48 protein-coding genes and 1 tRNA gene (2 of these 49 only partly in view) are annotated in these 57,671 nt (G+C 65.3%); 31 read left to right on the top strand and 18 right to left on the bottom strand.

The annotated features are described in order from the left end of the window. Positions 1-53 carry the start of a ribbon-helix-helix domain-containing protein gene (locus ABIC17_RS14860; RefSeq protein ID WP_354283026.1) on the bottom strand. Its footprint begins 196 nt before the window's first position, so 53 of the gene's 249 nt are visible here — the first part of the coding sequence; it begins with the start codon at positions 51-53; its stop codon lies off the left edge, out of view. A gap of 51 nt (positions 54-104) precedes the next feature. After that, positions 105-2,150: a M13 family metallopeptidase gene (locus tag ABIC17_RS14855; RefSeq protein ID WP_354283366.1), complete on the bottom strand. Its 2,046-nt coding sequence runs from the start codon at positions 2,148-2,150 to the stop codon at positions 105-107. A 144-nt stretch (positions 2,151-2,294) separates the two neighbouring features. Between ABIC17_RS14855 and ABIC17_RS14850 the strand changes: the two genes are divergently transcribed. The 10 genes from ABIC17_RS14850 (at position 2,295) to ABIC17_RS14805 (ending at position 12,657) form a co-directional block, all read left to right on the top strand. Continuing rightward, the gene (locus ABIC17_RS14850) at positions 2,295-3,821 is read left to right on the top strand and encodes an acyl-CoA carboxylase subunit beta (protein ID WP_354283024.1); all 1,527 of its coding nucleotides are present in this window, start codon (positions 2,295-2,297) and stop codon (positions 3,819-3,821) included. Positions 3,822-3,890: 69 nt separating this feature from the next. Further along, positions 3,891-4,178, top strand: coding sequence for a hypothetical protein (locus tag ABIC17_RS14845; protein WP_354283022.1), 288 nt, complete (start codon positions 3,891-3,893; stop codon positions 4,176-4,178). Further along, on the top strand, positions 4,175-4,387 hold the full coding sequence (locus ABIC17_RS14840) for a hypothetical protein (RefSeq protein WP_354283020.1): 213 nt from the start codon (positions 4,175-4,177) through the stop codon (positions 4,385-4,387). Before ABIC17_RS14845 ends, ABIC17_RS14840 begins: the two co-directional genes overlap by 4 nt. 175 nt (positions 4,388-4,562) lie before the next feature. Then, positions 4,563-6,392 carry a cobaltochelatase subunit CobT gene (gene cobT / locus ABIC17_RS14835; protein WP_354283018.1) on the top strand — a complete coding sequence of 610 codons (1,830 nt, stop codon included), beginning with the start codon at positions 4,563-4,565 and terminating at the stop codon, positions 6,390-6,392. Between the two features lie 85 nt (positions 6,393-6,477). Continuing rightward, the gene (locus ABIC17_RS14830) at positions 6,478-7,308 is read left to right on the top strand and encodes a hypothetical protein (protein WP_354283017.1); all 831 of its coding nucleotides are present in this window, start codon (positions 6,478-6,480) and stop codon (positions 7,306-7,308) included. A 14-nt stretch (positions 7,309-7,322) separates the two neighbouring features. Next, on the top strand, positions 7,323-7,586 hold the full coding sequence (locus ABIC17_RS14825) for a ribbon-helix-helix domain-containing protein (protein WP_354283015.1): 264 nt from the start codon (positions 7,323-7,325) through the stop codon (positions 7,584-7,586). A gap of 55 nt (positions 7,587-7,641) precedes the next feature. Continuing rightward, positions 7,642-10,143: a TonB-dependent receptor gene (locus tag ABIC17_RS14820; protein WP_354283013.1), complete on the top strand. Its 2,502-nt coding sequence runs from the start codon at positions 7,642-7,644 to the stop codon at positions 10,141-10,143. Next, on the top strand, positions 10,143-10,883 hold the full coding sequence (locus ABIC17_RS14815) for a tetratricopeptide repeat protein (protein WP_354283011.1): 741 nt from the start codon (positions 10,143-10,145) through the stop codon (positions 10,881-10,883). The genes ABIC17_RS14820 and ABIC17_RS14815 overlap by 1 nt, the downstream gene beginning before the upstream one ends. Further along, complete coding sequence (locus tag ABIC17_RS14810) at positions 10,877-11,560, top strand: Fe2+-dependent dioxygenase (protein ID WP_354283009.1); 684 nt, start codon at positions 10,877-10,879, stop codon at positions 11,558-11,560. The genes ABIC17_RS14815 and ABIC17_RS14810 overlap by 7 nt, the downstream gene beginning before the upstream one ends. Further along, positions 11,560-12,657: a PepSY-associated TM helix domain-containing protein gene (locus ABIC17_RS14805; RefSeq protein WP_354283008.1), complete on the top strand. Its 1,098-nt coding sequence runs from the start codon at positions 11,560-11,562 to the stop codon at positions 12,655-12,657. The genes ABIC17_RS14810 and ABIC17_RS14805 overlap by 1 nt, the downstream gene beginning before the upstream one ends. Before the next feature lie 115 nt (positions 12,658-12,772). On the opposite strand, the gene ABIC17_RS14800 is transcribed toward ABIC17_RS14805, so the two are convergent. From ABIC17_RS14800 to ABIC17_RS14790, 3 genes are all read right to left on the bottom strand, one after another. Then, positions 12,773-14,266: a hypothetical protein gene (locus tag ABIC17_RS14800; RefSeq protein ID WP_354283006.1), complete on the bottom strand. Its 1,494-nt coding sequence runs from the start codon at positions 14,264-14,266 to the stop codon at positions 12,773-12,775. Positions 14,267-14,456: 190 nt separating this feature from the next. Continuing rightward, positions 14,457-19,064, bottom strand: a complete 4,608-nt coding sequence (locus ABIC17_RS14795) for an NAD-glutamate dehydrogenase (RefSeq protein WP_354283004.1) — start codon at positions 19,062-19,064, stop codon at positions 14,457-14,459. A gap of 57 nt (positions 19,065-19,121) precedes the next feature. After that, a complete protein-coding gene (locus ABIC17_RS14790; RefSeq protein WP_354283002.1) occupies positions 19,122-20,462 on the bottom strand; it encodes a PAS domain-containing protein in 1,341 nt (446 codons plus the stop codon). A gap of 186 nt (positions 20,463-20,648) precedes the next feature. Between ABIC17_RS14790 and ABIC17_RS14785 the strand changes: the two genes are divergently transcribed. The 3 genes from ABIC17_RS14785 to ABIC17_RS14775 all read left to right on the top strand — a co-directional run bounded on the left by ABIC17_RS14785 (position 20,649) and on the right by ABIC17_RS14775 (position 22,639). Further along, positions 20,649-20,724: transfer RNA gene (locus ABIC17_RS14785), tRNA-Thr, on the top strand. A 374-nt stretch (positions 20,725-21,098) separates the two neighbouring features. Further along, entirely contained in the window at positions 21,099-22,247 is a 1,149-nt protein-coding gene (locus ABIC17_RS14780; protein WP_354283000.1) for a hypothetical protein, read from the top strand. After that, positions 22,244-22,639: a hypothetical protein gene (locus tag ABIC17_RS14775; RefSeq protein WP_354282998.1), complete on the top strand. Its 396-nt coding sequence runs from the start codon at positions 22,244-22,246 to the stop codon at positions 22,637-22,639. The genes ABIC17_RS14780 and ABIC17_RS14775 overlap by 4 nt, the downstream gene beginning before the upstream one ends. Before the next feature lie 108 nt (positions 22,640-22,747). Here the strand turns inward: ABIC17_RS14775 and ABIC17_RS14770 are convergent, their stop codons facing one another. Genes ABIC17_RS14770 through ABIC17_RS14760 form a run of 3 tightly spaced genes read right to left on the bottom strand, consistent with a single transcriptional unit; the run spans position 22,748 to position 23,767 of the window. Further along, positions 22,748-23,140 carry a barstar family protein gene (locus ABIC17_RS14770; RefSeq protein WP_354282997.1) on the bottom strand — a complete coding sequence of 131 codons (393 nt, stop codon included), beginning with the start codon at positions 23,138-23,140 and terminating at the stop codon, positions 22,748-22,750. A 49-nt stretch (positions 23,141-23,189) separates the two neighbouring features. Then, positions 23,190-23,480 carry a hypothetical protein gene (locus ABIC17_RS14765; protein ID WP_354282995.1) on the bottom strand — a complete coding sequence of 97 codons (291 nt, stop codon included), beginning with the start codon at positions 23,478-23,480 and terminating at the stop codon, positions 23,190-23,192. Positions 23,481-23,482: 2 nt separating this feature from the next. Further along, entirely contained in the window at positions 23,483-23,767 is a 285-nt protein-coding gene (locus ABIC17_RS14760; protein WP_354282994.1) for a hypothetical protein, read from the bottom strand. Positions 23,768-23,948: 181 nt separating this feature from the next. On the opposite strand from ABIC17_RS14760, the gene ABIC17_RS14755 reads away from it, so the two are divergent. The 3 genes from ABIC17_RS14755 (at position 23,949) to ABIC17_RS14745 (ending at position 26,688) form a co-directional block, all read left to right on the top strand. Further along, positions 23,949-24,854, top strand: a complete 906-nt coding sequence (locus ABIC17_RS14755; protein ID WP_354282992.1) for an SGNH/GDSL hydrolase family protein — start codon at positions 23,949-23,951, stop codon at positions 24,852-24,854. Between the two features lie 69 nt (positions 24,855-24,923). Continuing rightward, a complete protein-coding gene (locus tag ABIC17_RS14750; RefSeq protein WP_354282990.1) occupies positions 24,924-25,250 on the top strand; it encodes a YnfA family protein in 327 nt (108 codons plus the stop codon). A 202-nt stretch (positions 25,251-25,452) separates the two neighbouring features. Then, on the top strand, positions 25,453-26,688 hold the full coding sequence (locus ABIC17_RS14745; protein WP_354282988.1) for a glycosyltransferase: 1,236 nt from the start codon (positions 25,453-25,455) through the stop codon (positions 26,686-26,688). Here ABIC17_RS14745 and ABIC17_RS14740 read toward each other — a convergent pair. From ABIC17_RS14740 to ABIC17_RS14730, 3 genes are read right to left on the bottom strand one after another with little or no spacing between them, the layout of a single operon-like run. Further along, the gene (locus tag ABIC17_RS14740) at positions 26,671-27,423 is read right to left on the bottom strand and encodes a fatty acid desaturase (RefSeq protein ID WP_354282986.1); all 753 of its coding nucleotides are present in this window, start codon (positions 27,421-27,423) and stop codon (positions 26,671-26,673) included. The genes ABIC17_RS14745 and ABIC17_RS14740 overlap by 18 nt on opposite strands. Then, positions 27,420-27,887 carry a sterol desaturase family protein gene (locus tag ABIC17_RS14735; protein ID WP_354282984.1) on the bottom strand — a complete coding sequence of 156 codons (468 nt, stop codon included), beginning with the start codon at positions 27,885-27,887 and terminating at the stop codon, positions 27,420-27,422. The genes ABIC17_RS14740 and ABIC17_RS14735 overlap by 4 nt, the downstream gene beginning before the upstream one ends. A 53-nt stretch (positions 27,888-27,940) precedes the next feature. Continuing rightward, entirely contained in the window at positions 27,941-28,870 is a 930-nt protein-coding gene (locus tag ABIC17_RS14730) for a phosphatase PAP2 family protein (RefSeq protein ID WP_354282982.1), read from the bottom strand. A 198-nt stretch (positions 28,871-29,068) separates the two neighbouring features. On the opposite strand from ABIC17_RS14730, the gene ABIC17_RS14725 reads away from it, so the two are divergent. Continuing rightward, a complete protein-coding gene (locus ABIC17_RS14725; protein ID WP_354282980.1) occupies positions 29,069-30,694 on the top strand; it encodes an alpha-L-fucosidase in 1,626 nt (541 codons plus the stop codon). Positions 30,695-30,738: 44 nt separating this feature from the next. On the opposite strand, the gene ABIC17_RS14720 is transcribed toward ABIC17_RS14725, so the two are convergent. The 3 genes from ABIC17_RS14720 to ABIC17_RS14710 all read right to left on the bottom strand — a co-directional run bounded on the left by ABIC17_RS14720 (position 30,739) and on the right by ABIC17_RS14710 (position 34,396). Further along, a complete protein-coding gene (locus tag ABIC17_RS14720) occupies positions 30,739-32,289 on the bottom strand; it encodes a cation:proton antiporter (RefSeq protein WP_354283364.1) in 1,551 nt (516 codons plus the stop codon). A gap of 92 nt (positions 32,290-32,381) precedes the next feature. Beyond that, positions 32,382-33,167: a 3-keto-disaccharide hydrolase gene (locus tag ABIC17_RS14715; protein WP_354282978.1), complete on the bottom strand. Its 786-nt coding sequence runs from the start codon at positions 33,165-33,167 to the stop codon at positions 32,382-32,384. A 227-nt stretch (positions 33,168-33,394) separates the two neighbouring features. Further along, the gene (locus ABIC17_RS14710) at positions 33,395-34,396 is read right to left on the bottom strand and encodes a LacI family DNA-binding transcriptional regulator (protein WP_354282976.1); all 1,002 of its coding nucleotides are present in this window, start codon (positions 34,394-34,396) and stop codon (positions 33,395-33,397) included. Positions 34,397-34,520: 124 nt separating this feature from the next. Between ABIC17_RS14710 and ABIC17_RS14705 the strand changes: the two genes are divergently transcribed. The 8 genes from ABIC17_RS14705 to ABIC17_RS14670 all read left to right on the top strand — a co-directional run bounded on the left by ABIC17_RS14705 (position 34,521) and on the right by ABIC17_RS14670 (position 42,456). Continuing rightward, positions 34,521-35,771 (top strand): MFS transporter, encoded by a 1,251-nt coding sequence (locus ABIC17_RS14705; protein ID WP_354282974.1) that lies wholly within the window; start codon positions 34,521-34,523, stop codon positions 35,769-35,771. Next, a complete protein-coding gene (locus tag ABIC17_RS14700) occupies positions 35,768-36,832 on the top strand; it encodes a sugar phosphate isomerase/epimerase family protein (protein ID WP_354282972.1) in 1,065 nt (354 codons plus the stop codon). Before ABIC17_RS14705 ends, ABIC17_RS14700 begins: the two co-directional genes overlap by 4 nt. Positions 36,833-36,835: 3 nt before the next feature. Then, positions 36,836-37,987 carry a Gfo/Idh/MocA family protein gene (locus tag ABIC17_RS14695; RefSeq protein ID WP_354282970.1) on the top strand — a complete coding sequence of 384 codons (1,152 nt, stop codon included), beginning with the start codon at positions 36,836-36,838 and terminating at the stop codon, positions 37,985-37,987. Continuing rightward, positions 37,984-38,370 (top strand): c-type cytochrome, encoded by a 387-nt coding sequence (locus ABIC17_RS14690; protein ID WP_354282968.1) that lies wholly within the window; start codon positions 37,984-37,986, stop codon positions 38,368-38,370. Before ABIC17_RS14695 ends, ABIC17_RS14690 begins: the two co-directional genes overlap by 4 nt. Positions 38,371-38,443: 73 nt before the next feature. After that, the gene (locus tag ABIC17_RS14685; RefSeq protein WP_354282966.1) at positions 38,444-39,307 is read left to right on the top strand and encodes a hydroxypyruvate isomerase family protein; all 864 of its coding nucleotides are present in this window, start codon (positions 38,444-38,446) and stop codon (positions 39,305-39,307) included. A gap of 34 nt (positions 39,308-39,341) precedes the next feature. Continuing rightward, on the top strand, positions 39,342-39,911 hold the full coding sequence (locus tag ABIC17_RS14680) for a gluconate 2-dehydrogenase subunit 3 family protein (protein ID WP_354282965.1): 570 nt from the start codon (positions 39,342-39,344) through the stop codon (positions 39,909-39,911). Continuing rightward, positions 39,908-40,756, top strand: coding sequence for a sugar phosphate isomerase/epimerase family protein (locus ABIC17_RS14675; RefSeq protein WP_354282963.1), 849 nt, complete (start codon positions 39,908-39,910; stop codon positions 40,754-40,756). Before ABIC17_RS14680 ends, ABIC17_RS14675 begins: the two co-directional genes overlap by 4 nt. A gap of 23 nt (positions 40,757-40,779) precedes the next feature. Further along, a complete protein-coding gene (locus ABIC17_RS14670; protein ID WP_354282961.1) occupies positions 40,780-42,456 on the top strand; it encodes a GMC oxidoreductase in 1,677 nt (558 codons plus the stop codon). Between the two features lie 271 nt (positions 42,457-42,727). On the opposite strand, the gene ABIC17_RS14665 is transcribed toward ABIC17_RS14670, so the two are convergent. The 4 genes from ABIC17_RS14665 to ABIC17_RS14650 form a co-directional block, all read right to left on the bottom strand. Beyond that, the gene (locus tag ABIC17_RS14665; protein WP_502958472.1) at positions 42,728-44,032 is read right to left on the bottom strand and encodes an MFS transporter; all 1,305 of its coding nucleotides are present in this window, start codon (positions 44,030-44,032) and stop codon (positions 42,728-42,730) included. 72 nt (positions 44,033-44,104) lie between these two features. Then, positions 44,105-45,289, bottom strand: coding sequence for a mannonate dehydratase (gene uxuA, locus ABIC17_RS14660; RefSeq protein ID WP_354282959.1), 1,185 nt, complete (start codon positions 45,287-45,289; stop codon positions 44,105-44,107). Positions 45,290-45,511: 222 nt separating this feature from the next. Then, entirely contained in the window at positions 45,512-48,589 is a 3,078-nt protein-coding gene (locus ABIC17_RS14655; RefSeq protein ID WP_354282957.1) for a TonB-dependent receptor, read from the bottom strand. A gap of 297 nt (positions 48,590-48,886) precedes the next feature. Continuing rightward, the gene (locus ABIC17_RS14650) at positions 48,887-49,633 is read right to left on the bottom strand and encodes a FadR/GntR family transcriptional regulator (RefSeq protein ID WP_354282955.1); all 747 of its coding nucleotides are present in this window, start codon (positions 49,631-49,633) and stop codon (positions 48,887-48,889) included. Positions 49,634-49,912: 279 nt separating this feature from the next. Between ABIC17_RS14650 and ABIC17_RS14645 the strand changes: the two genes are divergently transcribed. From ABIC17_RS14645 to ABIC17_RS14620, 6 genes are all read left to right on the top strand, one after another. Continuing rightward, positions 49,913-51,310 carry a 3-keto-disaccharide hydrolase gene (locus ABIC17_RS14645; protein ID WP_354282953.1) on the top strand — a complete coding sequence of 466 codons (1,398 nt, stop codon included), beginning with the start codon at positions 49,913-49,915 and terminating at the stop codon, positions 51,308-51,310. A gap of 14 nt (positions 51,311-51,324) precedes the next feature. Next, entirely contained in the window at positions 51,325-52,638 is a 1,314-nt protein-coding gene (locus ABIC17_RS14640; RefSeq protein WP_354282951.1) for a Gfo/Idh/MocA family protein, read from the top strand. Between the two features lie 47 nt (positions 52,639-52,685). After that, a complete protein-coding gene (locus tag ABIC17_RS14635) occupies positions 52,686-53,513 on the top strand; it encodes an FAD:protein FMN transferase (RefSeq protein WP_354282950.1) in 828 nt (275 codons plus the stop codon). Continuing rightward, positions 53,510-54,772 carry a Gfo/Idh/MocA family protein gene (locus tag ABIC17_RS14630; RefSeq protein ID WP_354282949.1) on the top strand — a complete coding sequence of 421 codons (1,263 nt, stop codon included), beginning with the start codon at positions 53,510-53,512 and terminating at the stop codon, positions 54,770-54,772. The genes ABIC17_RS14635 and ABIC17_RS14630 overlap by 4 nt, the downstream gene beginning before the upstream one ends. Positions 54,773-54,785: 13 nt before the next feature. After that, positions 54,786-55,943 (top strand): Gfo/Idh/MocA family protein, encoded by a 1,158-nt coding sequence (locus ABIC17_RS14625; RefSeq protein WP_354282947.1) that lies wholly within the window; start codon positions 54,786-54,788, stop codon positions 55,941-55,943. Positions 55,944-56,110: 167 nt separating this feature from the next. Next, positions 56,111-57,671, top strand: partial view of a GH92 family glycosyl hydrolase gene (locus ABIC17_RS14620; protein ID WP_502958471.1) — the 5' portion only. The gene runs 608 nt beyond the window's last position; the window shows 1,561 of its 2,169 coding nt (coding positions 1-1,561); it begins with the start codon at positions 56,111-56,113; its stop codon lies beyond the right edge, outside the window.

Below are 57,671 nucleotides of genomic sequence, written 5' to 3'. Positions count from 1 at the left end.
TGTTTCGCCCAGTCCTCGAGCGAATCCGGCACGGAAATCATCATCTGGGCCATGGGCTGAACGTACGACTTGGCCGCAAACCTGTCCAGCCCATCCCCTCTCGCCTACCAGATATGCACCCGGTCCGCCGGTGCCAGATACAGCTTGTCGCCCGGCTTCACCCCGAACGCCGTATACCAGGCGTCGACATTCCGCACGATCCCGTTGACCCGGTAGAACGGCGGCGAATGCGGGTCGGTCAGCAACCGCGCGCGCGCGGCACCTTCGCGGAGCTTGGACTGCCACGCCTGCGCATAGGACAGGAAGAAGCGCTGATCGCCGGTCAGCCCGTCGATCACCTGGGCCTTGCCGTGAGTCTGCTGATACTTCTGATAGGCGGCATAGGCGGTCTCGACCCCGCCGAGATCGCCGATGTTCTCGCCCAGCGTCAACGCGCCCTTCACATGGACGCCGGGGATCGGCTCATAGGCGTCATATTGCTGGCTGAGCGCACCGGTCCGCGCCTTGAACGCGGTTTTCGCCTCGGGCGTCCACCAGTTCTCGACCTTGCCGGTCGGTCCGAACAGGCTACCCTGATCGTCGAAGCCATGCCCCATCTCATGCCCGATGATCGCGCCGATCGCCCCGTAATTGACCGCGGCATCCGCCTTGGGGTCGAAATAGGGCGGTTGCAGGATCGCGGCGGGGAAGGTGATCTGGTTCGCCAGCGGGTTGTAATAGGCGTTCACCGTCTGCGGGGTCATCTCCCACAAAGTCCGGTCGACCGGGGCCTTCAACCGCGAGAGGTCGAGCTGATGCTGGAACTCGCCCGCGCGGATCGCATTGCCGAGCGGGTCGCCGCGCACCACCTGCAGTGACGTATAGTCGATATATTTGACCGGATGCCCGACGCGCGGGTCGAACGCGGCGAGCTTGGCGAGCGCGGCGGTCTTGGTCTTCGCGTCCATCCAGCCGTTGGCGGTGATCCGGTCCTTGTACGCGGCGCGCAGATTGGCGATCAGCTCGCCCATCTTGGCTTCGCTCTCGGGCGGATAGTGGCGCTTGACGTAAATCTCGCCGATCGCCTCGCCCATCGTGCCGTTGACCATCGCAATCCCGCGCTTCCACCGCGCGCGCTGCGACGGCTGGTCGTTGAGCGTCTTGCCGTAGAAAGCGAAGGTCGCGTCGTCGAACGTCTTGGGCAGCATCGGGGCTGCGGCAACCGTGAAGCGGAACTTCATCCAGTCCTGCCAGGTCGAGACCGGGGTCTCGGCGAAGATCTTGCCGAGCCCGGTCAGCGCGGTCGAGTTGCTCATGATCACGACCGGGAAATCGCCATAACCCGATGTCTGGAGCAGCAGCGGCCAGTCGAACTCGGGCGCGAGCGCGGTGCGCTGCGCCGCGGTCATCGGCTTGAGCATCGCCAACAGGTCGCGCGACTGGACCGGCGACCATTGCACCTTCGCCATCGCGGTTTCGAGCGCGATGATCCGGTCGGCGCGCGCGCTCGCATCGGTCAGGCCCGCCAGCGTCAGCATTCGCTCGACATAAGCGCGATACGCTGCGCGGAACGCGTCGTATTTCGGGCCGGTCTCGAGATAATAATCGCGTCCGCCCATGCCGAGCGACCCCTGTCCGGTGCCGACGGTATATTTCGACGGATCCGACGGGTTGGGAAGCTGGCCGATCTCGACCGGGCTGGCGTACCCCGTGGTCGCGAACAGCGTCTGGAGCTTGGCGCGGTCGGTGGCGGCGTCGATCTTGGCGAAATAGGGCGCGAGCGGCGCGGCACCCGCCTTGTCGATCGCCGCTTCGTCCATGAAGCTCGCGTACAGGTCGCCGAACTGCTTCGCCCCCGCACCGACCGCGGCGGGGTTGGCGGCGGCATCGTCGAGGATCTTGCGGACGTTCGCCTCGGCCTCGTCTGTCAGCACGACGCCGTATCCGGCGGACGTCCGGTCCGGCGCGATCTGCGTGCGCTTGTCCCATCCGCCATTGGCGAAGGTCCAGAAATCGTCGCCGGGCTTCACCGTCTTTTCCTGCGTGGTCAGGTCGATGCCGAAGCTGCCGTAGCGCGCGCCGGTTGCCGCCGGGGTGGCGGCTGGTTCGGTCTTGGCGAGGCCGGGGGCGCCCAACGCCCCCAGCGCGACCGCGGTCGACAGACGAAGCATGAGCAGGCGACGCATTGACATTCTCCCCGTGTTTTACCCGAGCATAGCACCGAGTTCGGGCGCTGCAATCGGTGTTGCGTTCCGGTCTGAAAACGCGAAAAGACGGCGCAACCGGATGTCCAAGCCGAACGCCTAGGAGTTGCCATGTCCTCGACCATCGCCGAACTGGAACGCAAGCGCGCCGCGGCGCGGCTGGGCGGGGGCGAGAAGCGGATCGCCGCGCAGCACGCCAAGGGCAAGCTGACCGCGCGCGAACGGCTCGAGGTGTTGCTCGACGAAGGCTCGTTCGAGGAACTCGACATGTACGTCGAGCATAATTGCGTCGACTTCGGGATGCAGGACCAGATCGTCCCCGGCGACGGCGTCGTCACCGGATCAGGGACGATCAACGGGCGACTGGTGTTCGTGTTCAGCCAGGATTTCACTGTGTTCGGCGGGTCGCTCAGTGAGCGTCATGCGCAGAAGATCTGCAAGATCATGGACATGGCGATGAAGGTTGGCGCGCCGGTGATCGGCCTCAACGACAGCGGCGGCGCGCGGATTCAGGAGGGCGTCGCATCGCTCGGCGGCTATGCCGAAGTGTTCCAGCGCAACGTGCTCGCGAGCGGCGTCGTGCCGCAGATCTCGCTGATCATGGGGCCATGCGCCGGCGGCGCGGTCTATTCGCCGGCGATGACCGACTTCATCTTCATGGTGAAGGACTCGTCCTACATGTTCGTCACCGGCCCCGATGTGGTGAAGACCGTCACCAATGAGATCGTCACGCAGGAGGAACTCGGCGGCGCGGTCACGCACACCACCAAGTCGGGCGTCGCTGACGTCGCGTTCGAGAACGACATCGAGGCGCTGCTCGCCGCGCGCGACTTCGTCGACTTCCTTCCCGCGTCGAACCGTGAGGGATCGCCCGAGCGGCCGTCGTCGGACCCGTGGGACCGGCTCGAGGACTCGCTCGACACGCTCGTGCCCGCGTCCGCCAACCAGCCGTACGATATGCACGAGCTGATCCGGAAGACCGTCGACGAGGGCGATTTCTTCGAGGTCCAGCCGACCCATGCCGCCAATATCATCACCGGCTTCGGGCGGATCGAAGGGCGCACCGTCGGGTTCGTCGCGAACCAGCCGATGGTGCTGGCGGGGTGCCTCGACATCAATTCGTCCAAGAAGGCGGCGCGGTTCGTGCGCTTCTGCGATGCGTTTGAAATTCCGATCGTCACCTTCGTCGACGTCCCCGGCTTCCTGCCCGGCACGTCGCAGGAACTGAACGGCATCATCAAGCACGGTGCCAAGCTGCTGTTCGCTTATGCCGAGGCGACTGTCCCCAAGATCACCGTGATCACGCGCAAGGCTTACGGCGGCGCGTATGACGTGATGGCGTCCAAGCATCTGCGCGGCGACCTCAATTACGCCTGGCCGACCGCCGAGATCGCGGTGATGGGCGCGAAGGGCGCGGTCGAGATCATCTTCCGCGGCCGCACCCCCGAGGAAATCGCGACGCAGACCGCGCAATATGAAGCGCGTTTCGCCAACCCGTTCGTGGCAGCAAGCAAGGGCTTCATCGACGAAGTGATCCAGCCGCACTCGACTCGCCGCCGCATCGCGCTCGGCCTGCGCAAGCTGCGCGGGAAACAGCTCGAGAATCCGTGGAAGAAGCACGACAACATTCCGTTGTGAGTCCTTCCCGGGGCCCTACCTTGCAACCGATCAGGCGCGCCTTATAATGACCTTATAAGGAGTCGCCCCATGCAGACCGCGCGCGTGACGTTCTTGACCACACCAGACGACAAGGCAGCACTCGATGCCTATGCCGCGCGGACCGGCCATTCGGTCGGGCATGTGCTGCGCGAGGCCTCGAGCCGCTACATCGCCGAGGGCGCGGACCGCGAAGACGCCGACCTCGCGGCGCTGGTCAGCGAAGTCAATGTGGCAATGCCACGGATGGCCGCTGCGATCGACCGCATGATCCAGACGCTGGATGCGACCCATGACGACGTCGACCGGACTTTGCGCGCCGCCGGCATCCGCACGTGAGTTCGCTTGGGGACGCGCTGGAGGCGATCCGCAACGTCGTGCTGATGCAGGAACGCCTGGAAGTCATGGACCGCAAGGTCGATCGCCTCGCGAACGACGTGAAGGGCCTGAGCGACTATGCCGCCGCGATCGACAAGCGCGTCGTGCGGATCGAGACGATCGTCGAGATGGGCGTACGGAGCAACGCCCAACCCCGGATCGAGGGCTGATCCGTACGCGATTCTGCGGCCGGTCGTTTTGCCTTTCGGCGCGGACGCAATCTGGTAGCTAGGTCTCGTGGCGCTGCGTTGCACGTGTCGCCCCACAAACCCACCACCCGGGTTGCGACGATCCACCCGAATCCCGATCTCGCACCTGGGCACATTGCCGTGCCGGAGTTGAACCGTGGCCACTGATACCCCCCTCGATCGTTTCAAGGCCGTGCTTGGCGGAACCGCGCGCGCGCTGGCGGACGAACCCGAGATCGAGCTGGCCTATACCGCGGACGCCCCGACGCAATCGGGCAAGCACATCAAGGTGCCGATGCCCGCGCGCACGCTCCCGCCCGAGCAGGTCGCCGAGGCACGCGGTTTCGCGGACGGGTTCGCGCTGCGGTTGCGGCACCACAATGCCGCGATCCACAATCGCCACGCCCCCGGCGAGGCGGTTGCGCGCGCGGTGTTCGATTCCGCCGAGAATGCGCGGGTCGAGGCGCTGGGGAGTCGCGGTTATGCCGGGATCACCGCCAATCTCGACACCGCGATGGAAGCGCGGCTGCGCGCCGACCCGATTACGCGGGCGCGCACGCGCGACGAAGTCCCGCTGTCGACCGCGCTCGGGTTGCTGGTGCGCGAACGGCTGACCGGGGTCGCACCGCCCGCGGCGACGCTGCAGGGACTCGATCTCGTGCGCGACTGGATCGAACAAAAGGCCGGTGGGGATCTCGATGCGATGGCGCTCGCGATCGACGATCAGCGCGCCTTTGCCGGGCTGATCACGCGGCTGCTTGAGGACCTCGAACTGGTCGAGGGCGACATTCTCCCTGACGAATCGAACGAGGGCGGCGACGAGGACGAAGGCACCGAGGAGCAGCAGCAGGACGAGGGCGACGAAGGCGACGACCAGGGCGACGAAGGCCAGGGCGAGATCGAGGCGCGCGGGTCCGAACAGGATTCCGATGCCGAGGACGGCGAAGGCCAGGAACAGGGCGATGAGACCACCGACGACATGGACGGCGAGCCCGGCGACGACGGCGAGGAGGGCATGCTCCCGGTCCGCCCCAACCGCCCGCCCGCCGACATGTCCCCGCAGTTCGAATATAAGGCGTGGACCACCACCTATGACGAGGTGATCGCCGCAACCGACCTGTGCGACGCGGACGAACTCGTCCGGTTGCGCTCCTATCTCGACCAGCAGCTCGTCCATTTGCAGGGCGCGGTGACCAAGCTCGCCAATCGGCTGCAGCGCCGCCTGATGGCGCAGCAGAACCGCAGCTGGGATTTCGACCAGGAGGAGGGCATCCTCGATGCAGCGCGGCTTGCGCGGATCGTGGTCAATCCGACGCTATCGCTCAGCTACAAGATCGAGCGCGAGACCGATTTTCGCGATACCGTCGTCACGCTTCTGATAGACAATAGCGGATCGATGCGCGGCCGCCCGATCTCGATCGCGGCGATCAGCGCGGACATCCTCGCGCGGACGCTCGAACGGTGCGGCGTCAAGACCGAGATCCTCGGCTTTACCACGCGTGCCTGGAAAGGTGGGCAATCGCGCGAGACCTGGCTCGCGGCAGGCCGCCCACCCCAGCCGGGGCGGCTGAACGACGTGCGCCACATCGTCTACAAGAAGGCGGACGAGCCGTGGCGGCGCGCGCGTAATTCGCTCGGGCTGATGATGCGCGAGGGGTTGCTCAAGGAGAATATCGACGGCGAGGCGCTGCTCTGGGCGCATTCTCGGCTGATCGCGCGGCCCGAGGAGCGCAAGATCCTGATGGTCATCTCGGACGGCGCGCCGGTCGACGATTCGACGCTCTCGGTCAATTCGGGGTCGTATCTGGAACGCCATCTGCGGCAGGTGATCGGCTGGATCGAGGCGAAGTCGCCGGTCGAACTCGCGGCGATCGGGATCGGGCATGACGTGACGCGCTATTATGCGCGCGCGGTGACGATCATGGATGCCGAGCAGCTGGGCGGCACGTTGATCGAGCAGTTGGCGGCGTTGTTCGATACGCCATAGCGCCGGGCGTTTGGCAAAGCGCCAATCGCCTGTGGGCCCGAATTGTGCGATCCCGTCCGGAGACGTTCGAGCACAGGAGTTGCGCGTGATCCGTTCTGAAAAGGGGTGTCGCAACGACAGGGGCGCCGCAGGCGCTCGCGCAATCGCGCTTGCCGTCCTGTCGGTTGGCGGGGTGGCATCGGCCGCCAAGACCGACGAGGCTTTCACCGGGCGATGGCGGATCGATACGGCGTCGATTACCGGCGATATCAAACCGACCGTGTTTCGCGTGCGCGGCGGGGTGTTCAGGCGAGACGACAACACGGCGGTCAGAGCCGATGGTCAACTTCACCGCGTCCCCTCGGACGGCTATGTGGATGAACAGTCGATTTCGGTCGAAAGCGATCGTGTCATCACGGAGATCGACAAGGTCCGGGGGAAGCTCCCCTACACCGTAGACTATGTCCTCTCGCCCGATGGCAACACCCTTACCTGGCATGTGGCGAGCTACACGGGCCCGGATGGCCACGCCGTAAAGAGCGAAACAGTGCAGCGCCGTGTCGGATCGGCATCGAAAGGCGCGCATCCGATTTCGGGAACATGGAAACGGGTCGGCGTGACGGTCGATTCTCGGCAGGATACGATTCTCAAACTCGACGGGAATCATTTCAGCTCGCGGACCGACAGCGGAAGCGGGTTCGACGCCATCATCGGGGGCGACCCGGTCAGGCTTGATGGCGATAACTCGGGTGTTCGGGCGCAGATCACCAGACCTCGGCCTGATCTTATCGTCGAGACCGATCTCTCGGTGCGCGGTACCGTCGACGACGTCCTCTCCCTGCAAATGATGCCGGACCAGCGGACGATCCGTGCGACCGGGGTCTATGGACCCAAGAAGCGGTCGACGACCTTCTATCTCCATAAGCAGTCGGAATGAGCGACCCGTACCGCATGAGCATCGTTCCCCCCGCGGGTGGCTTCATCGGTCCGGTCAAGCGATCGGTGACGATCGCCGGGCACGCGACTTCGATCAGTCTGGAACCGATTTTCTGGCGGGCGCTCGAGAATGCTGCGCACGTTCGGTCGCTGCCGCTTAACGCATTGATAGCGCAGGTAGATGCTCTCCGGATACGCACCGACGACCCGCCAAACCTCGCAAGTGCGCTCAGAAGCTGGGTCGTTTCGCTCGCAAACTTTGAGAGTAATTCTCAATAGCGTTGACAATGAGAGTGACTCGCAATAGCGAGGCCCCAATCAAAGGGGGAATTTCATGTCACGTATCGCCGTTGCAAAGCCTGCCTATCTGGCGCTTTCCTGCGTCGGGGCTTTCGCAAGTCTGCCCGCCTTTGCCAGTGACGCGCCCGCCGCCGCACCGCCGCCCGCGAACGACGAAGACCCCGATCAGAAGCTCGACATCATCGTCCACGGCCAGCGCGAACGCCGCGACCCCAAGCAGGTCGCCCCGCTGGTCGACACGCCCAAGTCGATCGTCGTGCTCGACAAGTCCGTCATTCAGCAGACCGGATCGACCTCGCTCCAGGATGCGCTGCGCACCGTTCCCGGCATCACCTTCGGTGCCGCGGAAGGCGGCAACCCGATCGGCGATCGCCCGTTCATCCGCGGGTTCGACAGCCAGGGCAGCGTCTATGTCGACGGCGTGCGCGACCTGTCGTCGCAGACGCGCGAAGTGTTCGCGGTCGATTCGGTGCAGATCGTGCGTGGGTCGGATTCGACGCTCGGCGGGCGCGGCAATGCGGGCGGCTCGCTCAACATCCTCTCGCGGCTGCCGCAGGCGCTGACCTTTGGTTCGGCGAGCGCAAGCTACGGCAATGGTGATTTCAAACGCGTGACGGGCGACGTCAACGTCCGGCTTAGCGACACCGCCGCGGTCCGCCTTCAGGGACTATGGCACGACCAGAACGTCGTCGATCGCGACGCGGTGTACGCCAACCGCTGGGGCTTCGCGCCCAGCGTGACGATTGGCCTCGGTACGCCGACGCGGCTGACCGCGAGCTATTATTATCTCGAGAACCACGAACTCCCCGACAGCGGCATCCCGTACCAATATGTCTGCTCGGCGACCAATTGCACGCTCCCCGCGGGGAACGTCTTCACCACCCCCGCGGTCGGCACGATCACGACGCGCGGCGGACAGACGGGGACGGTGTCGCGCTCGGCCTTCTATGGCCTGGCGGACCGCGACTTCCGCGATGCGACGACCAACCAGGCGATGCTGCGGGTCGAGCATGACTTCGGCGGGATCACGCTGCGCAACACCGCGCGCGTCTCGCACAGCGAACAGGCGTATATCTTCACGCTCCCCGACGACAGCCAGGGCAACGTCTCAGGCACCGCCGCGACCAATCCCACCACCGGGGCGGCGGGGACGCGCGGCGACGTGCTGACCGGCGGATACGTCTGGCGGCGCGGCAACACGCGCTACGGCTATAGCGAGAGCCTGATCGACCAGACCGACCTCAGCGGCACGTTCGCGACCGGCAGCATCAAGCACAGCTTCGCGGTCGGTGCGGAAGTCGCGTGGGAGAAGACCCGGCGCGGCACCTTCGTCTCGGCGAACGGATCGACCGTCAGCCCGCGCTGCAACACCGCGACGATCGCACGCTATTATTGCGCGAGCCTGTTCAACCCCAACCCGTCCGACCCCTGGGTCAATTACACCAGCGACACCTCCAGCGTCGCGACGCCGATCGCGCGCGGTGCGTCCAACACCGAGACGCAGAACGATGCGACGACGATCGGCGTCTACGGGTTCGACTCGATCACGCTGCTCCCGCAACTGATCCTCAACCTCGGCGCGCGCTACGACCGGTTCAAGTCGACCGTCACGCTGCCGTTCGCGGCGGGCGGCAATGCGACCCGACTGTCGCGCAAGGACGAACTGTTCAACTGGCAGGCGGGCCTGGTGTTCAAGCCGACCAGCGAGACCAGCCTCTACGCGAGCTATGCCACGGCCGCGACGCCGCCCAATGCGTTGCTCGGCGAAGGCCGCGAGGACAATGCGCTGCCGACCACCGCGACCCCGGTCAATCTGACGATCCTTGATGCGCTCAAGGTACAGAAGACCAAATCCTACGAAGTCGGCGCCAAGGGCAGCCTGTTCCACGAACAGCTCCAGCTCGGGCTTGCGGTATTCCAGACCGATATCAGCAACGCACGGGTGCAGATCGACGCGAATACCGTCGGTTTCCTCGGCAAAACGCGGATCCGCGGCGTCGAACTGACCGCGAGCGGGACGATCCGGCCGGGCTGGACCGTGTTCGGCGGTTACACCTATCTCGACCCCAAGGTCATCGACGGCGGCAACAGCGCGCTGACCGCTGCCGCCAATGGTCCGGCTGCGGCCAAGACGGTCTATGTTCCCTCGGTCAACACCGGCAGGCAGGTGCCCCAGACCGCGCAGCACAGCTTCACCGCGACGACCAACTATGAACTGGTCAAGGGCCTGCAGGTCGGCGGCAGCGCGATCTACATGGGGCGGCAATATGGCGGCTATGCCGACAATCGTACCGCGACGCAGACGACTGCGGGCGTCGTCACGATCAACCCCGCCACCACGACCCTGTTGCGCGGCATCCCGGACTACTGGCGGTTCGATGCGCGCGCGAGCTACGCGATCACGCCCAATCTGGAGCTCAGCGTCAACGCGCAGAACCTGACGAACAAGGTCTATTTCACGCAGACCTACGCCTCGCACTTCGCGAACATCGCGCCGGGGCGGACCGTGTTCGGCACGATCACGGCGAAGTTCTGATGCTGACGCCGGATCAGCTCGTGGCATTAACCCCGGAAGAGATCGGCACGCATCTCTCCGGCCCGCCCGAGACCCGCGCGGCATTCGTCCGCGCGGCGGCAGATGCCGGCATGGCGGACGCGCAAGCGGTGTACGGCCAGATGCTGCTCGATGGCGCGGGCGTGGCACGCGATCCCGCCGCTGCGCTCGGCTGGTTCACGCGCGCCGCGGCACAACATCATGTGATGGGGATCAACATGGTCGGGCGCTGCTACGATCTCGGCTGGGGCACCGCGCCCGACAAGATGCGCGCGGCGGAATGCTACCGGATCGCCGCGGAGGCGGGGCTCGACTGGGGCATGTATAATTACGCGACGCTGCTCGCGCTCGGCCACGGTGTCGCGGAAGACAAGGTAGCCGCGCTCAACTGGTTCCGCAAGGCGGCCGCGCTTGGGAACGCCAAGGCGATCAACTTCATCGGCAGCTTCCACGAGGATGGCTGGGTCGTCCCGCGCGACCTCGCGGCAGCGGCGCTTTGCTATGCGCGTGCGGCACAGGGCGGGGATTTCCGCGGTGCATTCAATCACGCGCGGATGCTTGGCGCGGCGGGCAAGATCGAGGATGCGATCGGCTGGCTCCGCCGCGCGGGCGCGACCGCCACCCCGGCATTCGTCGACAAGGCGGCGGCTTGGCTCGCGGCGTGCGACATCGCGGCGTTCCGCGCGCGCGGGGGCCAGGCGATCCGGGGGACGACATGCTGACCGTCATCCCCGACCTGCTCACACCCGCGCAGCTGGTCGCATTGCGCGCCGAGCTCGACGCCGCCGACTGGATCGACGGCAATGCAACCTCGGGCGCGCAATCCGCGCTCGCCAAGCGCAACACGCAACTGCCCGAGGACAGCGCCGCCGCGCGCGCGGGGGGTAGCATGGCGCTCGATGCGCTCGCGGCGTCGCCGCTGTTCGTCGCAGCAGCACTCCCGCTCAAGGTCTTTCCACCGCTGTTCAATCGTTATGCCGCGGGCGACGCCTTCGGCGCGCATGTCGACACCGCGATCCGCATCCGGCGCGGCAGCGATTTCCGCATCCGAAGCGACCTGTCCGCGACGTTGTTCCTGTCCGATCCCGACAGCTACGACGGGGGCGAGTTGACGATCACGACCCAGTTCGGCGCGCAAAGCGTCAAGCTTCCGGCTGGCCAGCTCGTGCTTTACCCTGCGTCCAGCGTCCATCACGTCACCCCGGTGACGCGGGGCACGCGTGTCGCATCGTTCTTCTGGATTCAGTCGATGGTGCGTGACGACGGCGCGCGGGCGCTGCTGTTCGAACAGGACACTGCGATCCAGTCGATCGCGGCGCGGCTCGGCAGCGACGATCCCGAGATCGTCCGGCTGACGGGCGTCTATCACAATCTTTTGCGCCGCTGGGCGGAGGTCTGATGTCGAAGATCGCACTCCGAAACGTCTGGTTTCAGTTCCACAAATGGATCGGGCTGCTGCTCGCGGTCCTCATCATCCCGCTGTCGCTCAGCGGAGCGGTGCTGGTGTGGGACGAAGCGGTCGACCATGTCCTCAACCCCGCGCGTTATGCGACGACCGGCACGACCACGCTCGACCCCCAACGCTATGTCGCGGCGGCGCGCGCTGCGCTCAAGCACGGTGAGCGGATCGCCAGCCTCGCACTGCCTGGGGGCGACGGCCCGGTCCAGGTAACCGCGATCACCCCGCCCGATCTCGGCCGCCGCGGGCCTCCGCAGCGCACGACGGTCTATCTCGATCCGCCGACCGCAAAGATCCTCGCGACGGGCAGCAGTGCGCGCGGCGTGCTGCGCGTGCTCCACAATCTCCACGGTAACCTGCTGGTGCCGGGGGGCGGGCGGCAGATCGTCGGGTGGATCGGCGTGGCGATGCTGGTGTCGTGCGTTTCGGGCTTGTGGCTGTGGTGGCCGACGGTCGGGCGCTGGGCGCGCGGACTGCGCTGGCGGCGGCATCGCAACACCGACACCAATCTGCACCATCTGTTCGGCTTCTGGATCGCGCTACCGCTGTTCGTGCTGTCGCTGACGGGGGTGTGGATCTCCTTCCCGCAGGTGTTCGCCGGCGGGGGTGCGCCACGCGGCGCGGGGGGTCCCGGTAGCGGTGGAGGCGGGCGTCCGGTCGCGCTGGAGCGTCCAACGCTGGTGCTTGATGCGGTGCTCGCGCGGGCTGGCAGGGTGGCACCGGGCGCGATATCGCGCGTCGACTGGCCGACCGATCGCAAGCCCGAATGGAAGGTTCTGTTGGGGGAAGCGAAGAGCGTGACGGTCGATGACGTCACCGGCCGCGCCAGGCCAGCGCGCGCCGAGCGTGAGACGCTCGCGCGAACGATGCGGCGGCTGCACGACGGGACGCGGATGGGGTTCGTGTGGCAGCTGCTGGTGTTTCTCGGCGGCATTCTGCCCGCGGTGCTTGCGGTGACGGGGATCATCATGTGGTGGCGCGCCCGCGGGTGGAAGGCGCAGCTCAAGACCAGGCAGCGGGCTCGGGCGGTTGCTTGAGGATCCGTCAGGGCCATCAGCATGGGTTGCGCAACCGGTTTGATCTCTAGACGCCGCTGCGGGAGGACATCGCGGCCTTCGCGCCGGGCATACGATAGGCAGAGCCGTCAGGCGGCTACTGCGGACAATGGCGGGAGACGTCCTGCTTGTCCGCACACTGCCTGACCCATAAGGTCACAGCGCCGATGTGTGTTGCGGGACGATACGATTGCATTGCGCTCCGGACTCCGGGGTGGCGTGCAATCCAGGCCGATCCGGGTTCCGCATCCACGAGGACGATGTCGGGTTGGTTGCGCAGGATATCGTCGGCAAGCATCGCCGCATCCTCGGCCGCGGCTCGCGCAACGGCGGCACGTTGCGCAGGCGCAAGCGACGGATCGCCCAATTGCTGTCGGCTACTTCCGGTCACCCACAGGCTGCCGCGTCGCCCTACCCAGCGACCTGCCACCCAGCGTGTCAGCGGATGACCGAGCCCGAAGTCGAAGGATATGCCAAGAAGCTTCGGATGTGGTGGACCCAGCCGTAGCACGGCGTCCCGCAGCGCATAGGGTTTCGCTACCTGAGCGTAGCTGAAGGTCGAGGCGAGGGCGAGTAATGCCCAGCACAGCGTCCCAAATCGCCACGCCGCCCCGGGGCGGGAGAGTTCGAGGGCAATCGCCAGCAGGGCCATGGCAACCGCGGGATAACCATGGTTGAGATAGCCCTTGCCCTGAATCAGCCCGGCAACGGCGAAACCACACGAGGCGAGCAGGGCCGCTCCCGCCGGGACCGTGGGGTACCCATGAGCAATGCGGAACGTAAGCGCGGCCGCGAAGGCGGGGATCAGCACCATCGATCCCGTTAGCAGGTGCATCCAACTATCGCGATTTGGCAAATAGACGAGCCGCAGCAACGGCAGCATGTGATCGAAATACGAGGGGAAGACCAGCCACACTATGGCGGTGTAGCCAATGCATACCAGCATCAGGGCAATCCATTCACCACCAAGCGCCGGTCTGATCGAACGTTGCCGCACGACCGCCCATCCCGCAACAGGAAGCAGGGCCAACAGCAGGTGCGGCTTGATCGCCACCATGATCCCTCCGCCGAGACCCGCAGTCCAGGCATGATGCAGGCCGGGCATTCGCCCCTCGATGCGGGTGACCAGCAGCGTCAGCATCGGTAGACCTGCAATCAGGGCGATGTGCTCGCGCTGGGCAAACTGGTCGACCGGTAACACCAGCAGCGCAAACGCGGCAAATGCCGCCAACCGCCACCGCGTGGCAGGGAGCGGGTAGAAGATGCGCCCCGAGATATAGATCGACAAGACCGCCAGTGCGGCGACCATGACCACCGTTACCGCTTCCGGATGTAGGCCCAGTTCGCGAGCCAACGCCACGAACGGCATGTAGATGAGCACCGAGGCGGGCGGGTTCACCTCTTCGATGTCGCGGTACAACTTTGCTCCATCGAGCACACGCTCGGCGGTGGTGATCAGCCAGGAAACATCGCAGTTGAGCGAAGAGGCCGCCTGTTGCGCAAGCGCGAATAGCGCAAGCATTCCGACCCAATACGCCGGGCTCCATGCCCCAAACCGTCTGAAGGCGAGCGAAAGGTTTGCAGCAGTCATGCGCAGTTGGGTAACGGACAGGCGTTGCCGTCGGCTTAATCGTGTCAGGCCGTTGAAGGCTTGCTCGCTAGCCCTCTACTAGGAGCGCGCGCGGCACATCAGCCAGCTCGTCGTCACCCCGCTGGCAGCCGGAACTGCCGCGTCGACGGGGTGCCAAGCTTGCCCCCCCGCTTGGGGGGGGCAAGCCATTCTACCGCCCCAGCAACACGCGCGTCTGGCCTGCAATCTGCGCCAGCATCGCGGCATTGGGGGCAGGGGCCAGCCGTGCCCGGTCGACCACCGCCTTGAACTGCCCGACACGCGCGGCATTGTCCGCCAGCCATGCATCGACCAGCGCCTGCGGATCGAGCTTGCCGCCCGCCGCACGCGCCAGGAATTCCAGCCGCAATTGCTGGAAATCGCGCGCCAGCCCGGCGATCAGCAAACGCTCCCACGGATCGCTCGACTCGATCCGTGCGGCATTCGCCTGCGCCCAGTCGAGCCCGAGCGCCTGCCCGAGCCGGGTGAACGCGCGCGTTAGCTCGGTCTCGTCGATCCCGAGCCGGTCGCCGAGATCGGCAAGCCCCACCGCGCCGTCCATCTCGAACAGCCGGACGACCTTCTGCACCAGCGCGGTCGGGGCGCCCGCCGCTTCGAGTGCGGCGGCAATGCGCGCGCTGTGCGCACTTGCTTCCTCGAGCAGCAACGCCTTGGTCTGGCGGTCGAGATCCGCGATCCCCTTGCCAAGCCGCTTGAGCGTATCGCCCGGGCCCGCGTCCGTCCGCGTCGCGCGGAGCAGGTCCGCGATCTGCGACCGCGTCGCCACCGCGGTCTCGTCGAACAGCGCGATCCGCGCTGCTTCGGGCATGTCGGTCGTCTCGATCTCACGCCACAGCGTCGGCAGGTCGAACAGCCGTTCGGCCACCACGAACATCCCGGCGATATCCGCGATTGCGGCGCCTTCTTCCTCGGCCAGCTCGAACGGGTAGAGCACGCCCATCCGGTTGATGATGCGGTTGGCGAGCTTGGTCGCGACGATCTCGCCACGCAGCCGGTGCTCGTCGATCGCCTTGCCGAAGCGTTCCTGCATCGCCGCCGGGAAGGCCGCGTGCAGATCGGGGAGCAATTCGTCCGCCATGCCCAGGCCCGACCGTTCGATCGCCGCTTGCAACGCCAGCTTGGCGGTCGCCAGCAGCACCGCGAGCTCGGGGCGCGTCAGTCCGCGGCCCTCGGTCGAGCGGCGCAGCAGGTCGTCGTTCCCGGCAAGCCCTTCGACCGCACGGTCGAGCGATCCCGATGCCTCGAAGATCTCGATCAGCCGAACATAGCTCGGCACGGTCTGCGGGCCACCGGCCTCGGCGATCGACAAGGCGAGCGTCTGAAGCCGGTTATCCTCGAGCACCAGATGCGCGACGTCGTCGGTCATACTCGCGAGGAAGCTGTTGCGGTCCTCGAACCCCAGACGTCCCTCGATCATTTCGCGGTTGAGCGCGATCTTGATGTTGACCTCATTGTCCGAGCAATCGACGCCTGCCGAATTGTCGATGAAGTCGGTGTTGATCCGTCCGCCGTGCGCGGAGAAGGCGATGCGCGCGGCCTGGGTGACGCCGAGGTTCGCACCCTCGCCGATCGCCGTCGCACGCAGATCCTCCGCATCGACGCGAAGACGGTCGTTCGCGGGGTCGCCCACCGCGATGTTGTTCTCGGCACGCGCCTTCACATAGGTGCCGATCCCGCCGAACCAGATCAGGTCGACCGGGCTCTTGAGGATCGCCGAGATCAGCGCGCCCGGCTCCATCTCGCGCTCGGTCAGGCCAAGCGCCGCGCGAACCTCGTCGGTCAGCGCGATGACCTTGGCGGTCCGCGGGAACACCCCGCCGCCGGTCGAGATCAGCGTCTCGTCATAATCCGCCCAGCTCGAGCGCGGCAGCGCGAACATCCGCAGACGCTCGGCGAACGAGGCGGCGGGGTCGGGGTCGGGATCGAGGAAGATATGCCGATGGTCGAATGCTGCAACGATCTTCAGTTCGTGGCTGAGCAACATGCCGTTGCCGAACACGTCGCCCGACATGTCGCCGCACCCGACGACGCGGATCGGCTGGGTCTGGACGTCGGTCCCGCGCTCGGCGAAGTGCCGCTGGACGCTGACCCACGCACCCTTGGCGGTGATCCCCATCGCCTTGTGGTCATAGCCGACCGACCCGCCGCTGGCGAACGCGTCGCCCAGCCAGAAGCCGTGTTCGAGCGCGATCGCATTGGCGACGTCGGAGAAGGTCGCGGTGCCCTTGTCGGCGGCGACGACGAAATAGGGGTCCTCGCCATCATGGACGACGACGCCCTGCGGGTGGACGACCTTGCCCTCGACGATGTTGTCGGTGATCGACAGGAGCGTGCGGATGAACACGCGGTAGCTTTCAGTACCTTCCGCCAGCCACGCATCGCGGTTGGACGCGGGCGGGAGCTGCTTGGCATAGAAGCCGCCCTTCGCGCCGGTCGGCACGATCACCGCGTTCTTTACGCGCTGCGCCTTCATCAGCCCGAGGATTTCGGTGCGGAAGTCGTCGCGGCGGTCGGACCAGCGCAGGCCCCCACGCGCGACCGGGCCGGCGCGCAGGTGGATGCCCTCGATCCGCGGGCTGTACACCCAGATCTCGCGCCATGGCACGGGGGCCGGGAGGCCAGGAATGCGGTGGCTGTCGAGCTTGAACGCAAGTGCCTCGGCCCCTGCGGGCGTGAACGCGTTGGTGCGCAGCGTCGCCGCGATCATGGCGTGGAACGCGCGGAGGATGCGGTCGTCGTCGATCGCGGTCACGGCGTCGAGGCCCGCCTCGATCGCCGTGTCCGTCTCGGCTGGGTCGCGGTCTTGCGCAGGATCATGCACGGCGGCGAAGCGCGCGATCAGCGCCTCGGCGACGCGAGGTGCCCGACGCAGCGCATCGACCACGGTGGTCAGGCCATAGGTGAGCCCCGCCTGACGCAGGTAGCGGAACCACGCGCGGAACAGCACCACCGCCTGCGGGCTGACGCCAACTTCGATGATCAGCCGGTTGAACGCGTCATTTTCGGCAGCCCCTTCCAGCACTGCGGCAATCGCGCCTTCCAGCACCGCAGTGTCGACCTGTGACGCGGCGTCGTTCGATTCGACGATGAATTCGTGGACGAAGGCATTGCTTTCGTCCTGCAACCGCGTCGGTAACTCGCCGATCACGCGGAAGCCGAAATTCTCGAGCACCGGCACCGCATCGGACAGCGGCAGCGCATTGCCGAGCTTGTAGATCTTGAGATGGCGATCCTCGCCTGGGGCCGTCGGGATCAGGCGCACGCCACGCGCGCTCTCGTTCTCGAGTGCCGCGAGCCGCTGGATATCCTCGCCCGCCTCGGCGGGGGTGCTGACATTGCGATAGTTCTGCGGAAAGCCCGCTGCCCAGCGCAGCGCAAGCCGCGCCGCGCGTGGTGCATCGGTCTGCTCGACCAGCGCCGCCTCTACCGCGGGGACCCAGCCACGCACCATCCGCGCGATCCGCGTGTCGAGCGCATCCGCGTCGGGCAGCACGCCGCCTTCGCGCAAATCGAGCGTGTAGCGGATCAGCGCGATCGTATCGTCGACCGCGATCGACCAGTTGAGAATGCTGGCATTCGCCACCTCGGCGAGCATGTCACCGATCGCGAGGCGCCGCGCAGTGGTCAGGTCGTCTCGCGGCAACCATACGAAGGCGAACAGATGCCGTCCGAGCGTACTGCGGACCAGCGCAAGCTTCGGTCGCGGCCGATCCGCCAGCGACATCGCGGTCAGCGCGACATTCTCGAGCGATTCGCGCGTGAAGCCCGTCACCAGATCGTGCGGCAGCGCAACGAGTGCGTGGGTCAGCGCCTTGCCGGTATGCCCCTTGGGGTCGAAGCCGAACTTGGTTTCGAGCTCCGCCAGCCGCGCGCGCAACACCGGAACGTCCTCGGGTGCGGCGAGCAGCGCGGCGCTGGTCCACAGCCCGGCGTGGATCGACAGCCCTGCGACGCGCGCGCCGTCGCGCAGCGGCACCAGCGCCAGGTCGAGCGGCACGTGGCGGTGAACGCCCGAAATCAGATTTGACTTGAGCAACAGCGGAGCTTCGCCGCCATCCTCGAACCATTGCATCGCCAGGCGGCGCGACGCTTCGGCAAGGATCGGCACGGGTTGCGGATTGCGCGCGATACCCAGTGCGCGGTTTTCGCCCGATGCGTCCGCCCACCACGTCTCGTGTCCCAGCAAGGTCATCTTGCGGTCGAGCAGCCACGCCAGCAGCGCACTGCCTTCGCCCTCGGGCAAGGTGGCGATGTCGGCGCTCATCGCGGCTTCGAGCGCTTGCCAGTCGGTGACCGCGGCGCGGACATCCTCAAGGTTCTTGGCCAGTTCGACCACCAGATCGCGCCGTTCGCGCGCATCGACGCGCTCGAGCTCGATGTAGATCATCGATTCGGCGTTCCCGTCGTCGACCTGGGTCAGCGCCCCGTCGGAATCGCGGGTGATCTTGAGCACCGGGTGGATGATGCGGTCGATCGACACATCGTGCGCGCCAATCGTCGCGGCGATCGAATCGACCAGGAACGGCATGTCGTCGTTGACGATCGCGAGCCGCATCAGACGGCGCGGGTCGGTCGCGGGGAGCGGCTCGAGCGCGATCTTCGCGGTCCCGGGCGTGCGCTCCTCGGCGGTGGCGGCGACGAAGCTGGCAGCGGCCGCCCGCTCGGCCTCCCCGAACCCCTGTAATTCTCCCGGAAGAGCGCCCTTGGTAAGTCGAACGGCAAGCGCATCCGACAGCGATTTCAGCGTGGTCTTAGGCATGCGCGCCCCTATGCTCCGGTCCGTTCAGGACCTCAAGACTTGTGGCAGTGCAGCATTTCAGCGCACCGCGTGACGCATCACCCGCTCGGTCAGCGCGGTGTCGTCGGTTACGGTTGCAACGATATCGAGCGTTCCCGACGGCGCGGACCGCGCCAGCAGCAAGACATACTCGCCCTCGTTCGCATCGGTGTCGAGCGCGATGCGGGCGAGCGCCGGGCGTTCGGCGAGTTCATCGCCGGGGCTGGTCCGCGCGTGCGAAAAGGGTCCGCGGGCAAGCCGTTCGGCGCGTACGACACCCTTGATTCCTCCGGCGAAGCCTTCGAGGAAATTTTGCATGCCGGTGACCGGTACGCTTTTGCGACGTGCGTGCGCCAGGACCGCTGCATATTCGGTCAGCCGGGTCTTGTCGTACGCCGTGCCGAAAACGAGCTTGACCACCGGGGTCATCGGCGCGCGCAGCTGAACAGCGATGTTCGCCTGTTCCAGCAGCATGTCATAGCCACGCGGATCGGCATCGGCGGCGATCGCGAAATCATGCGCGCGGCCCAATGCGCGATACAGGGTCGCGCGGCTGCGCAAGTCGGCAGTGGCGGCGGCGGCGGCGGTTTGCTGCGCGAGGAGCAAGCGGTCGGACAGGCTGTCGTCCGTGGAGGTTGGGTCATCCCCGTCGACGTCCCCGTCCGCATCCTCGTCCGCGCTTACCTCATCGTCATCGGAGGCCGTCGTTTCCGAATCGACCAGTGTCGCGAGGGCGTGGCCGGGCCCGTCCGCCCAGACGGGCGCGGTTGCAGTGCGGGGTTGAACGGTCCGCGCGGCCTCGATCTCGGCGTACAGCCGTGCCTCCGTGTCGGCGTCGACCAGTTCCTTCCAATTGATGACGCCGTAGATGAAATCGATCGAGTCCGCGTCCGATGAAAAGGGCATGAGGATGCCGCGATACAGCGTGTTGTGGCCACGCGTGCTGACGAACTCGGCCTCGAACCCGATCGGCGAGCGGTTGGCGATGATCTGCAGATAATGATCGGTCAGCCGCGACAGCAGCGACCCGCTCGGAACTTGCGCGATATGCGTCGTGCCGCCGTCGAGCGAACATTCGTCCCGCAGCGCCCGCCCGAGATAGGCGATCGCGGGGTTCTCGGTGCCCTTGCTGAAATCGAGCAGGACGCTGTTTGCGCCGAAATCGGCGATCGTTGCCGGGTCCAGGTCCTGGATCGAGGGATAGCTCCGGCCCCTGAGGAGCGACACCCAATGGTTATAGGCGCGGACGTGCATCCGACGTTCGTCGGTCCCGACCGCGAACTGGATGTCGGCAACCCGGTCTCCCGTCGCATCCTGCCCGCCCCGACCGGGGGCATCGGCACCGAACCGATCGTCCTCATAGTCGTGAACACTATCCATTGCGCAAACGCCCTATCTGGCCCGCCGGGCCGCTACTGGCCTGCTTGTGCACTCCGCGTGGTAAACGTCCGGTAAAGAGCTCGGGCACCGGTGGGAAATCGTCACGATTTTACGGCATTGGCTTGCCATCCCGAAATCCATTTGATAAGCGCCCGCCTCCACGGTCACCGATATGGTGTCGTGCATGCCGCTTTAGCTCAGTTGGTAGAGCATCGCATTCGTAATGCGGGGGTCACAGGTTCGAGTCCTGTAAGCGGCACCAGTCTTTAGACTACTCCACCTCGTACAGGACGATGAATGGTATCCGATAGAGGTGCCATGGCGTTAATCTTGACATGTTGGAAAATGTTGCTCAAATGTTCTCGCTCCTGAAACAGGCGGGGGCGCTAGATGGACATTTCGGCAGAACAGCGGCAGAACTTTTCTGTGTGACTGCGGACTGGGCGGTGGCCAAGGCGGGCCGGTACGTGCAGGCTCGAGTTCAAATTCAATCCGTATCATGTTTCAGCGAATGGGCAGTTCACGACTGCCGATGGTTCCGGCACCACGGCCAGCTTTACGTCCGCCACTCGCCGGGGACACCCGGGCTCAAAAGTTGCGTATGTTAGCGACCCCGACAAGGCTCCGATCGCGACAATGGCCGAGGCCGACGCGTGGCGTGCGAAGGAGTTGGCCAAACACGGCAAAGATCCACAATATGCCGCGGCGATCGAAGCTCGCTATCAAATATATAGAGATGCGTTCTTGCGCCCTCCGGCGGATGGACCGTCGCTTCGAAACACAGCGCCTTTAGCCAATTGGACGCCGGTAACCACCGATAGTGTTTCTGCAAATGTCACAAGCGCCGCCGGTGAAGCTATTGGCAGCCGCTTGGTAGAACACAGTCCAACGTCGGTCGCGGCATCGTTCCAACGCATTTTGTCACAGCTAGGATTGAACCCGCTTCAGCTGTTCAAGCAAATGGCACCCTTCGCCGCTGTCGAAGCTGAGGTCATTGTAGGGCGGGGCAGCAATAGCCGGGCGTTCGAGGATCCGATGACGCTTGAACAGGCTGTGCCGGAACTTCGAAATGCATTGGGTAACGCGGTGATAGCGGTGAGCGACAATCTGCTAGATCTGACCGGGCCGGCAACCGCGTTCAAAGCACAATTCCTGCAGGACCAGACGAAGCAGATAACTGCTCAAATCAAGGCGCTCGATCCGAACTGGCATTATGATGAACTTGGTCCGACCGACGCGTTTGGAACTCCAATTGCTACGGTTCAAGGGTTGCAGGCGAAGTTCGACGATTTGCGTATTCAGCGTGCGGCGGTCGTCGCGCGAGTAAAAGGCGATTATGGGCCACTTCAGGTTGAGACGTTGCGCTTCGTGCAGCAGAGGGTCGACAATGCTTATGATGATGGAGTCGCATTGCTGAAGGCAGGCCGACTCATTCAACGTCTCTCGAATCAAGAGGCGGTGGGAAACTATGTCGATCGAGAAGTGCGAAGAGATCTTCGGGTGCGTTATAGTCAATTGGGTATCGACCCGAGCGGAAAGGGACCAGTGCGGGTGAATCCAAGAGAATACGACAGCTTGGGCACCAATCTTACATACCGGCGGCCCGATGCACGTGTGAATGACGTCGCGTTCGACGTGTCACTGACGCAAAAGACGCTGGGGACACCGCAAATTCGCGGCTTCTTCAATACTGACTTTCAACCGCGCCGGGTCATCATTATCCGTCCGCGGCAGCTCGGCGCCGATCACACATATGTCATCCCCCACCCGGAGACGAAGCGATGACCCGACCCAATCCTTACTTTAACCCCAAGCCGTATATCCCGGCTTCGCTGAGCGAGATTAACGACCAACTTGGATCGATGATCTTGCACGCCCCTACATTCATCGACCGGACTCTCGTCTTTCCCGATCGAAACATCCACAGCGAGTTCGATACGCTGGTCGGAGGCTTTGACGTCGTTCGAAAAAAGCTTGGTGAGGAGCGTTATTCCCTTCTGATCGATTTGGCTGCGCGCGCCAAGGCATTCTTCGCGGCAGATCAGGACGACACTAACGGCAAGACCGATGAGGGACGGGTGCTTCTCGTCGAAATTGAGGAGGTATTGCGCGATGCGCGCCGCAGTCGCGTCAAAGCGAAGTTGCCCGACGGCGATGGCGATATCAGCGGCGACTGATGCAAATTCTCCGATGATGTAAGTGCCCAGCATTGTTCCCTGCGGGGCACCAGTCGTAAAACCAGCGGTCACCGCGAGTTACCGTCCCGTTCACGGGGCCCCAATCCGTCAGCCGGAAACGAGATGGATGTTCGGGTGCTCGGCGATGATTTCGAGGATGGTCTCGAAGTAGGTCTGGCCAGTGCCGTTTTCCAGCTGGGAGATTTGACGGCCAATCCGTTCGGAGTCGTACACATCGGGGCGTTCCAGCTTGGCCTGCAGGAATGCGCGCGTGGCTTTCAAGCCCAGGCTGCAACGGGCAACCGCAATGTCCTGCCACACAAGCGTGATCGGCTCGCGTCCTTTAATGGCACCATAGCCGCCGCGCAGCATGTCATCGAGCCCATCCAGGCTCTCGCCGAGCGTCCAGTCTTCTCCTGCCATGAACACGCGGTTGATCTCCGCGTAGAACGCCGGAATGTCGTGGATGCCGCGACCGATGATCGTCAGCGTCTTGGTCACCACAAACCTTCCCACAAGTGCTGCCGCCGCGTCGAACGCGTTCCGGGGCTCACCCCGAAACGTCGGCAGCGGTGAGCAAGATGGGGGGCTCCCCGCCGAGCCGGCTGACGAACTCCCGCCGTGCGAGAAGATGGATGTCAGGCTCGAATTCGACGAAACTGTCGATCGCGGTGTCCCGGTCGATTCCGTCGAGGTCGGGGTTGGCGAGTTCGATCAACGCCTCTCCGGTGATCAGGAATTCGACCACGCCGAGGTCGGTGTGACCCAGGAAGAGGATGCCGTTGCGCTCGGCAAGCCATTCATACTCGCCACGCTCGAAGCGAACGCTTGCAGCCGCCATCCCTAGCCCTCGTCATTCGCGCTGGGCAACAGGTCGACCAGCGCTGCGATGCCGTCGCCTGCGAACGTCGTCAGCGATGTGCCGTCGATCTGCAAGGCGTGCTCCGGGGTGAGCACTGCTGCGTTGCGATGTTCGGGATCGAGCAAGGTCCAGGCACGAACCGCGCCCTCCAGGCTTGTCACCTCGGCCAGATCCGCGTCCCCGCGCGGCACGTTCTCCAGCGCGGCGCTCATCCGCCAGTCGATCTCCGGCGTCTTCGCGTCGTCGCCCCAGGTCGCTTCCGTCATGTTCGCTCCTTGCCGTCATCGCCGGCCGAGCCGACGTTCCAAAGGGTCAAGCGCGCACCGTCGGCTGCTTGTTCCGACGGCGGCTGGCGCGGAAGCGGGCGCGACCTGTACCGGCGTTGCGATCATTGCAGCACTCGGGCAGGAGCCAAAGCCCAGGTTCGATTTGCAGGGGTCGGAAAGAATGAAGATCTTTGGTCGCATGGGCGCGATCCTGCTTGCCGTCCTTGGTATAGCGCCGGCGTTCAGCCAGTCGACCATCAGCGACGTGCGCACGCCTCCGCCGCCCCGGACGGTCCTGTTCGTAGGGAACAGCTTTACCTTCGGCGCTTCCAGCGACGTGTGGCGCTACCGACCCGATAGCGTCGAGGATCTCAACGGCACCGGCGTCGGGGGCGTGCCCGCGCTGTTCAAACGGTTCAGCGAGCAAGCCGGGCTTTCCTACCGCGTCGCGCTGGAAACCGAAGGCGGCAAGACACTGCGCTTCCATTATGAGGAGCGGCGCGCATTGCTCGACCGCAGATGGGACCATGTCGTTCTGCAGGAATATAGTACGCTGAATCCCGACACGCCGGGCGACCCTGCGCAATTCGGGGCGTACACTGCGCGACTGACGCAGATGTTTCGGGCGCGCAACCCATCGGCCGACATCCGCCTGACCGCGACGTGGAGCCGCCCCGACCTGGTGTATCGCGATGCGAGCCCGTGGCGGGGACAACCGGTCACGGCGATGGGGATCGACCTCGACCGTGCCTATCGCGCGGTGGTCGCCGCGACCCCGGGTGTTCGGGCGATGGTTCCGGTGGGGCTCGCGTTCAATGCGGCGATCGGGGAAGGGGTCGCCGACGCTGATCCGTTCGATGGGATCGATCCCGGCAAGATCGACCTCTGGGGAGCCGACCAGTATCATGCGAGCACGTTCGGCTATTATCTGGAGGCGCTGATGGTGTTCGGGAGCATCACCGGGGTCGACCCACGGACGCTGGGCGCGGGCGAGGCGGCGGCGCGCGATCTCGCGATTGCGCCCGAAACCGCGAGCGCGCTCCAGGCGATCGCGGCGCGGCAACTGGGGGTGAAACAGACGCGCTGACGGTGCCGTGGCACGCACCGGCATAGGTTCGGTCTTTCCTTGCGCCATCGCTCGGCTACACACGCCACCATGCAGTCCATCATCCTGTACATTGGCGCCGCCGTCGCGGAGATCGCGGGGTGTTTCGCGTTCTGGGCATGGCTGCGCATGGACAGGTCAGCATGGTGGCTGGTGCCGGGATGCGCAGCGCTCGTGGCATTCGCGTATCTGCTGACCCGAGTCGAGGCATCTGACGCAGGCCGTGCCTATGCCGCTTATGGCGGGATCTACATCACCGCGGCGGTGCTGTGGCTGTGGCTGGCCGAAGGCGTGCGGCCTGATCGGTGGGATCTGGCGGGGGCGGCGCTTTGCCTCCTTGGCGCAGCGGTGATCTTCTTCGGGCCGCACCGCGCCTGAGCCGGGTCGCGGAGGGCGTCGGATCCTGTCGCGCTCCCGCGGGGCATTGCGATCCAGAATCGCGTGCATCGACTTTTCGTCCGCACGCAGGTAGGTCGGCAATCGCTATCTTGCTTTATTGCCGCGGAAACACCGTCACGTATCGGCAGCGGCAACAGCGGAACGCCGCGTAACCCCTTCGTTCGAAATCTGCAGGTTCGTGATGTCCGCTCCTCGTCATATCGCGATCATCGCGCCGCCGACGCCGGGGCATCTGAACCCGTTGCAGGTGCTCGGCACCGCGCTCGCGACGCATGGCCACCGCGTCACGGTCGTCCATCTTGCGGCGGTGTCGCGGTTCGTGACGACGCCGGGGATCGGTTTCGCCGCGCTCGATGGGTCCGGCGCACCTACGGCATCGATCGATGCCTATCTTGCCAAGCTCGCCGATCCGACCGGCCCGGTCGGGCTTACGCGGATGATCCACAGTACCGCGGCGATGACCGCGACGCTGCTCGACGAGGCACCCGACGTGCTGCGCGCGATCGGCGTGGACGCGGTGATCGCCGATTCTGCTGAGGCTGCGGGGGCACTGATCGCGCAGCGGCTCGGCGTTCCGCATGTGGTGAGCATCACCGGCCTGCCGCTGCTGCGCGAGCCGAACGTCCCCCCGCCTTTCCTGGGCTGGAAGTATCGGCCCGATCGGATCGGTCGGTTTCGCAATCACGGTGGGTATTTCGTGTCGGACCTGTTGTTGCGCCCGATCACGCAGGTGCTCGCATCCCGCCGTCGTGCGTGGAACCTCGATGCACGCACCGCCACGCGCGGCCGCCTGTCGATCGCGCAATGCCCGCAAGCGCTGGATTATCCGCGATCGGCCGCGATCGTTTACGGCGGCCCGTGGCGCGCGACGATGGACGTGCCGGTCGATCTTCCGTCCGATGGGCGGCCCTTGGTGTTCTGTTCGCTCGGCACGCTGCAGGGGGGGCGGCGAGGGCTCTTTGCGACGATGGCAGAGGCGTGCGCGATGATCGGTGCGCGCGCAGTGATCGCGCATGGCGGCGGGCTGAGCGCGGCGGAGGCGTCTGCGCTGCCGGGGGATCCGCTGGTGCGCGCGTTCTGGCCGCAGGAGGCGGTGCTGCGGCAGTGTTCCGCGGCGGTGCTCCACGGCGGCTTCAATTCGGTGATCGACGCGCTTGCCGCGGGCGTGCCGATTGTCGCGCTGCCGATCGCGTTCGAACAGCCTGGTACGGCTGCGCGCCTAGTACGGATCGGGGCGGGGCGGGCCGTGTCACCGCGGGGGCTGACCGTGCGACGTCTGGCAGCGGCGTTGACCGACGTGATGGAAGGTGCCGGCTACCGGGCGGCGGCGGCTCGGCTGGCGACCGAAATGCTTTCGGCAGGGGGCGCGGCGGAGGCCGCCGCACGGATCGATGCCGCGCTATCGACCCCCGATTGAACTCGGGAGCCGCCACCACGGAGTCCGCGGACTGAGGTGGTGCTGATGATGATAGGTTCCGAAATGGAAACACGTCATCAGCGAGACCAGCGGGGATAGTGCATTGCTGCGGGCGTTATGCGCATCGGCGAACGGTGTGTCCTCGTGGCGATGCGGCAGATAGGTGCCGAACAGGAACAGTTGCACCAGCGCAAGAAGTGCTGGGATCGCCCAGAATACGACGATGTTGAGGAGCGAAGCGCCCAACAGCATGTAGACGATCGCGGCGACCGTGATGCGCAGGATCTGCGCATGGGTGTAATAACCGAGGAAGAACCGGAAGAACCACGGCCCTGCGCGCCGTGGTTCGCCTGCATGGAAATCGGGATCGTCCGCGGTGCCGGGTGCGGCGTGGTGCGCGTGATGCTTGGGAAACAGCGCGCGATAGGACAGCCCGGCATAAGCCGCGAGACACAGCGTACCGACCACCGTGTTGACGCCGCGTCGGCCGGGCATCAGCGAGCCATGCATACAATCATGTGCAATGATGAACAGGCCGGTGCTGAGCCATGCCTGCACGAGGATCACGGGCACCGCGAGCAACACCGTCATGGCGTTCCACCGCCAGAAGAAGATCGCGCCGACATGGATCGTCAGCCATGCCAGCCCGATCGCGGCGGCGAGCAACAGGCTCGTGCGCGCATCGCCGTCGCGCGAAACAGGGTTGCGCGTGTCGGCAGCGGACAGCACGCTCATCGCTCGTTCCGCTCCGCAAGTTGCCGCTTGAGCCGTGCGGGATCGGGCGCGAACAGGAAGCCGAAACTCACGCCGCCGTCCTTGCCCTTGACGGCATGGTGGAGCCGGTGCGCCTGAAGCAAGCGCTTGGCATAGCCGCGCCGCGGCACCCAGCGCGAACCGAACCGCTGATGGACGAGCATGTCGTGGACGAAGGCGTAGATGCCGCCGTAAACGGTGATGCCGAGCGCAGCCCACCACAAGGGCTCCCACAGCACGCCGAGCGCGAACAGCGCGATCACGAGCACCGCGAAGGTTACCGCGTAAAGGTCGTTCTTCTCGAACGCGCTGTCATGCGGTTCATGGTGCGACCGATGCCAGCCCCAGCCCCATCCGTGCATGACATATTTGTGCGTCGCCCAGGCAAAGCACTCCATGAACAGCACCATGCCCACTACGATCGCCAGTTTGTCGTACCACGCCATTCCAAACTCCGAGTCTCGTTGCGGCAAGCCGGAGTGTGTCTCCTATCGCCGGTCTACCCGACGTGGCTAGCCGTTGTCGGCAGGTTTCCGCGCCAGCCGATCCGCCGACGGGCCATCCACGGTGCGACCGACAGCGCCAGCACCGCCATGATTAGCCCCGCCAGCACGTCGACCCCGTAATGCCCGCCGAACACCGGCGTCGCGAGGATCGTCACGCCAGCCCACACCGGTGCGACGAACCGCCATCCGCGAACGTCGCGCTGTGCCCAGGCGAGGATTACCGGCAACGTCGCATGATAGCTCGGAAAGCTGACGATGCCCATAAGCTGCGTCAGGTCGATCATCCGCCACGACCCGTCCCGAAGCCCGAGGATCATGTCCCGTTCGATCCAGGCCACCGACGGCCACAGGATATGATACGCGGCGGGATCGAACACGTTCCCCAGTGCGGGCACAATGCCCGAAATCGCGATCGTCGCAAAACCCCCGAGGATCGCCGCTGCAACCGCGATCCGCAGCGTGTCGGCGCGGTCGGTTGCACTGAGCACGACGATCGCGACGATCATTTGTAGCGTCAGGCTGTGATAGGCGAGCCCTCCGATCCACAACATCACGGGCGACCGGTCTGCTGCTGCGAACACTGCAGGCCAGTCGAAGCCCAGCGCCACGTCCCATGCGGCAAAGCTATCGTCCCACAATGGCCCGGCCCGCGCCGCCAGCGCATAAGCCAGCACCACGCCGATCACCGTGAACAGCGTCATCTGCAGGAATGCTGTGGCTCCGGCCGATAACCGCGGACGGCCCGTGCGCGATCCGATCACCATTCCGGCGATAAGGGTCAGCAGCCCGATCCCGAGCGGCAGGACGCTGGCTGCGCGTACATAGAAGCCGAGATCGGCGGACACGAGAAGGCAGAGAATGCCCATTGCGCCGATCAACCACCAGGAGGCTGCGTCGGTGGTTTGCTCGGCTGGAACTTTCATTGGCGGTGCAACGCGGCATCGGTCCCCCGGTGCCGCGGCAGGCAAAACAAAACAGGTCGTTAGGGGCGGTGCAGTCCGAGCATTTCAGGCAAGCAGCCCAGAATTCTCGCTAATGCAAAACCTTTCTTGCTTGTGCGAACGGATCGATCCCGTATCTTGTCCGACAAACGCCGCGCAAGCCGGCAATAGGAGACGATAATGATCGTTGATCGCCGATCGATGCTGTCCATGACGGGTCTGGGTCTGAGTGCCCTGGCGACAGGGGTGCGCGCCGCGCCTGCCGACGGTGCATTCCGTCCAAATTGGCAGTCCTTCACCGAGCGTTACCGCGCACCCGACTGGTTCCGCGATGCCAAGTTCGGCATGTGGGCGCACTGGTCTGCGCAATGCGTTCCCGAGGCCGGTGACTGGTATGCGCGCGACATGTACCTGCAAGGGTCGCGCGCGTACGATCATCATGTCGCGCATTACGGGCATCCGTCGCGCACCGGCTTCATGGAGATGTTCCCGCGCTGGACCGCGAACCGCTGGGATCCTGCGCGACTGATGGATCTGTATCAGCGCGCCGGCGCGCGCTACTTCATGGCGCTTGCCAACCACCACGACAATTTCGACACCTATGCGTCGAGCCATCATCCGTGGAATGCGACCCGCATCGGCCCGCGCCGCGATATCATCGGGCAATGGAGCAAGCTGGCGCGCGATCGTGGTTTGCGGTTTGGCGTATCCAACCATTCGGCGCATGCCTGGCATTGGTTGCAACCGGCCTATGGTTATGATCCCGAGGGCCCCCTGGCCGGCAAGCGCTACGACGCGGCGTGGCTGACCAAGGCGGGTGGGCGCGGGAAATGGTGGGATGGGCTGGACCCGCAGCAACTCTACACCGGACGCACCATGCCAATGCCCGACGGTCTGCGCACGATCAAGGCGGCGAACGCCTGGCACGAAGCGCACGACCGCGTGTGGACTGAGGCTGCGCCTGTCGCCAATCCCGCCTTCACGCGCAACTGGTCGCTGCGCTGCAAGGAACTGATCGACCGGTATCGCCCGGACATGGTGTATTTCGATAATTTCGACCTGCCGCTGGGGCAGGCGGGGCTCGATATCACCGCCTATTTCTACAACCAGTCGATGCGCTGGCATGACGGCCGCAACGAGGCTGTCGTTACCGCAAAGGGCACGCCGGTCGGCCGCCGGATGGGGATCGTCGACGATGTCGAACGCGGCGTCCACGACGACATTCAGCCATATCCGTTCCAGACCGACACGTGCATCGGCAACTGGCATTATGATCGCGATCTGTATGACCGGGACGGGTACAAGACTCCGGCGAAAGTCATCCATACCCTCTGCGACGTGGTCTCGAAGAACGGCAATCTGATGGTCTCGGTGCCGATGCGTGGCGACGGCACGATCGACGAGAAGGAAGAAGCGGTGGTCGAGGGGATCGCCGCATGGATGGGTCGCTACGGTGCCGCGATCTACGGAACACGCCCGTGGCGTGTGTTCGGCGAGGGGCCGACCAGCATCAAAAGCGGGGACTTTAGCGAAGGCAAGCCGACTTCGCCCTATACCGCGCAAGACATTCGCTACGTCCGCAAGGGCACCGCGGTCCATGCCTTCGTGCTGGGCTGGCCCGAGAATGGCGTCGCGCGGCTACCCGAACTCGCCAAGCGCGGCACCGTCCGGCGCGTGACGCTCCCCGGCTCTACCGCGCCGCTCGATATCCGGCAGGGAAGCGACGCGCTGTACGTCACTTTGCCTGCCGCCCGTCGCGACCCGATCGGCGTTGCGTTGGTCGTGGAAGGCGACGGGCTGGTTTGAGCGGTCTTTGCGGTCGCGGCATTTCCAGGCCGCGACCGCAGCGCTCAGGCCGACCGCAACATGTTGTCCGAATAGGACCGCGCCTCGACTTCCGACCAGTCGAGTTCCTCGAGCAGCCGCCGATACACATCTTCCGCAAGGTCGCCGCTTTCGCGCATCGTGTTGAGTTCGGCACGCTGCTGTTCGAGGACCTTGAGGTGGAGCCGATCGAATTCCGACGGCGCCTGGGGATCTTCCGCGTTCGACGCCACGTCATGCGCCGCGCCGTAGCGTACGCGGAGCGCGTTGGCCGCATCCGAGGTGTCGTCATCGTCGAGCGCGTGCAGTCCGGCATGGATAACCTGCCGCCGTGCAGTGCCGATCTTGGCCGCAAGCCCCGCATCCTCGTCGCTGCCGAACCATCGGATCAAGGGCCCCAGCGTCAACCCCTGAACCACGAGTGTCCCGATCACGACCGCGAAGGCGGACAGCACGATCAGATCGCGCCCGGGCAAAGCATGCGGCAGCGCGAAGGCCGCGGCGAGCGTGACCAGCCCGCGCATTCCCGACCAGCCGAGTACCAGCGACGCGCTCCACGGCGGCGGTTCGGGAAGCCATGCGGGCGCATAGCGGCGAACGATCACCCCTTCGATCGCGCGCACCAGGAACACCCACGCCAGCCGGACGATGAGCACGGTGACGAGCACCAGCAGCGCAAAGCCCAGTGCGGGAAGGCGCTCGGATGGCGACAGCTTCGAGACGATATCGCGCGACTGCAGACCCATCAGCAGGAATGCCACGACGTTGAGCACCAGCACCGCGGCGGCCCACACTGCCTTGGACTGGATCCGGTCGCGTGCCGGTTGGCCGGCGGGGCGGCGTTGCGCAACCAGCAATCCGAACGCCACGACCGCGAGCACCGGCGACAGGTGCAGGCGCTCCGCCGCTAGCCAGATCGCGAAGGTAACCGCAAAATCGGCGAGGCTCGACCCGAGCGTGCCTGCGAAGATCGGAACAATCCGAAGGTACGCCCAACCGCACGCCAGCCCGAACAGCGCACCGGCGGGGGCGGCAGCGGCGAGGACCCACGGGGTCGCGGCGGTGTCGGTATGGTTCGCCATCGCGACCGCCAGCCCGAACAGCAGCAGTGCCGTCGCATCGTTGAGCAGGCTTTCGCCCTGCAACAGCAACATGCCCCGGCGCGGAATGCCGATCTCCGACAGAACCGCTTCCGCGGCGGCGGCGTCGGGCGGTGCGACGATCGCCCCCAGCGCGAAGGCCGCGGCGAACGACAGTCCCCCCGCTGCCATGCCGACGAAGGTGACCGCCGCCGTCGTGACGATGACCGCGAACACTGCGAGCGACACCAATGGGAACCAGTAGCGCCGAAGCCCGCGCAGACTAGTATGATACGCCGCATGGAGCAGTGCAGGCGCGATGAACAACGCCAGCGCGAGCTGCGGATCGACCGCGATGTCCGGCACGAACGGCAGCAGCGCAAAACCGATTCCGGCGGCGGCCAGCAGCGTGGGGTAGGGGACGTTGAGTTTCCGCGCGAGCGCAAGCAGCAGCAAGGCTGCGAGCAGGATCGCGTCGAGGCTTTCGAACAGGTGCATCACCGTTAACGGTCAGTGACGCAAACAGGTCCCCTTTCTTCCGAAGGACGCGTCGGCGAACCGACGCGCCTCCTGTCTTGCTCGAGCTAGGATTACTTTAGATCGCGGATCCAGATCGAGCGGAAGCTGATCGGTGCGCTGGGGTCGCCATGGTCCTGCAGCTTGATCGCGGCGGGGCCATGCGCCTTATACTCCGGCGCACCGATGTAGCGGGTCTGGCCCTTCAACGCGACGTGGTTCTGGACCAGGACGCCGTTGAAGAAGACGGTCGCATAGGCGGGGCTGGTGAGCTTCCCGTCCGCGCCGAACACCGGCGCAGTCCAGATCACGTCGTAGCTCTGCCATTCGCCGGGGGCGCGGGTCGGGTTGGCGAGCGGGATGATCTGCTTGTAAATGGCACCCGCCTGACCGTTGACATAGGTCTTGTTGCGGAAGCTATCCATGATCTGGAGTTCGTACCCCTCGTCGCCCTCGCCGGTTGAGGCGAGGAACAGCCCGCTGTTGCCCCGTGCCTGCCCCGTGCCGGTGATGTTGGCCGGAACGCGCCATTCGAGGTGCAATTGATAATTGCCGAACTTGCGCTTGGTCTCGATGTTGCCGGTGCCCTTGCGCACCGTCAGCACACCGTCGCCGACCGTCCAGCGCGCGGCACCCTTGTCCTTGGTGCTGATCCACTGATCGAGGTTCTTGCCGTCGAACAATACCAGCGCGTCGGCGGGGGCGGGAACGGACGGCGTCGGCGCGACGACAACCACCGGGGGTTCGGGCTGCCAGACTTCGGTTGCCTCGGGGCGTTGCTCGGGAGCGGTCGCGGCTGGAGAGGCCGGCGCGGCCTGCGCCAGCATGGCGACGGCGAGGAGCGAGAGCGTTGCGGTCATAGGACCATCCTTTCCAATAGCGGTGCCGCAAGGCGATGCAGCACCATAGATTTACAGGGTTCGGCGAACCGTTTCCGAACGGCCATTGCGGCCGAACATCGAACCGTTCCCCCCGTTTCGTTGCCGCAACCTGACAGCCGATTCCCGCGGGAGCAAGCGACCGATCGCTCACGACCAAATTTCGTGCGCCAAACCACCATGTTGCGCGGTGCAAGCCCGGCACGCGACTAATGCCGTGGGCGTGCCGTACTGCCGCGGACGATCAGCATATGGTCCAGCGTGACCTGACGTGGCGGGCTTGGTGCATCACGCAGAATATGGACGAGCAGCTCAACCGCGCGGCGCCCGATCATTGCCTTGGGCTGTGCGATCGTCGTCAGACCGGGCTGGAAATAGCGCGCGAGCGGAACGTCGTCGAAGCCGACCACCGAAACGTCTCCGGGACACGACAGGCCAGCCTCGGCCACCGCACTGATTGCGCCGATCGCCATTTCGTCACTGAAGCAATACAGTGCGGTCACTCCCTCGAGGAGCAAGGCGCGGGCCTGTTCGAACGCGACTCCCGCCGAATAGTCTGCAGTGCGGACCCGCAGCCGATCCACCAGACCGTGCCGCGCCGCTGCCGCGGTCGCACCGCTCAGCCGATCCCGACTGATCGGGCTGATCGTCGGCCCGGTGATGACGCCGATGTCGCGGTGGCCGAGCGCGACGAGATGCTCGAACGCCTCGCCGCTTGCGGCGGCATTGTCGATGTGGACGCTGGGGACGCCGATGCCCGGGCTGTATTCGCACCCGTTGACGATCGGCGCAGCGTCGCCACGAAGGTCGAGCAACGGCTGGAGGCTTTCGGGCAATCGATGACCAAGAAAGATCAGCCCGTCGACTTCGCGTCGCGACAGCATTTCGGCATATTGGTCCTCGATCTCGGGGTCGTGCCGCGTATCCCCCACCACCACCGCATAACCCGCATCGCGCGCTGCCTCTTCGGCACCGCGAATGACGCTGGCGAAGAACGGATTGGAGATATCGGGAACCGTCAGCAGGATCTTGGCCGCCCGCAACGTGCGCAGGGTGCGTGCGGCGACGTTGGGGGCGTAGCCCAGCGTGCGGACCACTTCGAGCACGCGCAGGCGGGTCGGTTCGGCGACTCGCTCGGGTCGACTGAGGACACGCGAGACCGTGGCAGTCGAAACCCCGGCCCTCGCGGCTACGTCGATAATGGTCGTCATCGAACCGTCATGGATCGAGTCGCGGCGCATGTCGATGACGATCCGATGTAATCCTTTACATCCTGATTTGCCCCGGTTAGCTTCTTGTCCGACAAGCAGGCAAACTGCGCGAGTGAGGATGACGATGGCCGTTTCGGAACAGATTGATCGAACAGTCGTCACGCCCTCGGACGGATGGCTGACCGGGCGCCTCAGCGTCCTGATGTTCCTGCAGTTCTTTGTCTGGGGGGCGTGGACCGTCACGCTTGGCCTGGTAATGCAGACGGTCGGGATCGGGTCATTGATCGGCAACGCCTTTTCGGTCGGGCCGATCGCTTCGATCGTCGGGTCCTTCCTGATCGGCATGGCAGCCGCGCGCTATGTCGCGCCGCGCCTGCTGATGGTGATCCTGCACCTCGTCGGTGGCGCGCTGCTGTTCGTGCTTCCGTCGCTGATCACCCCGGAGGCGGGTGCAACGTTCGTCTGGCTGCTGCTCTGCTACATGATCCTCTACATGCCTACCGTCGGCCTCGCCAACACGATCGCGCTCAAGAGCTTTGGCGACCGCGCCGACCGCTTTCCCTTCGCGCGGGCGTTCGGCACGGTGGGCTGGATCACCGCGGGGCTGATCGTCGGTTGGGCGGGGCTGTCGGCCAGCCCGCAGATCTTCACCATCGCCGCGGTCGCATCGATCGCGCTCGGCCTCTACAGTTTCACGCTGCCCAATGTCGCGCCGGATGCGCCGCGCGACGAGGGCGTGCTGCGCCAGGTGCTCTGCGTCGAGGCGTTCAGCTTGCTCAAGCAGCGCTCGTTCCTCGTGTTCATCGTCTGCGCCACGCTGATCTCGGTCCCGCTCGCGATGTATTATGCCTATGCCTCGCCCTATGTCGGCGCGGCGGGGATCGAGAATGTCGGCGGCACGCTCGCGATCGGGCAGATGTCCGAACTGGCCTTCATGTTCTCGATGCCGTGGCTGTACCGTCGGTTCGGCGTCAAGCCGCTGCTGCTGGTCGGGATGGCCGCCTGGGCGGTGCGCTACGCGCTGTTCGCGATCGGCGACGGCGGCTCGGGTCTGTGGGCGGTGTACCTCGGCGTGGCGTTGCACGGCGTCTGCTATGACTTCTTCTTCGTCGCGGGCGCGATCTACACGGGCACGATCGCGACGCCCAAGGGCGTCAACGCGCAGGCCCAGGGGATGCTGACGCTATTTACCTACGGGGTGGGGATGTTGCTCGGGTCGCAGATCGGCGCATTGCTCTATGCCCAATTGCCTGCAGTGGCGGACATCGCTGACTGGCACCGGATGTGGTGGTATCCCGCGATCGCGGCAGCGTGCATCGCCGTGCTGTTCCAGCTGGCGTTCAAAGACGATTCGAGAACGAGGACCGAAGTATGACCGCGATGAAGGGGCCGGGGATCTTCCTGGCGCAATTCCTGGGCGACACCGCACCGTTCGACACGCTCGAAAACCTCGCGCGCTGGGCAGCAGGGCTTGGCTATGTCGGGGTGCAGATCCCGTGCAACGACCGGCTGATCGACCTGTCGCTTGCGGCGGAGAGCAATGCCTATTGCGACGATCTGCGCGGGATGCTCGACAAGCACGGGATCGCGGTCACCGAACTGTCGACCCATTTGCAAGGCCAGCTCGTCGCGGTTCATCCCGCCTATGACGCGCTGTTCGACGGTTTCGCGCCCCCCGAAGTTCACGGCAAGCCCGCTGAGCGGCAAGCCTGGGCGGTCGAGCAGCTCAAGCTCGCCGCGCGCGCCAGCGCCAATCTGGGCTTGTCGGCGCACGCTACCTTCTCGGGTGCGCTTGCCTGGCCCTATGTCTATCCGTGGCCACAGCGCCCCGCCGGGCTGGTCGAGGAAGCGTTCGCCGAACTGGCGCGGCGCTGGTTGCCGATCCTCGACGCGTTCGACGCCGCCGGGGTCGATTGCGCCTATGAAGTCCATCCGGGCGAGGATCTCCACGACGGTGCGTCGTGGGAGCGGTTCCTGACCGCGGTCGATCACCACCCGCGGGCGCGGATGCTGTTCGATCCGTCGCATTTCGTGCTGCAACAGCTTGACTACCTCGACTTCATCGATCGTTATCACGACCGCATCTCCTGCTTCCACGTCAAAGATGCCGAGTTCAACCCGACTGGGCGGTCGGGCGTCTACGGCGGGTACGAGCCGTGGGTCGACCGGGCTGGCCGGTTCCGCTCGCTCGGTGACGGTCAGGTTGATTTCTCGTCTATTTTCAGCAAACTAGCGCAATATGGCTATACAGGCTGGGCTGTGCTGGAGTGGGAATGCGCGCTGAAACGGGCAGAGGATGGCGCACGCGAAGGGGCACCCTTCATCCGCGATCATATCATCCACCTCACCGATCATGCGTTCGATGACTTCGCCAAAAGCGGCGCTGACCGGGCGGCGATCCGTACGATCCTCGGGCTGCCGGCGAGCGAAGGCTAAGCCATGATTCGACATCCTCTTCGGCTCGGCATGGTCGGCGGCGGCGACGGCGCGTTCATCGGTGCGATCCATCAGCGCGCCGCAGCGCTCGATGGCGACTGGCGGCTGGTCGCAGGCGCGTTCAGCACCGATGCCGAGCGCAGCCGGCGCAGCGGCGAACGGCTCGGGCTTTCGCCGGAACGGGTCTATCCGACGTTCGATGCCCTGATCGCGCAAGAAAGCGCGCTTCCCGCGGACGAGCGGATCGACGCGATCGCGATCGTCACGCCCAATCACCTCCATGCGCCGATGGCGATCGCGGGCCTCAATGCAGGCTTCCACGTCTTCTGCGAGAAGCCGATGGCGATGAGCCTGGCCGAAGCCGAGACGATCGCCGCCGCCGCGACCGCGAGCGGCCGGCATTTTGGTCTGGCCTTCACCTATAGCGGCTATCCGCTGGTCGAGGAGGCGCGACTCCGCATCGCGCGTGGCGATCTGGGCGCGATCCGGCTGGTTCAGGTCGAGTATCTCCAAGGCTGGCTCAGCCTGCCGATCGATACCGATGGCAACAAGCAGGCCGAATGGCGCACCGATCCGGCGCGCGCCGGGCTTGGCGGATGCCTTGGCGACATCGGCACCCACGCCTTCCAGCTCGCCGAACATGTCTCGGGGCTGCGGGTCGAGACGGTGTCGGCCGATCTCGCAACGCATGTCGCCGGGCGGCGGCTCGACGACGATGTCGGCGCGATGCTGCGGTTCGACAATGGCGCACGCGGCTTGCTCAAGGCGACTCAGATCGCCGCGGGTGAGGAGAACGGACTGCGCCTGCGCATCCACGGCGAACACGGTGGCCTCGAATGGGCACAGATGGAGCCCAACACGCTCATCCTGCGCTGGCTCGATCGCCCTGCCGAGATCGTTCGTGCAGGCGGTCCGGGGCTTGACGCCGCGACGAGCGCGTTGCTGCGCACGCCGTCCGGTCATCCCGAAGGCTATATCGAGGCTTTCGCCAATCTGTACCGCGCCTTTGCCACCGCGATCCGCGGCGAGAGCGATGCCGCAGCGTTTCCGGGTGTTCCTGACGGTTTGCGTACGATGGCGTTCATCGAAGCCGTGATATCCAATGCCCAATCCGACCAGAAATGGACTCGTGTCGGTTCCGGAGAGTATGAATGAAGCTTCAGATCAGTTTGTTGGCGGGGGCCGCGGTTGCGGCAGCCGTGCTTGCCCCGACCACCCCGACCGCAGCACAGAGTGCCCCCGGCGCACCGCCCGCGTTCAATGCCTGCCGCGCGTGCCATACCGTCCAGAAGGATGCCAAGAGCGGGATCGGTCCCAATCTGCACGGCGTCGTCGGGCGTCCGGCCGCATCGCTGCCGGGCTTCAACTACTCGCCAGCGCTCAAGGCGTCCAAATTGCGCTGGGACGAAAAGACGCTGGACGAGTATCTCACCAACCCGGGCAAGAAGGTCCCCGGCACGCGGATGCCGATCTCGACTCCGGACCCGGCAAAGCGCGCTGCGATCATCGCCTATCTGAAGAGCGCTGGCGCGAAATGATGCGGTCGGTCGCATGACGCTGTCACGCCGGACGCTCCTCGCGGCAAGTGCCGTGGCGACCCTAGCGTCCGGGGTGGCCGTCGCCCGCGGCCGACCGTCCACTACGGCCAAGTTCGGTCTCAAGTTCGCGCCGCACGAGGGCAGCTTCGCCAGCCGCGGCGGTCTGTTCGAACAGATCGCCTATGCCGCCGATCAGGGCTTCACCGCGTGGGAAGACAATGAGGCACGCGCGCGGCCGGTGGCGCAACAGGAGCAGTTGGCGCGAACGCTGGCGCAGCGCGGGATGACGATGGGCGTGTTCGTCGCGAGCATGCCGCAATGGTCCAAGTCGCGCCCGATCCTCGGCAGCACCGACGGTGCGGAGCGAGAGGCGTTCCTCACCGATGTCCGCGGGTCGATCGAGGTTGCGAAACGTCTGAATGCGACCCGAATGACGGTCGTCACCGGGTTCCTCGACCCCAAGGTCCCGCACGATATCCAGACTGCGCGGGTGATCGACGTGATGCGTCGTGCTGGCGACATCGTCGCACCCCACGGCATTGCGATGGTGATGGAGCCGCTCAATACGCGGACCAATCATCCCGGCGTCTATATGCAGTCGATTTCGCAGGGCTATGCAGTCGCCCGCGGCGTCAACAGCCCCGCGGTCAAGGTGCTGGCAGACCTGTACCACGAGCAGATCCAGTCGGGGAATCTGATCCCGACGCTTGATACGTGCTGGGACGAGATTGGCTATATCCAGTTCGGCGACAACCCCGGGCGTAACGAGCCCGGGACCGGTGAAATCAACTACGGCCCGATCGTCCGCCACCTCAAGGCCAAGCGCTATACCGGCGTGATCGGCATGGAGCATGGTAATGCGACCTCCGGGCGCGCGGGCGAGGACCGGTTGGTTGCCGCTTATCGAATGATTGACTCAGCGGACGGCGCGGCATGATCCGCACCGGCGCCTATACAGGAGAGGACAAGACATGATCGATCGCAGAGGCGCGCTTGCAAGCGTGGCGGCGATGTTCGGCACCGCGGTATTCGCGCCGATCGCGCGTGCGGCGGGGCCCGCCGGGCCGGTGGCCGTACCCAAAATCAGCGACGGCCCGCCCAGCGTCGCGGTGTTCACGCCCGCGCAGCGCGAAGCGGTGACGGTATTGTCGGAACGGGTCCTTCCAACGACCGACACCCCCGGCGCGATCGCAGCGGGCGTGCCCGCCTATATCGAGAAACTGCTCGCCGACTGGTCCTATCCCAAGGAGCGGGAGCCGCTGATTGCCGGGCTGGCGATGCTCGAGGCGCGTAGTCAGCAGGACTATAAGGTGTCCGTCGCCAAGGCGACCGCGGCGCAGCAGGACGCCTTGCTGACGCTGGCGATGAACGACCAGCTGCCCGGCGGCAACGCGTTTTTCCTCGTGTTCCGCCAGCTCGTGCTGACCGGCTATTTCACGTCGGAAATCGGCATGACGCAGGAGCGCGAATATCTGCCGGTGCCCGGCGAATATAACGGCGCCTTCCCCTATTCCAAGGTCAACAAGGTGTACACGGCATGATCCTCGATCGCAGACACTTGCTCGCGGGGGCCGGTGGCGCCGCAGCGCTCGGGCTCGTCGGAACCACGGTTGCCCGCGCTGCGGCGACGCGCCGGATCGGTGCGATCGGACTTCAGCTTTATACGGTGCGCGAGATCTTCCAGAAGGATCCCGTCGGCACGCTCGAGGCCCTCGCGAAGATTGGCTATCGTGAGATGGAGTTCGGCGGTGGCGGCTATGACGCGATGGACCACGCGATGCTGCGCAAGACGATGGACCGGCTGGGCCTGCGCGCACCATCGGCGCACATCAGCTATGACGCGCTGCTCGGAAAGTTCGACGCATCGCTCGCGATGGCGAAGACGCTCGGGGTCAGCACGGTGGTCCTGCCGTATATGACCGACCAGCACCGTACCGAGGCTGGCTGGAACGCCGCGCTCCCCAATTTCACGCGGTTCGCGACCGAGTTGCGCAAGGCTGGGATCGGCTTCGCCTATCACAACCATGATTTCGAGTTCACGACAAAGCCGGGCGGGGTCAGCCTGTACGAGCGGTTGCTGCGCGAGACCAACCCGTCGCTCGTCAAGCTCGAGCTCGACCTCTACTGGGCCGCGCATGCGGGCGAGGATGTCGGCGCGTTGATCGACCGGCTCGGGGCACGGCTCTACGCCTATCACGTCAAGGACATGCGCGCGGACCGCAGTATGTCGGCCGTCGGCGCGGGCAAGACCGATTTTGCCGCCCTGTTCCGCCGCAAGGGCAGCGCAGGCGTCCGCCATTTCTATGTCGAGAACGATGAGGCGCCTGCGCCGTATCTGCCCGACGTCACCACCAGCTTCGAGACGCTGCGCGCGTTGCGGTACTGATCAGTCTAGCGGGAAATACCATCATGGCATCCACCAACAGGTTTGACGCGATCGTTATTGGATCGGGCGTCAGCGGCGGGTTCGCCGCCAAGGAACTCACGGAAAAGGGCCTTCGCGTCCTCATGCTCGATCGCGGCATCATGGTCGAACATGGCGAAGATTACACATATGACGGCAAGCCAGCTTATGAGGTGCCGGCGCGCAATCGTATGCCCAAGCCACTGGAAGACAGCGATTATTTCATTGCGAAGCACGGCTATGTCGCGCCCAGCAACCAGAAGTTCTATAATGACGACCGGCTGAACCCCTATGCCTTCGATGAGGGCGAGAAGTTCTACTGGATCCGCCCCGCCGCAGTCGGCGGAAAGTCGCTGATCTGGGGCCGCTGGGTGTTCCGCTGGAGCCCGGCCGATTTCGAGGCGAACAAGCGCGACGGGATCGATGGCGAATGGCCGATCGGTTATGACGATGTCGCGCCATGGTACAGCTATGTCGAGAAATACATCGGCGTTTCGGGCTCGCGCGAGAACCTGCCGTATCTGCCCGACAGCGAGTTCCAGCCGCCGATCCCGATGAACGTTGCGGAAAAGTGGGTCAAGCAGCGGCTCGAGACGCAGTTCCCGGGGCGCAAGCTGATCAACACGCGCCTGTCCAACATGACCGAGGACAAGCCCGACCAGAACCGCACCAAATGCCAGTTCCGCAACCAGTGCGGCAACGGCTGTTCGTTCGGCGCATACTTCTCGACTCAGGCGGTGACGCTTCCCGCCGCACGCGCGACCGGGCGGCTGACGCTGCGGTCGGACGCGGTGGTGACGAAGCTCGCGTATGACGCGAAGAGCAAGCGCGTCACGGGCGTTCACTTCACCGATGCGAAGACCGGACTCTCCGAACTGGTCTCGGCCGATCTGGTGTTCCTGTGCGCATCGACCATGGGGACCAACCAGATCCTGATGAACTCGCGCATGCCGGGTGGGGATCGCAGCTATTTCGACACCAGCGGCACGCTCGGCAAATATGTGATGGATCACATCTTCCGCGTCGGGATCTCGGGCGAGATCCCGGGGATGCAGGACATGATCGAATATGGCCGTCGTCCGGGCGCGGTCTATATTCCGCGCTTCCGCAATAACAGCAAGGACGACGGGGTCGGCTTCCTGCGCGGCTATGGCTATCAGGGCGGAGCGAGCCGCGAAGCCGCAGCGCCGATCGGGTTCGGTGCCGATATGAAGCACGGAATGCGCAAATACGGTCCGTGGAAGTTCAGCATGGGCGCGTTCGGCGAATGCTTGCCTTATGCCGACAACAAGGTGTCGCTCCACCCGGACAAGGTCGATCGCTTCGGGGTCCCGCTGATGAAGTTCGACGTCCGCTTCCGCGACAACGAGCTGAAGATGATGGCGGATGCGCGCGTCCAGGGCGAGGCGATGCTCAAGGGTGCCGGATTGCTCAACGTCACGAGCAACGAAAGCGAGCATGTCCCCGGTGATGCGATCCACGAGATGGGCGGCGCGCGCATGGGCCTCGACCCGCGCAAGTCGGTCCTCAACAAGTGGAACCAGGCCCATGAGGCGTCGAACCTGTACATCACCGATGGCGCGCAAATGGCGTCGGTGTCGTGCGTCAATCCGTCGCTGACCTTCATGGCACTGACAGCGCGCGCCGCGTCGCATGCGGTGGAGCAAATGCGCAAGGCGTAAGAGGGCGTTCGTGTCGGCTCTTGCTCCGGCCTGACGGTATCAGGCCGTGGTTTAGGGCGGCATTTTGCAGGTTGGCGGTGCGCGCTGCGGAGGGCAACCCATCCCCGGCCCCTCCCTTTCAGGGAGGGGAGGTGCGCGTGGCGGGCCTTGTTCTCGCCTCCCTGGAAGGGAGGGGCCGGGGGTGGGTTGGCCGGAAGCGGGAGCACGGCCCTTAGTTCTAGGACTATCCCGCCTTCGCAGGCGAGCAGACGGCGTCTCCTAAATCGAGCGCTTACCCCGCCTTCGCATCCAGCCGCGGCACCAGCAGATGCACGATCGCCAGCGCGATCAGATAGGCCGTCCCAGCCCAGATGAACACCGGCGCATAACTGCCCACGGTTTCCAGCACATGCCCGACATAGCGCGCCATGATCATCCCGCCGATCGCCCCAGCCGCGCCGCCGATCCCCATCACCGAGGCGACCGAGCTCTTGGGGAAAGTGTCGGAGACCATCGTGTAGAGGTTGGACGACCAGCCCTGATGCGCAGCCGCGGCAAGCCCGATGATCGCGACCGCGGCGACCAGACTCGAAACGCTGCTCGCGAATATGATCGGCAGCACGCATACCGCACAGACGAGCAGCGCAAGTTTGCGCCCGGCGTTGACGCTGAAGCCGCGCTTGATCAGCGCCGACGACAGCCAGCCGCCACCGATGCTGCCGACATCCGCGAGCAGATACACCGCGATCAACGGCGGACCGAAGGTCTTGAGGTCGAGCCCGTGACGCTTGGCGAAGAAGTCGGGGAGCCAGAACAGGAAGAGATACCACACCGGGTCGGTCAGGAACTTCGCGGCGACGAACGACCAGGTCGCCCGCTTGCGGAACAGGTCGCGCCACGGGATGCGAGCCACACCCGCATCATTGTCCTGGTCGCTGGTGATATACGCCAGTTCCTGCGGCGACAGCCGCGGATGCCGTTCGGGCGCGCGGTAGAAGGCGAGCCATGCCGCCAGCCAGATGAAACCGAGCAACCCCGTCCCGATGAACGCGGCCTGCCATCCGTAATTGAGCGCGATCAGGGGAACGATGATCGGGGTTGCGATCGCGCCGACGTTTGCGCCCGCGTTGAGGATGCCGGCGGCAAGCGCGCGTTCCTTCTTGGGGAACCATTCGGCGACCGACTTGATCGCGGCGGGGAAATTGGCCGCCTCACCCAGCCCCAGCGCGAACCGCATCGTCGCGAACCCGCCGGGGCTGCGCACCAGCGCATGCGCCAGCGCGGCGAAGCTCCAGACCGTGATCGCCGCCGCATAGCCGAGCTTGGACCCGATCCGGTCGATCACTGGGCCGCACAGCAACAGGCCGATCGCATAGGCCGCCTGGAACCAGAAGACGATCATGCCGTAATCGACTTCGGTCCAGCCGAGTTCGCCCTGCAGCGTCGGCTTAAGGATGCCGATGACCTGGCGATCGATGTAATTGATCGTGGTCGCAAAGAAGAGCAGCGCGCAAATCACCCAGCGCACATTGCCGCCCGCGCGCTGTGGTGCCGCGTCGATCGGGGCCGAACCCACCGCTCCTGTTGATCCGTCCACGCGCGCTCTCCCTGCGGTCTTGTTCTGTTTATCGTGTATCGAAATGTCCGGCGTTGGTTCGGCTCGGCAGGGTCAGGCGTCCCCCTCGTTGCGCGCCTGCTGGTGCGCATAAGCGATCCCGCGTTCGACCCCGCGCAATTCCGCGAGGCCGCGCATCCGCCCGAGCAGCGAATATCCCGGCAAGGTCTGCTTGGTCAGATCGTCGAGCATCTGGTGCCCGTGGTCGGGTCGCATCGGGATCGAGCGTCCTTCGCGGGTCTGCACCGCATGGACTGCCGCGACGAGCGACACCATCTCCGCGCTGCCCGCCAGATGCGCGGCTTCGTGGAAGGAATCATCGGGTTCGCGCTGGACCGAGCGCAGATGAAGGAACCCGATCCGCTCCCCCAGCCGGTCGATCATCCCCGGAAGATCGTTATCCGCGCGCACGCCGAACGACCCTGCGCAGAAGCACAAGCCGTTGGAGCGGTTGGGAACCTGGTCGAACAGCCGGACGAGATCGTCCTCGGTGCTGACGACGCGGGGAAGGCCGAACAGCGCAAAGGGCGGATCGTCGGGATGGACGACCAGCCGGATGCCGAGCTCGTCCGCAAGCGGGCAGACCGCCTGAAGGAAAGCGACATGATTGGCGCGGAGTGCATCGGCATCGACCCCGTCATATTGGCCGAGTGCCTCGAGGAACCGTTCGGCCGTGAAGGTTTCCTCGCTTCCCGGCAGCCCAGCGATGATCGTGCGGTCGAGCACGCGACGCTCGTCCTCGGTCATGCCCTCGAACCGGCGTGCGGCACGATCGCGCATGTCCGGCGTATAGTCCGCCTCAGCCCCGGGACGACGCAGGATGTGGAGATCGAACACCGCGGCGGCCTCGAATTCGAACCGCAACGCCAGCGCGCCGTCGGGCATCGCCCAGGCAAGGTCGGTCCGCGTCCAGTCGAGCAGCGGCATGAAATTGTAGGTGACGACCTGGATCCCGCACGCCGCGAGATTGACGAGGCTTGTCCGATAACGCGCGATCAGCCCGTCCCAGTCCGCGCCGTGCGTCTTGAGACCGTCATGGACGGGAAGGCTCTCGACCACCGACCAGACGAGACCTGCGTCCTCGATCATCTGCTTGCGTGCGAGGATGGCGTCACGCGGCCAGACCGCGCCGTTGGGGATTTCGTGCAGCGCGGTCACGATGCCGCTGGCACCCGCCTGTCGAATGTCGCGCAAGGTTACAGGATCGGAGGGTCCGAACCAGCGCATCGTCTCAGTCATCAACACCGTCAGTAGCCTCCCCCCGCAGCGGCATGGGACAACGCGTCCACTGCGGATCTACAGTCTGTAGCAGTCGCAAATTTGATAGGCCAGAACCAATGAATTGGTAATACACTTCTGTGAGATGGCGATGATCCCGCGTAGTTTCCGTTGTTTGGACGCAATCGCGGGCAACCCCCGGATTGGCATGCGGCGCAGGGCACGCCGCATGCCCAGCCACGCTCAGAATTGGAAGTTGACGGCAAGTGCGTAGGTGCGGCCGAACGTCGACGTGTAGAGCGGGTCCTGGCGTATGCTGTCGGTGTAGAGATTGTTTTGCTCGTTGGTGATGTTCGACACCTCGGCGATCAGTTTGATGTGATCGCTAAGATTGTACGAGGCCGAGGCATCGACGAAGATCGTCTTCTTCGCACCGACCGCGTCGCTGTCCTGCGGGCCGGGGATGCTGGTGAGGTAGCCCGAGCGGTAATTGACGGTCGAGCGGATGCTGAACTTCTTGTCCTCGTAATAGAGCGTGCCGCTTGCGGTTTCTGGTGACAGGCCGACGAGCGGTGCGGTGCGCGTCAGCGTTGCAATGCCGTTGACGCTCTGCAGGATGTAATTGATGTTCGAGCGCACCCGCGTGAAATTGGCGAGCACGCCGAGATTGCGCAGTGGCCCCGGCAGGAAGCGCAGCGGCAATTGCACGTTCGCCTCAAACCCGCGGAGCGGCCCGCCGGGGGTGTTGGTGCTGCGCGAAACGTTGAACAGTTCGTCCGGCGTCGCGTTGCTGTTGACCAGCAGTGAATCCGGCAGCCCCAGATCGCGGAACGGCAGCAATTGCGTGGTGTTCTGGATGTAGGTTTCGATGCTCTTGTGGAAATAGGCGACCGAGATCAGCGAGCCCGGCGCGAAATACCATTCGAGCGCAGCGTCGAACGTGTTGGCGCGGATCGGGTCGAGGAACGGGTTGCTGAACGATCCGGTACGGATCGCGACGTTGACCGTGCCGCTCGGGATCAGCTGGCCGTAGGCCGGGCGCGACATGACGCGCGCGGCGGAGAGGCGACCTATCAGATTGCCGGTGATGTCGAACGCGATGTTCGCGGACGGCAGCCAGTCCTGGTATTCGCGATCGACCTTCGAGATCAGGCCGAGCGTGGGATAGACCGATCCGGCCGGTGCGGCGGTCGGGATGACACCCTCGGTATGGAGATCGGTGTAGATGTAGCGGACGCCGGCATCGCCGCGGATCGCGATCGGGAGCCGGTCTTCGGTGTTGAACTTCACCATCAGATAGCCCGAGCTATAGCGTTCGTTGACCTTGCCATACAGGCTGCCACACTCGACCCCGCACAAGGGGAAGCTGTCGAAATTGACCGCAGCGCGGAACTTGTCGGGGTCGACCGCCGCGAAATCCTGCATGTTGCCGCCGAGGTTCTTGGCTACCCCGGTGGTGGTGAAGGTCAGGTCGCGCAGCGAGACGTTGGCGGGCAGTGCGCGCGGCAGGCTGTACGCCGGGGTCAGGTTGAGCTGACGCTGGGTATAGTCGCCGGTACGATATTGGCCGCCCACCTGCAGCGTGAAGCCAGGGGCCGCCTCCCATTCGGTATTGAGCTCGAAGGTCTTGCTGATGATCGTGTTGCGACGATCGAAATAGGAGATCTGCCCGCGCTGGTTCCCGTCGGGGAGCGGCGGACCGTAGGAGAAGATCGACGCATCCGCCGGGTCGACGCCATAGCCAAGCTTGGGCAGGTTGGGACTGTCGCGGAAGTCGATCGAGAAATTGTCGGTATCGTTGGAGTCCATCGCGACTTGCAGGCGATTGGATTGCAGGATCGAATCCGAAATGCCCGCGAGCCCGTAGACGCGGAAATTGTCGGTGAAGCGGTGATCCAGGTTGAGATTGACCTGACGGAAGGTCGAGGTGAACTTCTCGTTCTGCATTTCAGAACGCAGATCGACACCATCCCAGGTGCCATGCACCAGCGAGCCGAGATCATCGACCTCGATCTCGCGGACCGACATCATCGGCTGCCCGTTGTTCGAGGCGGTGCGACCCATCGAGCGCGCGTCGAGATAGGTGTCGAGGCGATTCACCTTGAACCGCGCATACAAGCCGTCGAGCGAGATGTCGGTGCGGTCGTCCGGCTTCCATTGCAGCGTCAGCGACCCTGCGATGCGTTCCTGCACCTGGCTCGATTTCGCCGGGCGCGGCAGGCGCGGCAGGAACACGCCGCCGCCGGGACGGCCCGAGACGCCCTTGCGGCTCATGATGTAATCATAGGCTTCCTTGGTGCTGGTGCGCGGGTTGCCGACGCTGCAATTGGCGGCGTTGGCGCCGACATTGTTGCCGCTGTTGGCGTAATTCGCGCCCGGGCTGTTCACCGCAACGCCGTTGTAGGTGTAGCCGACGGGCGTGCAGTAGGGGAACAGCACGCTGCTCGTCGTGGTCGCGCCGGGCGCGGTCGGCACGGTCTGCGCGAGGCCCGCGACATAGGATGGCAGGATATCGACCGCGGAATAAGCGTATTCGTCGATATGGCGCTTCGCATAGGCGACGCTGCCGAGCACGCCGAAGGTGCCGCCGAAGAACTTCTTCGACACCAGCGCAGACAGACGCGGATCGGCCTGTTTGCTGATGTCGTTGTAGATCCCGCGCGCAGTCGCGGAGACGACGAAGTCCTTCTTCTGGTCGAACGGCTTGGGCGCGCGCAGATCGACCGTCGCGCCGAGTGAGCCTTCCTCGACATCCGCCGACGTGGTCTTGCGAACCGACAGCGCCGAGAAAATCTCGGTCGGGAAGGTGACGAAGTCGAACGAGCGCCCGGTGGCGACGCCGCCGCGGATGTCGCTGCCGCTGACCTGCGACACGCCCTCCATGCCGTTGATGCGGACGCGGGTGAATTGCGCGCCGAGACCCCGGACCGAGATGTTGCGCCCTTCGCCGCCATCGCCGCGCGAGAGCGCGACACCGGGGATGCGCTGCATCGACTCGGCCAGGTTGGAATCGGGGAACTTGCCGATGTCCTCGGCGACGATGCTGTCGACCGAGGCGGTTTCGCGGCGTTTCAGGTTGAGCGCGTTGTTGAGCGAGGCGCGGAAGCCGGTGACGACGATATCGTCGGTTGCCGGACTGTCGACGGTGGTGCCGGGGGCGGCCTGCGAAGGATCGTTTCGATCTTGGTCGATGGTCTGGTCACTGGGTGGGGCGGGGACCGGGTTGACGGCTTGTTGCCCGAAGGCGGGCGTCGCCATCAACAAGCCGATGACGCTCGTCGTGATAAGCAGACGCGGCTTATCGATGCTTTTGCAGCGCATATCCCTCTCCCTTTATGCCTGCGCATACGGAATGGCCGCTGCTCAGGCCCTGACCTGCCACCTGGTTTGATCGGTTGGCTGGAGCGTTGGGTATCATTGCCGTTTCAGTATGACAATGATGTTATGTTTGGTCAGGGAGGTTCGTGTGTGAGGTGCCGCTACTTCCTGCCCTCCGTGGAAGGGAGGGGCAGAGGGGTGGATGGCTCGCGGCGGACGCTACCCTCTCCCCAAACCGACCCACCCCCGGCCCCCTCCCTTACACGGAGGGGAGGTTTTAGGGTTTGAGATCCCTGGCGGTCAGACCGACCGTCTGGCCAGCGCGCGGCGGCGCTGGTTGGTTTCGGCGCGGGCACGTTCGACCGCTTCGGTTTCGGTCACGTCGAGCAGATGATCAATCAGCCGCGCGAGGTGGTCGCGCATTGCGTTGCGCGCGTCGACTGGCGAGCGGGCCTCGAGCGCGCTGAGGATGCGGCCGTGCTCCGCCATGCGGTTCTCGGTGCCGAGGCTGCCCGCCTTGAGCAACACTTCGCGCGCGAGCGGCGAGCGGAAGCGCATGTCCCAAAAGTCGGTGACCGCGGAAATGATCACCGCATTGCCCGTCGCCTCGGCGATCGCGATGTGAAAGCGGCGGTCGGCAGCTTCAGCGGTGGCGGTATCCTCCTGCGCCATCTGCGCCAGCAGTGTCCGCAATTCCTCGAGCTGTGCTTCGTCGATTTCCGTCGCGGCGACGGCGGCGACTTCGCCTTCCAGCAGGCGGCGCGCCTCGGTAATCTCGAACGCGCCGATGTCGAGTTCCTTGTCCTCGTCGAGCGTCGAGGACGCGAGCACGAACACGCCCGATCCCTTGCGCGCTTCGACCAGGCCCTTCATCTCGAGCGCGATCATCGCCTCGCGGATGGTCGGGCGACTGACCTGAAAGCGGTCGGTCAGATCCCGCTCTGCCGGGAGACGGGAGCCCACTGGAAACTTGCCGCTGACGATATCGCCGAGGATCGCCTGCACGATCCTGCGGTACAATTTTCCGCCGCCTTCAGCCATGGTCATCAACGTCCTCGCTTGTCGGCCAATCGGCGCCGGATCGTCCACGCGCCCATCGCTTCGTTCCTTCGCGTCGGAACACCTGTCGTCAAGGCCCGTCGCGCCAATCCGTAGTTTCAGCAACGAAATGTCTTACAATCCTATTGCATGTGGTCGGGCCACAAATTAGGGAAGTCAACAGGAGAGGCCGTAAAGGCGAGGCAAAAGCCGAGCGGCGCGAAAGATCGAATCCAACGGTTCGATTTCCCAATCCGCACAAGCGGAAGAACAACAGGGGGAGCCGCAATGACTCGACCGCTCACATGTCTGGCGTTGGCGGCTGTCCCGCTGATGCTGACGTCCGTTCAGGCGCTGTCGCAGGCGACCCTCTCCGCGCAAACCCGTCAAGCCAGCGCCCCATGGCGCGACGTCACCCCGCGTGAGGGACTCGCCGGCTGGCATGTGACCGGCGGCAAGGCGGACTATGCGATCGACAAGGGCGAACTCGTCGGGCGCGCGATGCCCGGGGCCACCAACAGCTGGCTGGTGTCCGACACAAGTTACGGCGACTTCATCATCGAGTTCGACGCAAAGACCGATCCCAAACTCAATTCGGGCGTGATGATCCGCGGGCAGAGCCGCCCTGAATATCGCAAGGGCGTCGTGTTCGGCTATCAAGCCGAGATCGATCCCTCGCCGCGGCGGTGGAGCGGCGGGCTTTATGACGAGCAGCGGCGGCAATGGCTCTACACGCTCGGCCGCAACGAAGCGGCGCGCGAAACTTTCCGGTCGGGTGACTGGAACCACTACCGGGTCGAGGCGATCGGCAACCGGCTGCGGACGTGGATCAACGGCGTGCCCGCAGCGGACGTGGTTGACGATGTGGATGCGCGCGGGTTCATCGCGTTCCAGGTTCATGCCATCCCCGATGCCGACGCCATGCAGCACCCGGAAGTGCGCTTCAAGAGCGTGCGGATGATCACCGATAATCCAGCGCGTTACGCGCTGCCCGCCACGACGATCGCGCAACAGGGGTGGCAATCGAACCAACTGTCCGAGGGCGAGCGCCGCGCCGGGTGGAAGCTGCTGTGGGATGGCCGGACCACCGCGGGGTGGCGCAGCTTCGCGGCACCCGCTTTCCCCAAGGGTTGGTCCGTCGCCGATGGCATGCTGAGCGTTCAGGGAACGGGCGGCGGCGACATCGTCACCACGCGGCCGTATCGCGATTTCGAACTGTCGGTCGATTTCCGGCTGACCCAAGGCGCGAACAGCGGGATCAAATATCTGATCGACCCGGCGCTGGCGAAAGGCGGTCCGGCGGTTGGTCTGGAATATCAGTTACTTGACGATGCGAACCATCCCGACGCCAAGATGGGGCGCGACGGCAACCGCACCGTGGGATCGCTGTACGACATGATCGCGGCGCGGAACTTGTCCGATCCGGCGAGCCCGGGGAAGCGAGTCAATCCGCCGGGCGAATGGAACCGTGCGGTGCTGGTGGTGCGGGGCAAGCATGTCGAGCATTGGCTCAACGGCTTCAAGATGGTCGAGTATGACCGCGGCTCGCCAGCCTTCCGCGCGCTGGTCGCGCAAAGCAAATATGCCAAATATGCGAATTTCGGGGAAGCTGACCAGGGTCCTATCCTGTTGCAGGATCACGGGAATCGCGTCGACTTCCGGTCGATCAAGCTGCGCGAACTCTGATGGGGGACAAGACCATGCTGGACCGCCGTACGATGTTGACGGGGGCAGGCGCCGCGCTCGGCGTCGCGATGAGTGCGCGGAGTTACGCGCAGATCAAGGGCGCGAACGACCGCTTGCGCGTCGCGGTGGTCGGTGTGAATTCGCGCGGTCAGGCGCATATGAGCGCCTTTTCCAAGCTGCCCAACGTCGAAATTACGCATTTCGTAGACGTTGACTCACAGGTTTTAGCCAAACGTGCGGCGGAATTTACCGCAAAAGGCCATGCCGCGCCCAAGCTCGAGGGCGACTATCGCCGGCTGCTCGACAGCAAGGCGGTCGATATCGTGACCGTCGCGACGCCGGACCATTGGCACGCCAAGCTTACGATCGACGCGATGAATTCCGGGCACCACGTCTATTGCGAGAAACCGATCGGGATCGCGCCTGCCGAGGGCGAGGCGATGATCGCTGCGCAGAAGCGAACCGGGCGGAAGCTCCAGGTCGGCAACCAGCAACGCTCCAGCCCCGAGACACAGCAACTGCGCGCACTGGTGCAGGCGGGCGAGCTTGGCGACGTGTATGAGGCGCAGACCTGGTATGCGAACAACCGCAAGTCGATCGGCACCGGGCAGACGGTTGCGCCGCCCGCGCATCTCAACTGGGACCTGTGGCAGGGACCGCGCCCGCGTGGGGATTATCGGTCCAATCTGGTGCCGTACAACTGGCACTGGTTCTGGAAATACGGAACGGGCGAACTCTGCAACAATGCGATGCACGAGCTCGACGTAGCGCGCTGGCTGATGGGGCTTGCCTATCCGACGCGCGTGGCGGTGCAGGGGGCGAAGCGGTTCCACGCGGGCGACGATTGGGAAATGTACGATTCGCTCGCGCTGGAGCTCGCTTATGACAAGGATCGCGTGATCCGCTGGAACGGGCAGAGCTGCAACGCGATGCTGACCTATGGGCGGGGCCGCGGCGTGCTGTTGCTGGGGACCAAGGGGTCGGCGGTAGTCGATCGCAACGGGTTCGAGCTGTACGACCTGGCGGGCAAGTCGATCCGGCAAGTGATGGCGAAGGCGACGTCGGAAACCACCGGCACGGTCGGCGAGGGCGTGCTCGACGTCTATCATGCGGGCAATCTGGTCGATGTGATCCGCGGCCGCGCGAGTGCGCTCGCCTCGCCGATCGCCGAGGGGCATATCAGCACGACGCTCTGCCACCTCGGCAATATCGCCTATCGCACCGGCAGCGCGCTGACGATCGACCCGTCGACCGGCAAGCCCAAGGGGGCCGAGGCGATGAAGCTGTGGTCGGTCGCCTATGAACCGGGCTGGGAGGTCAAGGGCTGACGCCCGTGTCAATGACAGTGTCGATCCCCACGGACGTCGAACGCTTCATGGCAATGGGGACGCGGATCGAACTCCACCGCTTCGGTGCGGCAGGGGCGGACGATGCGCTCGTCGCGGCGCGGCGCGCGATCGAGGCGGTGGACGATGCGCTGACGATCCACCGACCGTCGGCGACGACCGCGCTCAATGAGCGACTGCTCGCCGGACAGGACGCGCCGGTCGACGATCCGGTGCTGTTCGATGCGCTCGTCGCGATCGATGCGGTGCATGAAGCGACGCTCGGCCTGTTCGATCCTGCCGCGGATCGCCGGTTTGCCGCGACGGGCTGGCGCGGAGTCACCTTCGATCGCGCGGCGGCACGGCTGTCTGCCACGACCCCCGTGGCGTTCGATTTCGGCGGGTTCGGCAAGGGCTTTGCGCTTGACCGGGCCGGTGAAGTCCTGCGCGCGGCGGGGATCGTGTCGGCATGTCTTTCGGCGGGGGAAAGTTCGATCGCGGTGATTGGGGAGCATCCGCTTGGCGGGGGGTGGCCGTTCGCGGTGCCGAATCCGTCCGATCCCGACGATAGCCTCGTCCAGGTCGAGCTGATCGACCAGTCGCTGTCGATCTCCGCGACGGTCGGGGCGGGGACGGCGGCGCCCGACCGCGCCGCGATGCTGCGGCCCGACGATCGGGCGGTGATCACCGCACCGCGCTGCGCGGTTGCGGTCGCGCGGACGGGCGCGCTGGCCGAAGCGATGAGCACCGCGTTGCTGGTGGCCGATCCCGCGCGCGCGGATCGTCTTCTGGGCGGCGACTCGGAAAACCGGTTCGTGTTCGATCTTACCCCCGGCGTGGCGCGCCGCGTTTCCTCTGCAAGAATGGCTTTGCAATGACCGATACGGACTTCGATCTTTCCCGCCGTTCGTTCCTCGATCGCGTGCTGATGGCGGCAGCGGGGGCGGGGATGACGGCGGCAGCTCCCTGGGCCGCGATCGCGGCGGGCACTGCGGCGGCGACATCGGACCGAGTCCGGATCGGCGTGATCGGAACGGGCGATCGCGGGCGCACGCTCATCCAGAACATCAACAAGACGCGCAACTGCATGGTCGCCGCGATCTGCGACAATTACGAACCGCATCTGACCAAGGCACGCCCCTATGTCGGTGCGAACACGCCGGTGTACGCGGATCACCGCGCGATGCTGGAGAAGGGTGGGCTCGACGCGCTGGTCATCGCGACCCCGCTCAACCTGCACGCGAAGCATGTGTTCGACGGGTTCGATGCCGGGCTGCACGTGTGGTGCGAAAAGGCGATGGCGCGGACGATCCCGGATTGCAGCGCGATGGTGAAGCGTTCGCAGGACAGCCGCAAGATCCTCCAGATCGGGCATCAGCGGATGTTCCACCCGACCTATCTCAACGCCTTACGCCGCGCCAAGGCGGGCGAGATCGGATCGCTGACGCAGATCCGCGCGAGCTGGCACCGCAACAACAGCTGGCGTCGCCCGGTCCCGGCCGGGGTGAGCGACCGCCAGATCAACTGGCGGCTGTACCGCGACAGTTCGGCGGGATTGATGACCGAACTCGCGACGCATCAATTGCAGGTCGGCAACTGGTTCTTCGATGCGGTGCCGACGCGCGTGATGGGATCGGGAAGCATCTGCTTCTGGAAGGACGGGCGCGAGGTCTATGACCATGTCGCGCTGATTTACGAATATGCCGGCGGGCGAAAACTGATCTACACCTCGCTGCTCAACAATGCGCGTTATGGCTGCGAGGAGCAGATCCAGGGGAGCAAGGGCACGATCGAACCCGAACTTGGCCGGATCTTCCAGGAGGTGCCGCCCAAGGTGCTGGCCTTGCAGCGGATGCAGAAGGACGTGGCGCGCGGCAAAAAGCGCGCGGTGCCGATCGGCGGCGCGACCTGGTTCCCCGAGCTGCCGGTCACGACACCGGGCGAATCGCTCGGCTGGGGCGAATATGACGAGACGATGCTCCAGTTCGAAGGGTTCGGCGAAGCGGTGCGCGCCAACACGCCGCTCCCCGGCCTGCTGGCGCAGGCTTATGCCGCGAGTGTTGCGTCGCTGCTCGGCGAACAGGCCATGGACCGGGGCGAGGCGCTGACCTGGCCGACCTCACTCGTCACCATCTGAAGGGAATAGGACCGTGACCGATACCGATCGACGCGCACTGCTCGGGCTGGGGCTCACCGCGGGACTTGCCGCCGGGTTTGCCGGCGATGCCTTTGCGCAATCCGCGACGCGCGGGGATGCGGCGACCGAGGCGGCCCCCGCGCGTCCCGCACCCGAGGCGAAATACCGGGTTCCGTTCGCGGTGATCGGGCTCGACCATAACCACATCTATGGCATCACCGACGCGGTGATCCGGGGCGGCGGCGTGCTGACCGCCTTCCTCTCGACCGACCCCATGCAGATCGCGGCGTTCCGCAAGCGCTATGGCGACATCAAGCTTGCGCGCTCCGAACAGGAGATTCTCGACGACCGCGCGATCAAGCTGGTGTGCAGTGCTGCCGTCCCCAGCCTGCGCGCGCCGCTCGGAGTGCGCGTGATGCGCGCGGGGAAGGACTATCTGAGCGACAAGGCGGCGATGACGACGCTCGAGCAACTTGCCGAGGTCCGCCGCACGATCAAGGAGACGGGGCGCAAGTTCGGAATCATGTATTCCGAACGGCTGGAGGTCCCAGCAGCAGTGATGGCGGGGCAGATGGTCCATGACGGCGCGATCGGCAAGGTGATCCAGACGGTCAACCTCGCGCCGCACCGCCTGTCCAAACCGAGCCGGCCCGACTGGTTCTGGGACCCGGCGCGCAACGGCGGGATCCTTACCGACGTGGGGAGTCATCAGGCCGACCAGTTCGTCTATCTGACGGGGAGCAAGCGCGCGCATGTCGTCGCGTCGCAGACCGGCAATTTCAACAACCCCGACCATCCGCAATTCCAGGATTTCGGCGACATGATGCTGAACGGCGATGGTGGCGCGGGGTATGTGCGGGTCGACTGGTTCACCCCCGACGGGTTGCCGACCTGGGGCGACGGGCGGCTCTTCATCCTCGGGACCGAGGGCTATATCGAGCTGCGCAAATACGTCGACATTGCCGGGCGACCGGGGGGCAACCATTTGTTCATCGCGGACCGCAAGGGGGCGCGCTATCTCGATTGCTCCAAGGTGCCGTTGCCGTTCGGTCCGCAGTTCGTCACCGATCTGGTCGAACGCACGTCGGTCGCGCAGGATCAGGACGGTGCGTTGCTCGCGGCGGAACTGGTGCTGACCGCGACCGCGCGCGCGACGCCTGCGCGCGCCTGAACCGTCGGGTGCGAGGCTCGCTCAAATCTTCAGTCGTGCTCCTGCGGGAGCCCAGGAGTTCGACAAATCCTATGGCGTTGTTTTGCTTGGCTCTGGGTTCCTGCTTTCGCAGGAACACTGAGAAGAATGGTGAACCGAGGTTCGCACGCCCGACGATCGCCCTGGCGATGGTGTTGGCGGCGGTTTGCCCCGCCGTGGCGCAGGATCGCGCGCTGAACGGCCTGGTCGATCCGATGGTCGGCACGGGCAATGACGATCAAGGCGACACGATCCCCGGACCGACGCTGCCCGCAGGGTCGATCCATCCGAGCCCTGAGACGATCAGCACCAACACCAGCAACGCAGGCTACGACCGGGACGCCCCCCTCAGTGGCTTCGCGCAACTGCACACCCAGGGGTCGGGCGGCACGACCAGCTATGGCACTTTCCTCGTCTCGCCGCAGACGGGGGTGCTGGCGATGGCCGAGGCGGACCATCTTTCGCCCAAGAGCAACGAACGGGCAGGGGCGGCTGGTTATTCGGTCCGGCTCGACCGTTATGCGACCGATATCGAGATCGCGCCTGCGCACCACGCCGCTTTATACCGCTTCACCTTCCCGAAAACCGGCGACGCGCATCTGCTGTTCGACGTCACGCGCAAGATCAAGGGCGCGCTCGGCAGCGACGGGGCCGAGGTCACGCTGATTCCGCGCGAGGGAAAGATCGTCGGTCGCGTCCGGTCGAAGGGCTATTGGTCGCCGGCCAAGGTGGACATCTGGTTCGTCGCCAAGGTCGACGCCGTGCCGACAGCCTGGGGGATCGAATCCGCCGGGGTGCGCCAGGATGGCGCGACCACGGCACAGGTGACGGCGGACCGCCCGCTGCGCGCGTGGTGGACCTTCGGCGACCAGGGGCGGAAGCCCGTCACAATGAAGATCGCGGTGTCCTTCACCAGCGCCGAGCGCGCCGAGGCGCTGCTCGATCAGGACGTGCCGGGGTGGGATGTCGCAGCGGTGCGATTGGCGGCGGCGCGCGCCTGGGATGGGGTGCTGTCGAAGGTGACGATCGCCGGTGTTCCCGAAGCGGACAAGCGTCGCTTCTATACCGCGCTTTATCACAGCGCGATCCAGCCGCGCGACCGGACGCAGGATCAGCCCGAGGCCGATCGCAAGACCCCGCTCTACGACGACCACTATACGCTGTGGGATACGTATCACACGCTCTACCCGCTGATGTCGCTGATCCGACCGGCGGAATATGCGGGGGTGATCGGGTCGTTCATCCATAGCTGGGAGCGGTTCGGCGCGGCCGACACGGCGTTCATCGCGGGGCGCAATTTCCACGTCGGCCAGGCGGGTGACGAAGTCGACAATGTGATCGGCGAGGGATTCCTGCGCGGTGTGCCGGGGGTCGACTGGCGCAAGGCGGCGGATGTCGTGCTGTTCAACGCGCACGAACGGCGGCGTCCGCGCTATCTGGTCGACGGGTTCTTCGCGGTCGGGGACCGCAGCCCGGAGGGCGAGCCGCAACGCGCGCGGTCCGGGTCGGCGACCGTCGGGATGGCGCTCAACGATTATTACGCCAGCGTTGTCGCGGCGGGCGCGGGGCGGACGGACGAGGCGGCGGCGCTACGCAAACGCTCCGCCAACTGGCGCAACGTGTGGGACGCGAGTGCGACCAGCGACGGCTATAGCGGCTTCGTGGGACCGCGTTTTGCCGACGGCACGTTCCAGCCGAACGATCCCAAGC

Origin of the sequence: Sphingomonas sp. PvP056, from assembly GCF_040549155.1 — a bacterium.
In the GTDB taxonomy this organism is placed as follows: domain Bacteria; phylum Pseudomonadota; class Alphaproteobacteria; order Sphingomonadales; family Sphingomonadaceae; genus Sphingomonas.
Note: the sequence above shows the minus strand (reverse complement) of the source record. Positions and strands in the feature narration are given on the sequence as shown.

Bases quoted from the DNA above. Each gene is read 5' to 3' on its own strand.
- ABIC17_RS14710 (WP_354282976.1), bottom strand. From the start codon at position 34,396: ATGACGACCATTATCGACGTAGCCGCGAGGGCCGGGGTTTCGACTGCC.
- ABIC17_RS14705 (WP_354282974.1), top strand. From the start codon at position 34,521: ATGGCCGTTTCGGAACAGATTGATCGAACAGTCGTCACGCCCTCGGAC.
- ABIC17_RS14640 (WP_354282951.1), top strand. From the start codon at position 51,325: ATGCTGGACCGCCGTACGATGTTGACGGGGGCAGGCGCCGCGCTCGGC.
- ABIC17_RS14630 (WP_354282949.1), top strand. From the start codon at position 53,510: ATGACCGATACGGACTTCGATCTTTCCCGCCGTTCGTTCCTCGATCGC.
- ABIC17_RS14765 (WP_354282995.1), bottom strand. From the start codon at position 23,480: ATGGCGGCTGCAAGCGTTCGCTTCGAGCGTGGCGAGTATGAATGGCTT.
- ABIC17_RS14810 (WP_354283009.1), top strand. From the start codon at position 10,877: ATGCTGACCGTCATCCCCGACCTGCTCACACCCGCGCAGCTGGTCGCA.
- ABIC17_RS14825 (WP_354283015.1), top strand. From the start codon at position 7,323: ATGAGCATCGTTCCCCCCGCGGGTGGCTTCATCGGTCCGGTCAAGCGA.
- ABIC17_RS14645 (WP_354282953.1), top strand. From the start codon at position 49,913: ATGACTCGACCGCTCACATGTCTGGCGTTGGCGGCTGTCCCGCTGATG.
- ABIC17_RS14715 (WP_354282978.1), bottom strand. From the start codon at position 33,167: ATGACCGCAACGCTCTCGCTCCTCGCCGTCGCCATGCTGGCGCAGGCC.
- ABIC17_RS14750 (WP_354282990.1), top strand. From the start codon at position 24,924: ATGCAGTCCATCATCCTGTACATTGGCGCCGCCGTCGCGGAGATCGCG.
- ABIC17_RS14635 (WP_354282950.1), top strand. From the start codon at position 52,686: ATGGCAATGGGGACGCGGATCGAACTCCACCGCTTCGGTGCGGCAGGG.
- ABIC17_RS14790 (WP_354283002.1), bottom strand. From the start codon at position 20,462: ATGGATAGTGTTCACGACTATGAGGACGATCGGTTCGGTGCCGATGCC.
- ABIC17_RS14775 (WP_354282998.1), top strand. From the start codon at position 22,244: ATGACCCGACCCAATCCTTACTTTAACCCCAAGCCGTATATCCCGGCT.
- ABIC17_RS14675 (WP_354282963.1), top strand. From the start codon at position 39,908: ATGATCCTCGATCGCAGACACTTGCTCGCGGGGGCCGGTGGCGCCGCA.
- ABIC17_RS14805 (WP_354283008.1), top strand. From the start codon at position 11,560: ATGTCGAAGATCGCACTCCGAAACGTCTGGTTTCAGTTCCACAAATGG.
- ABIC17_RS14815 (WP_354283011.1), top strand. From the start codon at position 10,143: ATGCTGACGCCGGATCAGCTCGTGGCATTAACCCCGGAAGAGATCGGC.
- uxuA (WP_354282959.1), bottom strand. From the start codon at position 45,289: ATGACTGAGACGATGCGCTGGTTCGGACCCTCCGATCCTGTAACCTTG.
- ABIC17_RS14670 (WP_354282961.1), top strand. From the start codon at position 40,780: ATGGCATCCACCAACAGGTTTGACGCGATCGTTATTGGATCGGGCGTC.
- ABIC17_RS14745 (WP_354282988.1), top strand. From the start codon at position 25,453: ATGTCCGCTCCTCGTCATATCGCGATCATCGCGCCGCCGACGCCGGGG.
- ABIC17_RS14695 (WP_354282970.1), top strand. From the start codon at position 36,836: ATGATTCGACATCCTCTTCGGCTCGGCATGGTCGGCGGCGGCGACGGC.
- ABIC17_RS14725 (WP_354282980.1), top strand. From the start codon at position 29,069: ATGATCGTTGATCGCCGATCGATGCTGTCCATGACGGGTCTGGGTCTG.
- ABIC17_RS14760 (WP_354282994.1), bottom strand. From the start codon at position 23,767: ATGACGGAAGCGACCTGGGGCGACGACGCGAAGACGCCGGAGATCGAC.
- ABIC17_RS14650 (WP_354282955.1), bottom strand. From the start codon at position 49,633: ATGACCATGGCTGAAGGCGGCGGAAAATTGTACCGCAGGATCGTGCAG.
- ABIC17_RS14820 (WP_354283013.1), top strand. From the start codon at position 7,642: ATGTCACGTATCGCCGTTGCAAAGCCTGCCTATCTGGCGCTTTCCTGC.
- ABIC17_RS14845 (WP_354283022.1), top strand. From the start codon at position 3,891: ATGCAGACCGCGCGCGTGACGTTCTTGACCACACCAGACGACAAGGCA.
- ABIC17_RS14855 (WP_354283366.1), bottom strand. From the start codon at position 2,150: ATGCTTCGTCTGTCGACCGCGGTCGCGCTGGGGGCGTTGGGCGCCCCC.
- ABIC17_RS14655 (WP_354282957.1), bottom strand. From the start codon at position 48,589: ATGCGCTGCAAAAGCATCGATAAGCCGCGTCTGCTTATCACGACGAGC.
- ABIC17_RS14740 (WP_354282986.1), bottom strand. From the start codon at position 27,423: ATGAGCGTGCTGTCCGCTGCCGACACGCGCAACCCTGTTTCGCGCGAC.
- ABIC17_RS14795 (WP_354283004.1), bottom strand. From the start codon at position 19,064: ATGCCTAAGACCACGCTGAAATCGCTGTCGGATGCGCTTGCCGTTCGA.
- ABIC17_RS14800 (WP_354283006.1), bottom strand. From the start codon at position 14,266: ATGACTGCTGCAAACCTTTCGCTCGCCTTCAGACGGTTTGGGGCATGG.
- ABIC17_RS14755 (WP_354282992.1), top strand. From the start codon at position 23,949: ATGAAGATCTTTGGTCGCATGGGCGCGATCCTGCTTGCCGTCCTTGGT.
- ABIC17_RS14680 (WP_354282965.1), top strand. From the start codon at position 39,342: ATGATCGATCGCAGAGGCGCGCTTGCAAGCGTGGCGGCGATGTTCGGC.
- ABIC17_RS14850 (WP_354283024.1), top strand. From the start codon at position 2,295: ATGTCCTCGACCATCGCCGAACTGGAACGCAAGCGCGCCGCGGCGCGG.
- ABIC17_RS14690 (WP_354282968.1), top strand. From the start codon at position 37,984: ATGAAGCTTCAGATCAGTTTGTTGGCGGGGGCCGCGGTTGCGGCAGCC.
- ABIC17_RS14720 (WP_354283364.1), bottom strand. From the start codon at position 32,289: ATGCACCTGTTCGAAAGCCTCGACGCGATCCTGCTCGCAGCCTTGCTG.
- ABIC17_RS14700 (WP_354282972.1), top strand. From the start codon at position 35,768: ATGACCGCGATGAAGGGGCCGGGGATCTTCCTGGCGCAATTCCTGGGC.
- ABIC17_RS14735 (WP_354282984.1), bottom strand. From the start codon at position 27,887: ATGGCGTGGTACGACAAACTGGCGATCGTAGTGGGCATGGTGCTGTTC.
- ABIC17_RS14780 (WP_354283000.1), top strand. From the start codon at position 21,099: ATGGCCGAGGCCGACGCGTGGCGTGCGAAGGAGTTGGCCAAACACGGC.
- ABIC17_RS14730 (WP_354282982.1), bottom strand. From the start codon at position 28,870: ATGAAAGTTCCAGCCGAGCAAACCACCGACGCAGCCTCCTGGTGGTTG.